Annotated in this window: 58 protein-coding genes (2 of these 58 only partly in view); 39 read left to right on the top strand and 19 right to left on the bottom strand. The window is 67.3% G+C overall.

What is annotated here, in order from left to right; genetic code table 11:
• The 4 genes from QNO03_RS04050 to rsmD form a co-directional block, all read left to right on the top strand.
• A protein-coding gene (locus QNO03_RS04050; protein WP_289602012.1) for an LCP family protein crosses the window boundary here: on the top strand, positions 1 to 348 show its final stretch. It extends 669 nt beyond the left edge of the window; only the last 348 of its 1,017 coding nucleotides appear in the window; its start codon lies beyond the left edge, outside the window; it ends in the stop codon at positions 346 to 348.
• 203 nt (positions 349 to 551) lie between these two features.
• Positions 552 to 1,511: a DAK2 domain-containing protein gene (locus QNO03_RS04045; protein ID WP_229949095.1), complete on the top strand. Its 960-nt coding sequence runs from the start codon at positions 552 to 554 to the stop codon at positions 1,509 to 1,511.
• A complete protein-coding gene (locus QNO03_RS04040; protein ID WP_289602011.1) occupies positions 1,501 to 3,726 on the top strand; it encodes an ATP-dependent DNA helicase RecG in 2,226 nt (741 codons plus the stop codon). The genes QNO03_RS04045 and QNO03_RS04040 overlap by 11 nt, the downstream gene beginning before the upstream one ends.
• A 56-nt stretch (positions 3,727 to 3,782) precedes the next feature.
• Positions 3,783 to 4,388 (top strand): 16S rRNA (guanine(966)-N(2))-methyltransferase RsmD, encoded by a 606-nt coding sequence (gene rsmD, locus QNO03_RS04035; protein WP_289602009.1) that lies wholly within the window; start codon positions 3,783 to 3,785, stop codon positions 4,386 to 4,388.
• Here rsmD and QNO03_RS04030 read toward each other — a convergent pair.
• Positions 4,385 to 5,161 carry a spermidine synthase gene (locus tag QNO03_RS04030; RefSeq protein ID WP_289602007.1) on the bottom strand — a complete coding sequence of 259 codons (777 nt, stop codon included), beginning with the start codon at positions 5,159 to 5,161 and terminating at the stop codon, positions 4,385 to 4,387. The genes rsmD and QNO03_RS04030 overlap by 4 nt on opposite strands.
• Complete coding sequence (locus QNO03_RS04025; RefSeq protein ID WP_289602005.1) at positions 5,158 to 6,423, bottom strand: aminotransferase class I/II-fold pyridoxal phosphate-dependent enzyme; 1,266 nt, start codon at positions 6,421 to 6,423, stop codon at positions 5,158 to 5,160. Before QNO03_RS04025 ends, QNO03_RS04030 begins: the two co-directional genes overlap by 4 nt.
• A 40-nt stretch (positions 6,424 to 6,463) precedes the next feature.
• On the opposite strand from QNO03_RS04025, the gene coaD reads away from it, so the two are divergent.
• The 5 genes from coaD to mutM all read left to right on the top strand — a co-directional run bounded on the left by coaD (position 6,464) and on the right by mutM (position 9,690).
• Positions 6,464 to 6,937, top strand: a complete 474-nt coding sequence (coaD, locus tag QNO03_RS04020; RefSeq protein ID WP_289602003.1) for a pantetheine-phosphate adenylyltransferase — start codon at positions 6,464 to 6,466, stop codon at positions 6,935 to 6,937.
• Positions 6,938 to 7,113: 176 nt separating this feature from the next.
• Complete coding sequence (locus QNO03_RS04015) at positions 7,114 to 7,680, top strand: YceD family protein (RefSeq protein ID WP_229949094.1); 567 nt, start codon at positions 7,114 to 7,116, stop codon at positions 7,678 to 7,680.
• 2 nt (positions 7,681 to 7,682) lie between these two features.
• The gene (gene rpmF / locus QNO03_RS04010) at positions 7,683 to 7,886 is read left to right on the top strand and encodes a 50S ribosomal protein L32 (RefSeq protein WP_146364453.1); all 204 of its coding nucleotides are present in this window, start codon (positions 7,683 to 7,685) and stop codon (positions 7,884 to 7,886) included.
• 88 nt (positions 7,887 to 7,974) lie between these two features.
• Positions 7,975 to 8,682, top strand: coding sequence for a ribonuclease III (rnc, locus tag QNO03_RS04005; RefSeq protein WP_229949028.1), 708 nt, complete (start codon positions 7,975 to 7,977; stop codon positions 8,680 to 8,682).
• 12 nt (positions 8,683 to 8,694) lie between these two features.
• Positions 8,695 to 9,690, top strand: a complete 996-nt coding sequence (gene mutM, locus QNO03_RS04000) for a bifunctional DNA-formamidopyrimidine glycosylase/DNA-(apurinic or apyrimidinic site) lyase (protein WP_289602002.1) — start codon at positions 8,695 to 8,697, stop codon at positions 9,688 to 9,690.
• 21 nt (positions 9,691 to 9,711) lie between these two features.
• Here the strand turns inward: mutM and QNO03_RS03995 are convergent, their stop codons facing one another.
• Positions 9,712 to 10,107: a VOC family protein gene (locus QNO03_RS03995; protein ID WP_289602000.1), complete on the bottom strand. Its 396-nt coding sequence runs from the start codon at positions 10,105 to 10,107 to the stop codon at positions 9,712 to 9,714.
• 269 nt (positions 10,108 to 10,376) lie between these two features.
• Here QNO03_RS03995 and QNO03_RS03990 point away from each other — a divergent pair, with 269 nt between their 5' ends.
• The 4 genes from QNO03_RS03990 (at position 10,377) to QNO03_RS03975 (ending at position 14,186) form a co-directional block, all read left to right on the top strand.
• On the top strand, positions 10,377 to 10,889 hold the full coding sequence (locus QNO03_RS03990; RefSeq protein ID WP_289601998.1) for a winged helix-turn-helix domain-containing protein: 513 nt from the start codon (positions 10,377 to 10,379) through the stop codon (positions 10,887 to 10,889).
• Position 10,890: 1 nt separating this feature from the next.
• Complete coding sequence (locus tag QNO03_RS03985) at positions 10,891 to 11,976, top strand: serine hydrolase domain-containing protein (protein ID WP_289601997.1); 1,086 nt, start codon at positions 10,891 to 10,893, stop codon at positions 11,974 to 11,976.
• Positions 11,976 to 12,581, top strand: a complete 606-nt coding sequence (locus QNO03_RS03980; RefSeq protein ID WP_289601996.1) for a hypothetical protein — start codon at positions 11,976 to 11,978, stop codon at positions 12,579 to 12,581. Before QNO03_RS03985 ends, QNO03_RS03980 begins: the two co-directional genes overlap by 1 nt.
• Before the next feature lie 120 nt (positions 12,582 to 12,701).
• Positions 12,702 to 14,186, top strand: coding sequence for an HNH endonuclease (locus QNO03_RS03975; protein ID WP_289601994.1), 1,485 nt, complete (start codon positions 12,702 to 12,704; stop codon positions 14,184 to 14,186).
• 15 nt (positions 14,187 to 14,201) lie between these two features.
• Here QNO03_RS03975 and QNO03_RS03970 read toward each other — a convergent pair whose 3' ends face one another.
• Genes QNO03_RS03970 through QNO03_RS03955 form a run of 4 tightly spaced genes read right to left on the bottom strand, consistent with a single transcriptional unit; the run spans position 14,202 to position 19,669 of the window.
• A complete protein-coding gene (locus QNO03_RS03970) occupies positions 14,202 to 15,020 on the bottom strand; it encodes a serine hydrolase domain-containing protein (RefSeq protein WP_354003877.1) in 819 nt (272 codons plus the stop codon).
• 10 nt (positions 15,021 to 15,030) lie between these two features.
• Positions 15,031 to 16,038 (bottom strand): NAD-dependent epimerase/dehydratase family protein, encoded by a 1,008-nt coding sequence (locus tag QNO03_RS03965; RefSeq protein WP_289601992.1) that lies wholly within the window; start codon positions 16,036 to 16,038, stop codon positions 15,031 to 15,033.
• The gene (locus tag QNO03_RS03960) at positions 16,035 to 18,650 is read right to left on the bottom strand and encodes an alpha/beta fold hydrolase (protein ID WP_289601991.1); all 2,616 of its coding nucleotides are present in this window, start codon (positions 18,648 to 18,650) and stop codon (positions 16,035 to 16,037) included. Before QNO03_RS03960 ends, QNO03_RS03965 begins: the two co-directional genes overlap by 4 nt.
• A complete protein-coding gene (locus tag QNO03_RS03955) occupies positions 18,644 to 19,669 on the bottom strand; it encodes a 3-oxoacyl-ACP synthase III (RefSeq protein ID WP_229949093.1) in 1,026 nt (341 codons plus the stop codon). Before QNO03_RS03955 ends, QNO03_RS03960 begins: the two co-directional genes overlap by 7 nt.
• 214 nt (positions 19,670 to 19,883) lie before the next feature.
• On the opposite strand from QNO03_RS03955, the gene smc reads away from it, so the two are divergent.
• Entirely contained in the window at positions 19,884 to 23,483 is a 3,600-nt protein-coding gene (gene smc / locus QNO03_RS03950; protein WP_289601989.1) for a chromosome segregation protein SMC, read from the top strand.
• Here smc and QNO03_RS03945 read toward each other — a convergent pair whose 3' ends face one another.
• Both QNO03_RS03945 and QNO03_RS03940 read right to left on the bottom strand, forming a co-directional pair.
• Complete coding sequence (locus tag QNO03_RS03945; RefSeq protein ID WP_229949010.1) at positions 23,484 to 24,215, bottom strand: glutamine amidotransferase; 732 nt, start codon at positions 24,213 to 24,215, stop codon at positions 23,484 to 23,486.
• Complete coding sequence (locus tag QNO03_RS03940) at positions 24,212 to 25,441, bottom strand: MFS transporter (RefSeq protein ID WP_289601987.1); 1,230 nt, start codon at positions 25,439 to 25,441, stop codon at positions 24,212 to 24,214. The genes QNO03_RS03945 and QNO03_RS03940 overlap by 4 nt, the downstream gene beginning before the upstream one ends.
• Before the next feature lie 62 nt (positions 25,442 to 25,503).
• Here QNO03_RS03940 and ftsY point away from each other — a divergent pair, with 62 nt between their 5' ends.
• The 16 genes from ftsY (at position 25,504) to QNO03_RS03860 (ending at position 37,897) form a co-directional block, all read left to right on the top strand.
• A complete protein-coding gene (ftsY, locus tag QNO03_RS03935) occupies positions 25,504 to 26,691 on the top strand; it encodes a signal recognition particle-docking protein FtsY (RefSeq protein ID WP_289601984.1) in 1,188 nt (395 codons plus the stop codon).
• A 212-nt stretch (positions 26,692 to 26,903) separates the two neighbouring features.
• On the top strand, positions 26,904 to 28,202 hold the full coding sequence (locus QNO03_RS03930; RefSeq protein ID WP_289601983.1) for an ammonium transporter: 1,299 nt from the start codon (positions 26,904 to 26,906) through the stop codon (positions 28,200 to 28,202).
• Complete coding sequence (locus tag QNO03_RS03925; RefSeq protein WP_146364419.1) at positions 28,199 to 28,537, top strand: P-II family nitrogen regulator; 339 nt, start codon at positions 28,199 to 28,201, stop codon at positions 28,535 to 28,537. Before QNO03_RS03930 ends, QNO03_RS03925 begins: the two co-directional genes overlap by 4 nt.
• Positions 28,538 to 28,698: 161 nt before the next feature.
• The gene (ffh, locus tag QNO03_RS03920) at positions 28,699 to 30,282 is read left to right on the top strand and encodes a signal recognition particle protein (RefSeq protein ID WP_289601981.1); all 1,584 of its coding nucleotides are present in this window, start codon (positions 28,699 to 28,701) and stop codon (positions 30,280 to 30,282) included.
• 85 nt (positions 30,283 to 30,367) lie between these two features.
• Complete coding sequence (locus QNO03_RS03915) at positions 30,368 to 30,970, top strand: alpha/beta fold hydrolase (RefSeq protein WP_289601979.1); 603 nt, start codon at positions 30,368 to 30,370, stop codon at positions 30,968 to 30,970.
• Positions 30,967 to 31,485: a GNAT family N-acetyltransferase gene (locus QNO03_RS03910; protein WP_289601978.1), complete on the top strand. Its 519-nt coding sequence runs from the start codon at positions 30,967 to 30,969 to the stop codon at positions 31,483 to 31,485. The genes QNO03_RS03915 and QNO03_RS03910 overlap by 4 nt, the downstream gene beginning before the upstream one ends.
• A 9-nt stretch (positions 31,486 to 31,494) precedes the next feature.
• Entirely contained in the window at positions 31,495 to 32,376 is an 882-nt protein-coding gene (locus QNO03_RS03905; RefSeq protein ID WP_289601976.1) for a VOC family protein, read from the top strand.
• A 194-nt stretch (positions 32,377 to 32,570) separates the two neighbouring features.
• Positions 32,571 to 32,978, top strand: coding sequence for a 30S ribosomal protein S16 (gene rpsP / locus QNO03_RS03900; RefSeq protein ID WP_229948989.1), 408 nt, complete (start codon positions 32,571 to 32,573; stop codon positions 32,976 to 32,978).
• Between the two features lies 1 nt (position 32,979).
• Complete coding sequence (locus QNO03_RS03895; protein ID WP_146364407.1) at positions 32,980 to 33,222, top strand: RNA-binding protein; 243 nt, start codon at positions 32,980 to 32,982, stop codon at positions 33,220 to 33,222.
• Between the two features lie 178 nt (positions 33,223 to 33,400).
• On the top strand, positions 33,401 to 33,961 hold the full coding sequence (gene rimM, locus QNO03_RS03890; RefSeq protein WP_289601974.1) for a ribosome maturation factor RimM: 561 nt from the start codon (positions 33,401 to 33,403) through the stop codon (positions 33,959 to 33,961).
• A complete protein-coding gene (trmD, locus tag QNO03_RS03885; protein WP_289601973.1) occupies positions 33,962 to 34,741 on the top strand; it encodes a tRNA (guanosine(37)-N1)-methyltransferase TrmD in 780 nt (259 codons plus the stop codon).
• A gap of 233 nt (positions 34,742 to 34,974) precedes the next feature.
• The gene (rplS, locus tag QNO03_RS03880) at positions 34,975 to 35,334 is read left to right on the top strand and encodes a 50S ribosomal protein L19 (RefSeq protein ID WP_146364401.1); all 360 of its coding nucleotides are present in this window, start codon (positions 34,975 to 34,977) and stop codon (positions 35,332 to 35,334) included.
• Between the two features lie 5 nt (positions 35,335 to 35,339).
• The gene (gene lepB, locus QNO03_RS03875; RefSeq protein ID WP_289601971.1) at positions 35,340 to 36,050 is read left to right on the top strand and encodes a signal peptidase I; all 711 of its coding nucleotides are present in this window, start codon (positions 35,340 to 35,342) and stop codon (positions 36,048 to 36,050) included.
• An 11-nt stretch (positions 36,051 to 36,061) separates the two neighbouring features.
• Entirely contained in the window at positions 36,062 to 36,826 is a 765-nt protein-coding gene (gene lepB, locus QNO03_RS03870) for a signal peptidase I (RefSeq protein WP_229948980.1), read from the top strand.
• Positions 36,823 to 37,569, top strand: coding sequence for a ribonuclease HII (gene rnhB / locus QNO03_RS03865; protein ID WP_289601968.1), 747 nt, complete (start codon positions 36,823 to 36,825; stop codon positions 37,567 to 37,569). Before lepB (QNO03_RS03870) ends, rnhB begins: the two co-directional genes overlap by 4 nt.
• Before the next feature lie 7 nt (positions 37,570 to 37,576).
• Positions 37,577 to 37,897 carry a DUF2469 domain-containing protein gene (locus tag QNO03_RS03860; protein ID WP_227901490.1) on the top strand — a complete coding sequence of 107 codons (321 nt, stop codon included), beginning with the start codon at positions 37,577 to 37,579 and terminating at the stop codon, positions 37,895 to 37,897.
• Here QNO03_RS03860 and QNO03_RS03855 read toward each other — a convergent pair.
• Positions 37,869 to 38,459 (bottom strand): GNAT family N-acetyltransferase, encoded by a 591-nt coding sequence (locus QNO03_RS03855; protein ID WP_229948976.1) that lies wholly within the window; start codon positions 38,457 to 38,459, stop codon positions 37,869 to 37,871. The genes QNO03_RS03860 and QNO03_RS03855 overlap by 29 nt on opposite strands.
• Before the next feature lie 42 nt (positions 38,460 to 38,501).
• Here QNO03_RS03855 and QNO03_RS03850 point away from each other — a divergent pair, with 42 nt between their 5' ends.
• The 4 genes from QNO03_RS03850 (at position 38,502) to QNO03_RS03835 (ending at position 41,382) form a co-directional block, all read left to right on the top strand.
• A complete protein-coding gene (locus QNO03_RS03850; protein ID WP_289601965.1) occupies positions 38,502 to 39,092 on the top strand; it encodes a 2'-5' RNA ligase family protein in 591 nt (196 codons plus the stop codon).
• Between the two features lie 43 nt (positions 39,093 to 39,135).
• Positions 39,136 to 39,876: an SDR family oxidoreductase gene (locus QNO03_RS03845; RefSeq protein ID WP_289601964.1), complete on the top strand. Its 741-nt coding sequence runs from the start codon at positions 39,136 to 39,138 to the stop codon at positions 39,874 to 39,876.
• A 24-nt stretch (positions 39,877 to 39,900) separates the two neighbouring features.
• Positions 39,901 to 40,929, top strand: a complete 1,029-nt coding sequence (locus QNO03_RS03840; protein ID WP_289601963.1) for a hypothetical protein — start codon at positions 39,901 to 39,903, stop codon at positions 40,927 to 40,929.
• A gap of 96 nt (positions 40,930 to 41,025) precedes the next feature.
• Positions 41,026 to 41,382, top strand: a complete 357-nt coding sequence (locus QNO03_RS03835) for a YraN family protein (protein WP_229948969.1) — start codon at positions 41,026 to 41,028, stop codon at positions 41,380 to 41,382.
• 76 nt (positions 41,383 to 41,458) lie between these two features.
• Here the strand turns inward: QNO03_RS03835 and QNO03_RS03830 are convergent, their stop codons facing one another.
• A complete protein-coding gene (locus QNO03_RS03830) occupies positions 41,459 to 42,304 on the bottom strand; it encodes a hypothetical protein (RefSeq protein ID WP_289601961.1) in 846 nt (281 codons plus the stop codon).
• A 323-nt stretch (positions 42,305 to 42,627) separates the two neighbouring features.
• On the opposite strand from QNO03_RS03830, the gene QNO03_RS03825 reads away from it, so the two are divergent.
• The 5 genes from QNO03_RS03825 to QNO03_RS03805 all read left to right on the top strand — a co-directional run bounded on the left by QNO03_RS03825 (position 42,628) and on the right by QNO03_RS03805 (position 47,707).
• Complete coding sequence (locus QNO03_RS03825; protein ID WP_289601960.1) at positions 42,628 to 44,175, top strand: YifB family Mg chelatase-like AAA ATPase; 1,548 nt, start codon at positions 42,628 to 42,630, stop codon at positions 44,173 to 44,175.
• Complete coding sequence (gene dprA / locus QNO03_RS03820; protein WP_289601958.1) at positions 44,172 to 45,413, top strand: DNA-processing protein DprA; 1,242 nt, start codon at positions 44,172 to 44,174, stop codon at positions 45,411 to 45,413. The genes QNO03_RS03825 and dprA overlap by 4 nt, the downstream gene beginning before the upstream one ends.
• 48 nt (positions 45,414 to 45,461) lie before the next feature.
• Complete coding sequence (locus QNO03_RS03815) at positions 45,462 to 46,007, top strand: methylated-DNA--[protein]-cysteine S-methyltransferase (protein ID WP_289601956.1); 546 nt, start codon at positions 45,462 to 45,464, stop codon at positions 46,005 to 46,007.
• An 80-nt stretch (positions 46,008 to 46,087) separates the two neighbouring features.
• A complete protein-coding gene (locus QNO03_RS03810) occupies positions 46,088 to 47,032 on the top strand; it encodes a tyrosine recombinase XerC (RefSeq protein WP_354003876.1) in 945 nt (314 codons plus the stop codon).
• 171 nt (positions 47,033 to 47,203) lie between these two features.
• Positions 47,204 to 47,707, top strand: coding sequence for a DUF3145 domain-containing protein (locus QNO03_RS03805; protein WP_229948957.1), 504 nt, complete (start codon positions 47,204 to 47,206; stop codon positions 47,705 to 47,707).
• A 91-nt stretch (positions 47,708 to 47,798) separates the two neighbouring features.
• Here the strand turns inward: QNO03_RS03805 and fabF are convergent, their stop codons facing one another.
• The 8 genes from fabF to QNO03_RS03765 form a co-directional block, all read right to left on the bottom strand.
• A complete protein-coding gene (gene fabF, locus QNO03_RS03800; RefSeq protein ID WP_229948885.1) occupies positions 47,799 to 49,037 on the bottom strand; it encodes a beta-ketoacyl-ACP synthase II in 1,239 nt (412 codons plus the stop codon).
• 79 nt (positions 49,038 to 49,116) lie between these two features.
• Positions 49,117 to 49,362, bottom strand: a complete 246-nt coding sequence (locus QNO03_RS03795) for an acyl carrier protein (protein WP_055240832.1) — start codon at positions 49,360 to 49,362, stop codon at positions 49,117 to 49,119.
• A 114-nt stretch (positions 49,363 to 49,476) separates the two neighbouring features.
• Complete coding sequence (locus tag QNO03_RS03790) at positions 49,477 to 50,538, bottom strand: beta-ketoacyl-ACP synthase III (RefSeq protein WP_289601953.1); 1,062 nt, start codon at positions 50,536 to 50,538, stop codon at positions 49,477 to 49,479.
• Complete coding sequence (locus QNO03_RS03785; RefSeq protein ID WP_289601952.1) at positions 50,535 to 51,488, bottom strand: ACP S-malonyltransferase; 954 nt, start codon at positions 51,486 to 51,488, stop codon at positions 50,535 to 50,537. Before QNO03_RS03785 ends, QNO03_RS03790 begins: the two co-directional genes overlap by 4 nt.
• A 109-nt stretch (positions 51,489 to 51,597) precedes the next feature.
• On the bottom strand, positions 51,598 to 52,821 hold the full coding sequence (locus QNO03_RS03780) for a PucR family transcriptional regulator (protein WP_229948877.1): 1,224 nt from the start codon (positions 52,819 to 52,821) through the stop codon (positions 51,598 to 51,600).
• 108 nt (positions 52,822 to 52,929) lie between these two features.
• Positions 52,930 to 54,441 carry a carboxyl transferase domain-containing protein gene (locus QNO03_RS03775; RefSeq protein ID WP_229948874.1) on the bottom strand — a complete coding sequence of 504 codons (1,512 nt, stop codon included), beginning with the start codon at positions 54,439 to 54,441 and terminating at the stop codon, positions 52,930 to 52,932.
• The gene (locus QNO03_RS03770; protein WP_289601949.1) at positions 54,438 to 55,658 is read right to left on the bottom strand and encodes a CaiB/BaiF CoA transferase family protein; all 1,221 of its coding nucleotides are present in this window, start codon (positions 55,656 to 55,658) and stop codon (positions 54,438 to 54,440) included. The genes QNO03_RS03775 and QNO03_RS03770 overlap by 4 nt, the downstream gene beginning before the upstream one ends.
• 57 nt (positions 55,659 to 55,715) lie before the next feature.
• A protein-coding gene (locus tag QNO03_RS03765; protein ID WP_229948867.1) for an SLC13 family permease crosses the window boundary here: on the bottom strand, positions 55,716 to 56,294 show its end. The gene runs 783 nt beyond the window's last position; 579 of the gene's 1,362 nt are visible here — the last part of the coding sequence; its start codon lies off the right edge, out of view; its stop codon occupies positions 55,716 to 55,718.

The following is a 56,294-nucleotide window of genomic DNA, read 5'->3' as shown; positions in this document are numbered from 1 at the left end:
CGCGTCCGGAACCAGCAGGCGTTCGTCCGGGGCGTGCTCGGCGGCGTTCTCAACGCGGGGACCCTGACAAACCCCGTAAAGATCAGTAACGTGGTCCGGGAAATTTCCCCGTACCTCAGCGTGGACGAAGGACTGGACGCAGCCGCCGTCGGGCGTCTGGGACTCAGCCTGCGCAGCGTGCGGGCAGCGGACGTCCACATGTTTACCCTGCCCAATGCGGGGGTGGGCACGTCCACGGATGGGCAGTCCATTGTGCTCCCGGACGATGAAGCGATCGCGGAAATCGGTGCCGCGATGGACGCCGACGACCTTGCCGGTTACCTCCGGTCGGCTGTTCCCCAGGACTGAACGGGGGCCGTCACCGGAAATCGTTATGGGTCACTGTCAGTGCCCTACGGTAGGCTTCCTAATGACATAGACGGTTGGCGGCAATGACGGCGAAGACCGGACGGGACGGACCCAGATGAGCGGGACCAGCAGGATCAAAGGCAGATACGCAGGCAGGAAACGGGATTACTTTGCAGACTAAAATCACCGCCAACGCGCAGGCGTTGAAGCGATGGTTGAGCAATGCAGAGGTCTCGCTTGGCAACCACAGTGACCGGCTCAATGCCATCAATATCTTTCCCGTCGCCGACGGCGACACCGGCACTAACCTCTACCTGACGCTGCGGGCCGCGTCCTCGGCTGCCGCAGCCGCAGACACCTCCGATATCGGTGAGCTGCTGGGCACGGCCGGCCGTGCCGCCATGGAGTCGGCGCGGGGCAACTCCGGAACCCTGTTTTCCGTTTTCCTTACGGCCATGGCCGAGCCCCTGGCCGGAGCCACCCGGCTCTCTGCACCGCTGCTCGCCTCCTCCATGCAGCGTGCACAGCTGCGTTCCTGGTCGGTGCTCAGCGACCCGGTGCCCGGCACCATGCTCTCTGTCCTTGAGGCGGCTGCCCATGCAGCCTCCGACAGTGAAGCAGCCGTCACCGGCGACGACAGCAACGTCGGACTGGCACTCACGCTGCGCGCGATGATGGACGCCGCCCTGGCCGCCGTCATCCACACCGAGAGCCAGTTGGATGCCCTCACCCGGGCCCGTGTGGTGGACGCCGGAGGCGTCGGCTTCCTGCTGGTGCTCGACGCGCTGCGTGCGGCTGCCCTAGGGGAGGAGCTGCAGGAGGAACTGTTGGACGGGCTGCACGGCTATGACGTACAGGATCCGCATATCCACGCGCACATGCCCCGCATGGAAGGCGTGGAAGTTATGTGCACCATCACCCTGAGCCCGCTTGATGCCGCTACCCTACGGCTCCAGCTGGACGAACTGGGGGACTCCGTCATCATGAGTGCCGTCAGCCCCGTCGGGGACGGCTACCGCTGGCGGATCCACGTCCACACACCGGATGCCGGCACCACCATCGATCTGCTGCGCAGCCTGGGTGAACCCCAGAACCTGACCATCACCGAGCTGTCCGCCGACGGCCACGAAACCAATGAAATCCCCGGGGCACATGGACTCTAGGCTCCCCGGAGAACTCGACTTTCCACTGGACCGACGGATCGGCAAAACCACGGCCAATGCCATGGAGAAACAGCTTGGCCTGAAGACCGTTGGCGATCTGCTCCACCATTTCCCGCGCCGGTACCTGGAGCGCGGCGAGCTCACGCCCATCGCCGACATACCGTTCGACGAAGACGTCACCCTGATTGCCCGCGTGCAGAGCAATAACCGCCGGCAGATGCGGGCCCGCAAGGGGACCATCGTCGAGGTGGTGGTTACCGATGACACCGACGGCAGCCTTGGGCAGCTTCACCTGACGTTTTTCAACGGATTCAATGCCTCCAAGGAACTCACTGTGGGCACCCGGGCCATGTTTTCCGGCAAGGTGGGCGCCTACAAGGGCCAGCTGCAGCTGACCAATCCCAGCTATGTGCTCCTGGACGAAGAAGCCGTGGATGAGGAGGAAGCCAAGCGCCCCATCCCCGTGTACCGCGCTTCGGCCCGGGTGGCCAGTCCGACCATCGCCAAGTCCGTGTCGATGCTGCTGGACACGATGGAAGGCGCCCGGCTGCGCGATCCGATCCCGACAGCGATCCGGCAGCGCGACCGCCTTCCGGACGTCGTGGAGGCCTATAACAAGATCCACCGCCCCGCCACCATGGAGGAGGCCTACGCCGCCAGGCACCGGTTCCGGTACCAGGAAGCCCTGGTCCTGCAGACCGCACTGGCCCGGCGTCGTGCCCTGACCGCCCAAGAGGAAGCCACCGCACGCCCGGCCGTGCCCGGCGGGCTGCTGGACCGCTTTGACGCGTCCCTTCCCTTTACCCTGACCAACGGCCAGGCCTCCATCGGCGCCGACCTATCGGCCGAGCTGGCCGGTGACCACCCCATGAACCGGCTCCTGCAGGGCGAGGTGGGTTCGGGCAAGACGCTGGTGGCACTGCGAGCCATGCTGCAGGTGATCGACGCCGGGGGACAAGCGGCCCTGCTGGCCCCCACGGAAGTCCTCGCGGCCCAGCACTACGAATCCATCAGCGCCATGCTCGGCCCGCTGGGACGCGGCGGGCAGCTGGACGGCGACCCGGACGGGACGCGGGTGGCACTGCTCACCGGTTCGATGAACACCGCCGGACGCAAGGCAGCCCTGCTGGACGCCGCCAGCGGCGCGGCCGGGATCATCATCGGCACGCATGCCCTGCTGTCCGAGCATGTGTCCTTCGCCGACCTCGGACTGGTGGTGGTGGATGAACAGCACCGGTTCGGCGTCGAACAGCGCGATGTGCTGCGCACCAAGGGCCACAGCACCCCGCACCTGCTGGTGATGACGGCCACGCCCATTCCGCGTACGGTCGCCATGACCGTCTTCGGGGACCTGGAGGTCTCCACCCTGACCGAGCTGCCGGCGGGACGTGCCCCCATTTCCACCTTCGTATCACCGCTGGCCGAGAACCCGCGGTGGGAACCGCGGATCTGGTCCCGTGCGCGGGAAGAGATCGACGCCGGCCGGCAGGTCTACGTGGTCTGCCCCAAAATCGGCGCCAAGGAAGACGAGCCGGGGACCGACCTGGCACTGTTCGATGCGAAGGAAGCAGCGGAGGGACGTGCGCGTGCCGAGCGGCAGGAGCTGACCTCCGTGACCGAGCTGTCCGAGTACCTGACCACGGTGCCCGCCCTTGCCGGCAAGAGCATTGCGCCGCTGCACGGCCGGCTGGACCCGGCCGACAAGCACGAGACCATGGCCTCCTTCAACCGCGGAGAAATCGATGTGCTGGTTTCCACCACCGTCATCGAGGTGGGTGTGGACGTGCCCAACGCCTCACTCATGGTGATTATGGACGCGGACCGCTTCGGTATCTCCCAGCTGCACCAGCTGCGTGGACGGGTGGGCCGCGGCGGGCTGCCCGGTACCTGCCTGCTGGTGACGCAGCTGGAACCGGGGCATCCGAGCCGTGAGCGGCTGGAGGCCGTGGCCGCCACCACCGACGGCTTTGAACTCTCCCGCAAGGACCTGGAACTGCGCCGCGAAGGCGACATCCTCGGCGCCAGCCAGTCCGGCGGCCGGTCCACCCTGAAGCTGCTGCGCGCGGTCCAGGACGAAAAGCTCATCGAAAAGGCCCGGGCGGACGCCGTCGCCCTGGTCGCCGAGGACCCGGACCTGCGGGAATACCCGGCCCTGGATGAAGCGATCGAGGCCTACCTGAATCCCGAGGCCGAAGCGTTCCTGGAACGCGGCTGACCGCCGGGGCAAGGCCCGGGTTCGGGCCGCCGGCAGGGGCCGGATAAAGTGAAGGCATGAGCCGCATTATTGCCGGGGCTGCCGGCGGAACCACCCTGTTCAGTGTTCCCGGAGACGGGACGCGTCCCACCACGGACCGCGTGAAGGAAGCACTTTTTTCCCGCCTGGAGTCCTACGGGGTCCTGCAGGACGCCAAGGTGGTGGACCTGTTCGCCGGCTCCGGGGCATTGGGTGTGGAGAGCGCCAGCCGCGGTGCCGCCGCCGTCGACCTGGTGGAACTAGCCGACAAGCCGGCAGCCACGTGCCGGGAGAATGCCGGGCTGGTCAACAAGATCCTGGGCCGGACCTGCGTGAACGTGCACCGGGCCAAGGTGGAAACCTTCCTGCTGCGTGTCCCTGCCGACGTGCTGTGGGACGTGGTCTTCATTGACCCGCCCTATGCCTTGACCGAACCGGAACTGGCCACGGTGCTCACCTCGCTGGCCGGGCACCTCGCGGACGGAGCCGTTGTAGTGCTGGAACGTTCCACGCGTTCGCCCGAACCCCTCTGGCCGGAGGGGATGGAGCGCTTCAGTGAACGGAAATACGGCGAGACCACCCTCTGGTTCGCGGAGCCTGCCGCTGAGGATGCCGGGTCCGCTGGAGATACAGCGCAGGCCTAGCCGGTAAACACGTCCAGGTCCTCGCCGGTCAGTACCGCCGCCGGGTGCGGTCCGGCGGCGAGGAGCTGCGGGGTCCACTCGCCGGGCCAGGGGAAGGGGGTCGCCGCAAGCACGATGTTCCCGGGATAGCGGCCGGTGAACATGTCCTGCTGGGCCAGCGCCGCCACTTCTCCGTCCGTCCCCACGGCGGACTGCAGCTCCCGCACCTGCCGGCGCGCGAAGGCCAGCGGTGGGTCGTCCCCGACGTTGACCAGCAGTACGCCGGCTGGGGAGAGCAGGGCAGCCAGTTCGGCGTAGAAGTCCGACGTCGCCAGATGGGCCGGGGCATCCGGGCCGGCGAAGATGTCCAGGACGATGGCGTCGAAGGTCTGCCCGGCAAAGCGGTCCAGTGACTCCCGGGCATCGCCGATCACGGTTTCCAGGACCGTGCCGTCCGGCAGCGGCAGATGCGCCAGCACGAAGTCCAGCAGCTCGCGTTCGAGTTCCACCGCCACCTGGTTGGATCCGGGTCGGGTGGCCTGGAGATAACGGGTGAGGGTCAGCGCCCCGGCGCCCAGGTGCAGGGCGCGCAGCGGCTGCCCGGCCGGTGCGGCCAGGTTCAGGACATTTCCCATCCGGCGCAGGTATTCGTAGGAGATCTTGTGCGGGCGGGCCAGATCCACGTGCGACTGTTCGGCCCCGCCGATGCTCAGTATGTAGGCGCCGGGCGTGAAGCCGTCTTCGGTGATGGTGGCGTGGGCGCCGATGCCGCGCAGCAGCCGGGACGCGTTCACAGCAGACCGCCCAGCCGGGCAAGGCGTTCGGAGGCGGAGTCCAGGACGTCGGTCTTCTTGCAGAACGCGAACCGGAGCAGCGACCGGGTGCGCTGCGCCCCGTCGGCGTGGCAGAACACGGCGACCGGAATGGCGGCGACGCCGATCAGTTCCGGGAGCCTGCGGGCCAGCTCCGTGGCGTCTGTAATGCCCAGGGCCGAGGTGTCGGCGGTGACGAAGTAGGTGCCGGACGAGGGCAGGACCTCCATCCCGGCGGCCCGGAGCCCCGAGCCCAGCAGGTCCCGTTTCGCCTGCAGGGCGGCGGCGGCGCCGGTGAAGTAGGAATCATCCAGTCCCAGGCCGACGGCGACCGCGGACTGGAAGGGTGTGCCGGAGGTGTAGCTCAGGAAGGTCTTGACGGTACGGACTGCGGCCACCAGTGGTGCCGGGCCGGTGAGCCAGCCGATCTTCCATCCGGTCACGGAGAAGGTCTTGCCGGCCGAGGAAATGGTCAGCGTCCGTTCGGCGGCACCCGGCAGCGTGGCCACGGGGATATGCACGGGTCCGAAGGTCAGGTGCTCGTAGACCTCGTCGGTGACGATGACGGCGTTGTGCTTGGCCGCAAGGTCCACGATCTCCTGCAGGACTTCCCGGGGCAGGACCGCGCCCGTGGGGTTGTGCGGATTATTGACCAGGACCACGCGGGTGCGGTCGGTGAACGCGGCGGCCAGGGCGCCGTCGGCCGGCAGGAAGCGCGGCGCCTCGAGGGCGACGGTGGTGTGCGTGGCACCGCTGAGTCCAATGACGGCGCCGTAGGAGTCGTAGAACGGTTCGAAGGTCAGCACTTCGTCGCCGGGACCCGTCAGGGCCAGCAGGGCCGAGGCGATGGCCTCCGTGGCACCGGTGCTGACAATGACCTCGCTGTCCGGGTCCACCTGCAGCCCGTAGAAGCGTTCCTGATGCGCGGCGACGGCGGCGCGCAGTACCGGCAGGCCCTGTCCCGGGGCATACTGGTTGGCCCCGGCGGAGATGGCGGCCCGGGCCGCTTCGAGTATTTCCGCCGGGCCGTCTTCGTCGGGAAAGCCCTGGCCCAGGTTGATGGCTCCGTGCCGTCCGGCCAGGGCGGTGATCTCCTCGAAAATGGTGACGCCGAGGTTGCCGTCCGGAGCCAGAAGGTTGGCGCCAGCGGCCGTCCGCTGCCAGGGCTGCGCTGGACCTGCTCCGGTACCTGGTCCGGCGCCGTGCTGTGCGCGGAGCAGGGACGCGGCTGTGGTTGCACTCATTCAACAAGTATTACCCGCCTGCACCCGGTAGATTCGATTCATGCAACGTGCTGTATGCCCAGGCTCCTTTGATCCCATCCACAACGGACACCTCGAGGTGATCGCCCGCGCGGCCAATCTCTTCGACGAAGTCATCGTGGCGGTATCGACCAACTATGCGAAAACGTACCGGTTCAGCTCCGCGGAACGCCTGTCCCTGGCAGCCGAAACCCTCGGATCGCTGCGCGGGGTGTCCGTGGTCCCCATGGGGGACGGGCTGCTGGCCGACTTCTGCCACGACCACGGTGCCTCTGCCATCGTGAAGGGACTGCGGTCCGTCCAGGATTACCAGTACGAACTGCCGATGGCCGTGATGAACCGGCAGCTCACCGGCGTCGAAACCGTGTTCCTGGCTGCGGAAAGCAGTTATGCCCATCTCTCCTCCTCCCTGATCAAGGAAGTGGCGGCTCTGGGCGGCGATGTCTCCGGTTATGTTCCGACGGCGGTGTTGAAGCGCCTCACGGACGCCGATTAGCCGGATCCGCGACGGCGGGTAAACTGGAGAGCGGAGCACGTGCCTGCACGGGTTCCCTGGCTGCGGTGCAGCTGCAGTTTGAGAGATTCCGGCAACTCAGGCTAAGATGATATGTCGGTCTATGTTCTACAGGAGTTCTCATTAGCGAATTTTCGCGGTCCAATCCGGAAACTCCCCTGGCGGTAAACGTCAGGGATCTCGGGCGCAGCCCGGGAACGATGCGGACTCTTCATGAACATGTTCCGGCACCGAAAGACTTCGGTGTTGCGCTTATCGGCGTTCCGGAAGGATCCAGCCTCGAGCTAGACCTGAGGTTGGAGGCCGTGCACGAAGGGATTTTGGTGTCCGGCATTGCAATCGCTCCCGTAAGGGGCGAATGCGGCCGCTGCCTGAAGCCACTCGCGTACGACCAAGAAGTCGATGTGCAGGAACTCTTCTACTACGAGGACGCCGAGTCCTTCGAAGAAGAAGATGAAGAAGAGCAACACCGGATCGAGCGAGATGTCATCGATCTTGAACCGGTATTGCGGGACGCAGTGGTTCTTACCATGCCGTTCCAGCCGGTGTGCCGGGAAGACTGCCCAGGCCTTTGCTCCGAATGCGGAGCGCGCCTAGAGGAGGATCCGGGTCACCACCATGAAGTTGTGGATCCTCGCTGGGCAGCCCTCGCCGGGCTGACCGGCACGGCCGCAGAAGATACTGCGGCACCAAGTACAGAGTCAGACGAGAGAGAAGAGAGTTAGCCGTGGCTGTTCCGAAGCGGAAAATGTCCCGCGCGAATACACGTGCACGCCGGTCCCAGTGGAAGGCGACCGCGCCCAACCTGGTGAAGACCGTGGAGAACGGCCGCGTCACCTATAGCCTGCCGCACCAGGCCAAGGTCGTAACCGACTCCGCCGGCACCGCGCTGTTCCTTGAATACAAGGGCCGCAAGGTAGCGGACGTCTAAGACCAGTGTTCGGCCCGGTTTTGCGCTTCCCTAAGGGAACTGTTGCAGACGGGCACATGAATACTGCTTTTCGGGTTGTATCCAAAAAGTGAAGAATACTGAAGAGCTTATGAAGCGTCTCGGTGTCGATATCGACGCCGGGACGCTTCGTCTTGCACTCACGCACCGTTCCTACGCTTACGAGCAGGGCGGCATCCCCACGAACGAGCGCCTGGAATTCCTTGGCGACTCCATCCTGGGGTTCTCGGTAACCGATGCGCTTTACCGGGATAATCCTGATCTTTCCGAGGGCGAGCTGGCCAAGCGCCGCTCCGCCGTCGTGAGTACCCGTGCCCTTGCCGGCATCGCCCGGAACCTGGGCCTCGGGGAGTACATCCTGCTGGGACAGGGCGAAAAGCTCACCAACGGGCGGGACAAATCCTCCATCCTTGCGGACACCACCGAGGCAATCATCGGTGCCGTGTACCTGGACCACGGGATCGAAACCGCCCGGCAAATGGTGATGCGTCTCGTGGGCCCGCTGCTGTCCAATGCCGAAGCCCTGGGCGCCGGTACGGACTGGAAGACGAGTATCCAGGAGATCGCTGCCGGCCGGAAAATGGGCGACATCGAATACCGGGTTTCCGGTTCCGGTCCCGACCATTCCCGCAGCTTCGTCGCCGTGCTCCACATCGGCGACAAGCCGTACGGCACCGGTACCGGCCATTCCAAGAAGGAAGCCGAGCAGGAAGCCGCCGCTGCCTCCTGGAAGATGATTAACGCTAAGGAAGCCGACTCCGCGGCTGCCGGCGCCTAGGGCTGCCCGGCGATGCCTGAGCTTCCCGAAGTCGAGGTGGTCCGCCGCGGACTGGCGTCATGGGTCCGCGGCCGCACCATCACCGGCGTCGAGGTCGTGGATCCACGTTCCGTGCGGCGTCACGCCGCCGGTCCCGAGGACCTCAAAGGCAACCTTGAAGGCGCGGTGGTGGCCGACGTCGTGCGCCGCGGCAAGTTCCTGTGGCTGCCGCTGCTCGAGTCTCGTTCTTCATCAACTGTTCCTTCGCCGGCTGGCGCGGCCGACGACGTCGTGCCCTCCTTCGCGCTGATGGCCCACCTCGGTATGAGCGGCCAGCTGCTGATGGAGGACTCGGCGCTTCCGGACGAAAAGCACCTGAAGGTCCGGTTCACCCTGAGCCCCGCCCTGGACGCTTCCGGTGCTGCGATGCCGGACGAGCTGCGTTTTGTGGACCAGCGGATTTTCGGCGGGGTGTTCCTCACCGATCTGGTTCCCACGCCCGATGGTGCTCCCGGCGGCCTGTCCGAAACCGCGCTGCCGCTGGTGGCGCAGGAAGCCGCGCACATTGCGCGTGACCCGCTGGATCCTGCGTTTTCCTTTGATGAGTTCTACCGCCGGCTGCGGGCCCGCCGTACCGGGATCAAGCGTGCCCTGCTGGACCAGGGGCTGATTTCAGGCGTCGGCAACATTTATGCCGATGAATCCCTGTGGGCTGCACGGATGCACTTTGCCCGCCCCACGGACACCATGCGCAGGGCCGATGCGCTGCGGCTGGTCGAGGCTGCCCGGGACGTGATGACGCGTGCCCTGGCTGCGGGCGGCACCAGCTTCGATTCGCTCTACGTCAATGTCAACGGCGCGTCAGGGTATTTCTCCCGGTCCCTTAACGCCTACGGCCGCGAAGGCCTGCCCTGTCCGCGGTGTGAAGAGCTGGGGCTGCATACCCTGATCCGGCGGGATTCGTTTATGAACCGGTCTTCGTATTCCTGCCCGGTCTGCCAGCCGCGGCCCCGGAACGGGCGCTGGTAGGTTTCACTTTCACTCCTTCCGTTAGGGTGCCAGCCGTTCCACGAACTGGACCGGATGCCCGTCGAAGTCCTCGACGAATGCAACGCTCAGTATTCCATCCAGGAACGGGTGCGGTCCTTGAAGGCCTCTTGCTCCGGCGTCGAGCGCAGCGGCGTAGGCGGCTGCGGTGTCATCCGTCCAGAGCGTGAGGCACGCGCGGTGTCCGGCCGTGACCGGGGTGAGCCCGTGGGCCTCGGCCGCCGGTCCGGGCAGTGCGAGCCCGAGGTTGAAGCCTCCCAATGACATTTCTATTTTGACGGGCGCTGTCCCTGCACCTGTTACGCGGGATTCTTCCACGAAGCCGAGGGACGCGTAGAAGCGTGCCGCCCGCGCGACGTCGGCGGCGAACAGGATGACCTGCGGATTGAAGATTTTCACGGCTGTCCTCGTTTCGGGTGCCGGTAGGTTCACCGGCCGTTTCAGCGCTACGGATTGAGCAGGGTCCCGGCGGCAGCCAGTTCACGGCACCTCTGCGTACGGTAACAAATCCGGGGCGGGCACCTGGATAACCTCAAGGAATCCTCGCCGATTAGCAGGCCTTACACCCGGACGTGCTCCAGACGGGCATCCATGGCCGGTCCCGCCACCAGCGTCAGAAAAATTACGAGACTCTTGTAATTGTTTCGGAATTACGTAATTCTCTATTCATGACCCCACGAGACGACGCCCGGCTGGAGGCGTTGGAAGCACGCGTGGCAGCCCTGGAGCAACGCGCGGAAGCCACGGAGCCGACGTCGGCCGCGGACGGGGCAGACGTGTTCTGGGCCCTCGAAGGGGTGCGGAAGCGCCATCCCGAGCCGGGAGCCGTGCTGTTCGCCGGCACCGCCACGACCGGCGCCGGTGCCCACTTCGAGTACCAGTACGGGTTGGAGACCGGACATCTGCTCGACGTCGACTGGACGCAGTTCGCCGACTCCCTTGCCTCCCTCGGCCATCCCGTCCGTCTGGCTGTGCTCCGCGCCGTTCTCGGCGGAACCGAGACCGTGGCAGAGCTGGTGGAGGAACTGGGTTCCGGAACCTCCGGACAGATTTACCACCACGTTCACCAGCTGTCCGCCTCGGGCTGGCTCGCACCGCACGCCCGGTCCCGCTACCAAATTCCGCCGGCCCGGGTCATCCCGCTGCTGGCGATTCTGACCGCTGCCTCCGGAGGTAACTGACATGTCCAGATACAGACGCAAGACCGTGGCCGTCCTTGCCGCTTCAGCTGTCCTGGCCTGCGGGCTCCTTGCTGCCCCGTGGACGCCGCGCCTGTCGACGCAGGTTTCGGGGGATGCAGCCCTCGCGGAGGCTGTCGGGCCCTTGCTGCAGACACCTGCCGATGCGGTCAGCGTGGCTTACCTGGAAGACGGCACTGTCCGGTTTGCCGGGTTCGGTGCAGACGAGCGGACCGAGTTCGAAATCGGTTCGGTGTCCAAGACGTTCACGGCAGCACTGCTGGCGGACGCCGTTGAGCGTGGTGAAGTGACCTTAGAGACCACTGTTGCCGAGATCCTGGGCCCTGAGCTGCGGGACCCGGAAGCCGAGGTCGGCACCGTCACCCTGGCCGAGCTGGCCAGCCACCGTTCGGGGCTTCCCCGGCTTGCCACCGACACGCGAGCGCTGGTCTCCCTGCTCGCCGGAACCATGCTCCACCGCGACCCCTACACAGCCTCACCTGCGGACGTGCTGGATCAGCCACAGTCTGCGTCCGTGGGAGGGAGGGGCACGGTGGAATACTCCAACCTCGGTTATGCCTTCCTCGGGCAATTGCTCGCCAAGGCAGCCGGGATGGAATACGCCGACCTGCTGCAGCAACGGATTCTCGGGCCACTGGGCATGAAGGACACGTACGTTCCGGTCACTCCTGAGAACCTGCGTTCCGGTGCTCCGACCGGGCGGGGGACAAGCGGACTGTCGCAGGCCGCCTGGACAGCCAACGGCACGGCACCGGCAGGTGGGATCCGCTCTACGGCAGCGGATATGTCGCTCTACCTCGAGGGGTTGCTGGCGGAGACGGCACCGGGTTCCGCCGCTCTGGACCCTCGTTGGGATACCGATGACGACGGCGAGCAGGTGGGCCTGGCATGGTTCACCTCCCTCTCCCCATCGAGCGGACAGGCAACGACGTGGCACAACGGTCAAACCGGAGGCTTTGCCGCTATGGCGGCGATGGACCGTGAGGCAGGCAGGGCCGTGCTGGTCCTCTCCAATGTGGCTGCCGGACAGGAAGAAGCTGCGTTGGCTTTGCTGAAGGAAGGTCTCTGATGACATTCACCCTGATGTCCTGGATCCTCGCCGCCTGGCTGGTCCTGACCTGTTTGTCCGTGGCGGTCCCCGTCTGGAAACGGGCGGGACAGCCGTCCGGTCCCAGCCGGAGGTCACTGCTGGCCGGTTTGATGGAAGCGGCTTCGCTCACGGGCCTTTTGCGGCTGGTGGTGCCGTGGAGTCCCGGATCGGTGGCCCTTTGGGTGGTGGCCATCGTTGTGTTGGCGTCGGCTGTTGCCGGAGCGGTTCTTCGCTGGCCGGAACTGCCGGGCCGGGGGTCTGAGTCTGTGGGCCCGGCGGGGGAGGCGGGCTCGGAGGCTTCGACGGGACCGGAGGATGCCGAGCAGGAGGCGTGGGATCACACCCGAAGGCCACAAGCCGCGGCCGCGAAGGCACTGCCGTCGGACCCGTCCCTGCAGCCGGGTCTCCCTGCGCGGGGAACCCCGCATAGGCTCGACGCCGATAAGCCCCGCGGGAAGGTGAAGGCCGGGAAGTCCGGCCGGAAGGCGGCGGGCGGGAAGAAGAAGGAGCCGGGAAATCTTGCGTTGACCGGGCATGTGGCCCTGCTGGTCGCCGTCATCGTCCTTTCTTTTCTAGTCGGTTAGGGAGGGTTTCGGCCGCGAGGGCATCGCCTGGAAGACCTGGAAAAAGACTCGATAAAACAGGTGGTGGAACAGGTATTTTTTCCCTAGAGCGTGTCTGGAATTCCCACTAGACTCGAACACATGTTCGAATCATTTCAGTCTCCAGCCTCTCCGCGGACCGGTGGAACCACTGCCGGGGCTGCGGTGGTGACTGCCTGGGTCGAGGTGCTGGGGGACCAGGCGGAAGGCCTGGCCGGCGGGGAGCCGGAGGACAGCGAACTCATCGACCGGATCAGGATCCTTGAGGAACTCAAAGCCGCAGCGTCGGCAGCTCAGGCCCGGGCTGCCGCCCAGTTCGATGCTTCGCAACGCCGGAAGCAGGCTAACGCCGGAGTACGGCGCGAGGAACTGGGCCGCGGCGTGGCGTCCCAGATTGCCCTGGCCCGGAGGGAGTCACCGCACCGCGGTGGACGGCTGCTGGGGTTCGCAAAGGTCCTGACCACCGAGATGCCGTGCACCTTCCACGCACTGGCCCAAGGAAAGATCAATGAATGGCGGGCAACGCTGCTGGTCCGCGAGACCGCCTGTTTGAGCGTTGAAGATCGTCGCCGCGTGGATCAAGAGGTCGCGGGTAATCCCGAGGTGCTCGAAACGCTGGGGGACCGGCAGATCATTTCCCGTGCCCGGAGTGCCTCCTACCGGCTGGACCCGCAGGCAGCCATCAAGCGTGCAGCCAAAGCCGAATCCGAACGTTTTGTCTCCTGCCGTCCCGCACCGGACACCATGACCTACCTGACGGGACTGCTGCCGGTAGCCCAGGGGGTAGGCGTTTATGCCGCGCTGTCCCGTGAAGCGGACCGGCTGCGTGCGTCCGGGGATTCCCGGGGGCGGGGCCAGATTATGGCGGACACCCTGGTGGAGCGCGTGACCGGGCAGGCCGAGGCAGGCCAGATGAGGGTGGAAGTGCAGTTGGTGATGTCGGACCGGACGCTTCTGGGTGGGGACTCAGAGCCGGCTGTGGTCCCCGGATACGGTCCCGTGCCGCCGCAGTGGGCGCGGGATCTGGTCCGTGGCAGGAGCGCCCGGGAGGAAGCCGAACCGACTCCCGACCGGACCCCAGGGGGGAAGACGAAGCGGGACAAGCAGGCAGAACGCTGGATCCGCCGGCTCTATGACGAACCGGTGACCGGTGAACTGACCGCAATGGATTCCCGGGCACGCTTGTTCCCTCGATCGCTGGCACGCTTTATCGCAACACGGGACCAGACCTGCCGAATGCCGTGGTGCGGAGCGCCTATCCGGCATGTGGATCATGTCCGTCCACATCGGGACGGCGGGGTCACTGGTACCGAGAACGGGCAGGGACTGTGTGAGGCGTGCAACCAGGCGAAGGAAGCACCGGACTGGCATGCCCGGAGGGTCGACCCGCTAGGTTCCGAAACACGGCACACGATCGAGACCACCACTCCGACCGGACATACCTATCGGTCAACGGCACCGCCGCTGCCTGGAGGCAAGGTCGAGGCCAGCAGAGGGAATCGGCTCGGAACCAATTCAAGGTCAGGCGCTCCTCCCGCCGAGGGCCTCCTGGAAGATTGCATAACCGACCTTATTTGGGCTGCCTAACCGTTCTGCCGAACCTTAGCGCCCGGAAAGCTCCGCAAGGATCCCGTCGGTAAAGGGAGGCCACACTTCCGCTGCCCAGGGACCGAAATCACAGTCCGTCAGGCACACGGCGGCAGCCTGAGCCTCCGGATCGACCCATAGGAAGGTGCCCGACTGGCCAAAGTGCCCGAAGGTGGCCGGCGAGCTGTTGGCACCGGTCCAGTGCGGAGACTTGTGGCCACGGATTTCGAAGCCGAGCCCCCAGTCATTCTCCTTCTGCCGGCCGAAACCGGGAAGCACCCCTGCCAGTCCGGGAAAGACCACCTGCGTGGCTTCGGTCAGCCGGCCCGGATCGGTGAGCGTGGGAGCCTGCAGCTCGGCAGCAAACCGGCTCAGGTCCGCAGCAGTGGACACGGCACCGGCAGCAGGGGAGCCCTCCAACGCGGTGGCGGACATACCCAGGGGAACGAGTACGCCTTCCTTCAAGTACTCGGCAAATGCCATGCCCGTGGCCTGTTCCAGTGTCTCGCCAAGCACCTCAAAGCCGGCGTTGGAATACAGGCGGCGGGTGCCGGGGGTGTAGCGGACCGTGCGCTCGCCGAAGTCGTAGCCGCCGGAATGGGCCAGCAGGTGCCGCACGGTGGAACCCTCAGGCCCCGCAGGCTGGTCCAGTTCCAAGGCTCCCTCGTCGAGGGACACGAGCACGGCGTAGGCGCTGAGCAGCTTGGTGACGGATGCCAGCGGAAAGCGGCAGTCCTGGTCGCCGGCAGTCCCGAGCACCTTGCCGTCGGCGGCGACGACGGCGGCAGCGGTATGCTCCACCCGCCAGGACTGGATCTTCTGCAGGCTCTTCACGGAAATCATCCTAAGACGTGGGGGAGTAGTGCCGGGCAAGCCGGACCAGACCGTCTTCGATCGAAACCTCGGGAACCCAGTTCAGGACTTCACGGGTTTCGCGCTGGTCGAACCAGTGCGACGTCGAAAGCTGCTCGGCCAGGAAGCGTGTCATGGGCGGTTCGTCGTGAACCAGACCCCGCTTGCCAGCCGCAAGCCACACCTTCTCGATCAGGCTTCCGGCACCGCGGGCCACCTTACCGGGCACGCTCCAAGCTGGAGCAGCTACTCCTGCGGCAGCACAAATACCGGCAATCAGTTCACCCACCGGCCGGGGCTGGCCGTTGGTGACCACGAGCGCACGGCCGGCCGCCGCATCCATCCGTTCCAGGCCGCGGACAATGGCAGCTGCCGCGTTATCGATGTACGTGGTGTCGATCAGGGCAGCCCCGGCGTCCAGCAGAGGGAGGCGGCCGGACCGCGCACGGTCGATCACGCGTTCCACCAGCTGCGTATCGCCCGGACCCCAGACAACGTGCGGCCGGATGGCAGTAACCCGGAAATCCGTCGAGTTCTGCCCCAGCGCAATCAGCTCAGCTTCGGCCTTGGACGCGGCGTAGAAACCGCGGGCACGGGCCGGATCCGCGGTGCCGGCACCGGCACCCGAAATCGGCTCGCCGAAGTGCGCTACGGACGGAGACGAGACAAATACGACGTCGCGTACCCCCGCCGATCGTGCGGCCTGAAGCAGGACCCGCGTACCGGTGATGTTGGTTTCCTCGAACTCATGCCACTCGCCGGTGAAGGAAACCTTCGCCGCGAGGTGGATGACGGCGTCCATGCCCTCCACCGCCCGGGCGGCGGCAGCGGCGTCGGAGACCGAACCGGCTACCGACTCCCGGCCCGGGACTCCCGGCCGGCGTTGGAAGGTGCGGACCTTGTGGCCCTTGGCTTCCAGCAGGTCGGCTACTGCACCGCCGAGCAGTCCGCTCGCACCGGTGACGAGGACCTCGCGGGGCGCTGCGTCAGCCCCGTTCACCGGCGGCCCTTCAGGCGCGGCACGGGACCGCCGGCCAGCAGCCGGGAGGCCCAGGCCGCCAGCGCCGTCCGGTCGATCTTGGAGTTGTGCCGGATGTCTGTGGGCATCTGCGGCAGCACCAGTACCGCCGCGAGATCAAGCCCGGTCAGCTCGTGCACCCGGGACCGTACGGCCGTGGCCAGTCCGGGCGCCGCGGTGCCGGCCCGGCGTGCGGGAGGAACGGTCTCCACCACGGCCACGGGAACCTGGGCACCGGCGGGCCCGACGCCGACCAGCGCCACCCTGCCCACGCCGTCGACCGTCTCGGCCGCCTGTTCGGCTGCAACCGGGGTCCGGACCCCGTCCGCGGTGGTGAGGATGTGTCCCAGGCGGCCCTCCACCCAGAGGCGGCCCTCGTCGTCGAAGTGGCCGACATCGCCGGTGCGGTGCCACCCGTCGATGGAGGAACTGTGGCTTTCGGTGATCCAGAGCCGGTCGTAGCGGTCCTTGACGTGCGGAGCACTGACCAGGATTTCGCCGGTGCGGTTCGCAACGGTCAGTGGTTTGCTGCCCACGGATCCGTCCGGGAAAACTTCGGCAATGGCCACCTCGGCCCCGGATACCGGCGTGCCCACGCAGACTCCGTTGCCGGAACCGGCGGCACGGATGCCCTCGAGGCTGATGTCGGTGACAGGCAGCGCCTCGGTCATCCCATACGGGGTGTGGAGGGACGCCTTCGGCACCAGGTCCTGCATCTGGGCGAGCAGCGGCTCGGCAATCGGAGCACCGGCGGAAAGCAGCAGCTCCACCTGTGCCAGCGCGGTCCGCTGCGGAGCGTCGAGTGCACCGGACGTGGCCAGCACGTTGGTCAGTGCCGCAGGAGACGCGAAGATCGTGGTGGCGTCCACGGCAACCGCCGCGTCGGCCAGTGCGGCAGCCGTCAGGGTGCGCGGGGACGTGACATCCATGTCCGGAGTCACCGACGTCGCCCCCAGCGCCGGACCCAGCAGGGCGAACGGCGCAAAGCCGGCCACCAGGGAGGTTCCGGCCCGCAGGTTGTAGGTGTCCTTGATCGCATCACGCATGGCCGCCAGCTGCCGGTGCGTGTACACCACGCCCTTGGCGGGACCGGTGGAACCGGAGGTGAAGAGGACGGCGGCGTCGGCGTCGGGATCCGTGGGGTGCCACGGCACCTCGGAGCCGGCGCCGTCGGCAATCAGACCCTCGACGGAATGCTGGACCCCCAGCAGCCGCTTGCGCGCCGGGGACAGCTCGGACACGCTGATCCGCGTCCCCGGCCAGCCCAGCGCCCGGGCACCGGTGAGGGCCCGGTCAATACCGATCAGGAAGGCAGGCCCGGCACCCTTGATGGCCCGGCCCAGTCCCTTGGTGCCCAGCCCGGCGTCGGCCACCACAATGACGGCGTTCAGGCGCAGGCAGGCGTAGATCAGCGAGGTCAGTTCAATGCCCGGCGGGACGAGCAGGTTCACCCGGGTTCCGGGACGCACGCCGGCGGCCGCGAGTCCCGCGGCCAGTGCGTTCACGCGTTCGGCGAGTCCCGCCCAGGACAGGGTGCGGGGTCCGGCGTCCCCGCCCAGGGGAGCCATGTCGACGACGGCGGCAGTGGTGTCGGCGGCGCGTTCGTCCAGCTCCGCCAGCATGGGCCGGAACGGGTCAGTGCGCCGGAGTGCGGAATCCGCGGGGGCTTCGACTGCGGTCCGCAGCCAGGAGAAGACCGGGGCGGCGATGTCGACGTCTTCGGGCAGCAGGTGCCCTGCCCCTTCGAACCGGTGCACGGAGGATGCCGGCATCCGGTCCAGCACATCGCGCAGGTAGCGGTCCGAGAAGACCGGGTCCCGAGGCCCCCAGAGCACCAGGGACGGAACATTGAGCCGCCGGATACCGTCCGCCACGGTATTGAGGGTGCGCCAGCTCGGATGGCTCTCGGCCGCGGGAATGTCGGCCACGAAGTTCGCCACGCCCTGCCGGCGGGCGGCACTCCGGTAGGGCAGCGCAAAGGCTTCCCGGACGGGAGCGGGCAGGGCGGGGGAGGCGAGGGAGTGTGTGATGCGGATGAAGGCATCGGTACTGCGCGTTCCCCAGGGATGGACAGCCGGGTGCAGGGCGAGCTTCAACGCCGGCGGCAGCGAATACCCCGCCGGATGCACAGCTGTGTTGGTCAGGACCACACCGGCCAGCTGGCGGCGGTGCCGCAGCGCCCAGCCCAGGGAAATGACGCCTCCCCAGTCGTGGCCGACCGTAACGACGGGACCGGTGATGTCCAGCGCGTCTGTCAGGTTCCCGAGGTCCGTGATCCGGTCCTCGAGCCGACGGAAGGCACCCGTGCGTTCGGAGAAGCCCATGTCCAGCTGGTCCACGGCGACCACGCGCCAGGGCTTGTCCGCGGAAGCACCGGCGGCCAGCAGGGTGCGCCAGAGGTAGGACCAGGTGGGATTGCCGTGCACGCACAGCAGGGTCCCGGCCGGTTCGACGCCGGCCGCGGCCAAGTCGCCTCCGTTGTCGAGGACGTGCCACTTGCGGACCGTACCGGGGACCTCGACGGCGGCGGTGGAGGGAACAGGGACAAACGAGGACCAGGAGTCAGGAACGCCGGGCCAAAGCTCCTCTACCACGCAATTTCCATCATGGTCGTGTTCAGTCCGGAGCCCACGCCCATGCACAGCACCCGATCGCCCGGGTTCAGGGAACGGGATTCCTGGGCGAGGGTCATCGGCAGCGACGCCGGGCCCACATTGCCCCAGTTCGGGAAGGTTATCGGCACGCGCTTCCGGTCCAGGTCCACGGCCTTGATGATGGCGTTGGTGTAGGAGTTGGAGACCTGGTGGGTGACGTAACGGTCCATGCCGGACCAGTCCCAGCCGTTGCCGTGCGCTTCATGCCAGGCATCAACCACGAGTTCGAGCCCGCCGTCCAGCAGGCCCTTGGTGTCGGTGTACATTCCGTCGATACCGCCCACGCACAGTTCGTGGTGCTGGGTGCCGGCACGCGACACGCCGCCCAGGATGCGGTGCGATCCGGGGTGCCGGTCGGCCCGGCCGATGACGGCCGCGGCGGCACCGGAGCCGAGGGTGAGGGTGGCGAATTCGCGCAGATAGTCGTCGCGGGTGGAATCCGGGCGGTTCAGGCGCTCAAAGGTGGCTTCCTGCACGCCCTGGGCATCTTCGCCCGCCACGATCAGGGCATAGTTGATCTGCCCGGAGTCGATCATGTTGGAGGCCAGGGTCATGCCGTTGACGAAGCCCAGGCACGCATTGGCCAGGTCGAAGTTCATGGCGGAGGACGGAAGTCCGAGGCCGTTGTGGATCTTGACGGCAACGGAAGGCTCAAGGTTGCGGCGCGTGACCGAGGTATTGATGAGCAGCCCGATTTCGGAGGCCTCCACACCTGCCTCGGCGAGGGCCTTGGCACCGGCCTCGGTGGCGCCGTCGTCGAACGCAGTGCCCGGGGCCCACCAGCGCCGCTCACTCACGCCGGCCACCCGCTCCAGCATGCGCTTGGAAAGCCGCAGCCGCTTGAGGGAAGGCTCAAGGCGTTCATCGAATTCACTGGAACTCATCACCACCGGAGCTTCAACGCTGTTAACGCTGAGGATGGCCGAGTTGGAGTGCTGGAAGTTGAAGTTCCCGGTCAAAATGCCTGCCTTGTCTGCTGCTGGACCTGTCGCGCTGGCGGCCGCCGTGAAGCCTGCATCCACGCCCTAAAATCATATGACTCATTTAGAAGCCTACTGACCGGGCCCGCGATTCAGCAGGGAAATGCCCGATTACGCTCTCCGAGTAGAGCGGAATTTCGACGCTAACCGCGTAGATTTAGGGAATCAACCCCGGCAGGAAAGATTAACCCCCGTGCATCTGAAGACCCTGACCATGCGAGGATTCAAGTCCTTCGCATCGGCCACCACCTTTGAGTTCGAACCCGGCGTCACCGCGGTTGTGGGTCCCAACGGGTCCGGCAAGTCCAATGTGGTGGACGCCCTGGCCTGGGTGATGGGCGAACAGGGTGCCAAAACCCTGCGCGGTGGAAAAATGGAGGACGTGATCTTCGCCGGCACCTCGGGTCGGTCACCCCTGGGCCGTGCCCAGGTCTCGCTGACCATCGACAACGCCGACGGCGCCCTGCCGATCGAGTACTCCGAGGTCACCATCTCGCGCACGCTCTTCCGCGCCGGCGGATCCGAGTACGCCATCAACGGCACCCCCTGCCGGCTCCTCGATATCCAGGAACTGCTCTCCGACTCCGGGCTGGGCCGGGAGATGCACGTCATCGTCGGCCAGGGGCAGCTGGACAAGGTGCTGCATGCCTCCGCGGAGGAGCGGCGCGGCTTTATCGAGGAAGCCGCAGGCATCCTCAAGCACCGGCGCCGCAAGGAAAAGACCCTGCGCAAGCTGGACGCCATGCAGGCGAACCTGGCCCGCGTCACCGACCTGACTGCCGAACTGCGCCGCCAGCTGGGACCGCTGGGCAAGCAGGCCGCCGTCGCCCGCCGGGCAAAGACCGTGCAGCAGGATGTGCGGGACGCCCGGTCGCGCCTGCTGGCCGATGACCTGGCCACCCTGACGGCGGCCTTTGAAAAGGAAGCCGCCGACGAATCCGCCCTGAAGGCACGCCGGCTGGAGGTTGAAGCCGCCGTGAACAGCGGCCGGCAGCGCCAGGCGGAACTGGAGGCACAAGCCGCCCAGGCGGCACCGCAGCTGAACGCGGCGCGGGACACCTGGTACGAACTGTCGTCCCTGCAGGAACGCTTCCGTTCCCTGTCCGCGCTCGCGGCCGAACGTGCCCGCCTGCTGGGGGCCGTGGAACCCGACGCCGGCAGCGGCCGTGATCCGGAGCAGCTGCAGGCCTCCGCGGACCGGGTGCGGGCCGAGGCTGCCGCACTCGAAACCGAAATTGAGGACCGGCGGGCACGGCTGGAGGATGCCGTGGAGATCCGCGAGGCGGCTGAAGAAGAAGCGGCAGACGAGGAAAAGCGGTATGCCGGCCTGCTCCGGGCCGCGGCGGACCGCCGGGAGGGCCTGGCCCGGCTGGCCGGCCAGATGGAGGCAGCCCGGTCACGGGTGGCCTCCGCGCAGTCCGAGCTGGGCAGGCTGCAGAAGTCCATCACGGCTGCGGAGGCACGCCGTGCCGGTGCGCAGGAAGAGTTTGGACAGCTGGAGGGATCGGCCGCCGGCGCCGAAGCCGGTGAAGCGGATCTGGACGCCGAGTACGAAGAAGCGCAGGCCGCGCTGGAGGAAGCCCGGGAGGCGCTGCAGCAGCTGCGGCTGACCGAGGGGGAGGCCGTCCGCGAAGCGGAGAACCTTGCGGCCCGCCGCGAGGCGCTCGCCGTCGGCCTGGACCGGAGGGATGGCAGCGCCGCCCTCAGCGCGGCCGGGTTGAGCGGGGTGCTGGAACCGCTCGCGGATTCGATCAGCGTGAAGCCGGGGTCCGAACGGACGGTGGCTGCGGCCCTCGGCACGGCTGCCGACGCCCTGGCCGCCGATGACATTGACGCCGCCGCGCGTGCCCTGCGCCATCTGAAGGACACCGGGGAGGGGCAGGCGGAACTGGTGGTGGGTGGAACTCCCGCCCCGGCCGTGGAACTGCCGGCGCACCTGCCGCCCGGCGCGGTGCCGGTGCTGTCGCTGATCAGCGCTGACGCCAAGGTCCAGGACGCGCTCAACGCGCTGCTGGGCAACGCCGTGGCCGTGCAGGACCTGGACGCGGCAGTCGGGCTGGTGTCCCTCCATCCCGGGGCCACCGCCGTCACCGCCGACGGTGATGTCCTCACGGCGTTCGGCGCCCGTGGGGGATCGGCCTCGGCTCCGGGCCTGCTGGAGATTTCCGCCGCAGTCGAAGAAACGGATGCCCGCCTGGCGGCTGCACGGACCCGGGCGGAGGAGGCCCGGGCCGGGATCGGGGCGGCAACAGCGCGGACGGATGCCTGCCGCGCCCGCACGGACGCCGCCCTGGCGGCCCTGCACGAATCCGATGCCCGGCTCGCCGCAGTTGCCGAACGGCTCGGCACCCTGGGTTCGGCACTGCGCGCCGCCTCGGGTGAAGCGGACCGGCTCGCCGCCCTGGTGGCCGTCGCCGAAGCGAACGTGGTGGACGAGGAAGCGAAACTGGCTGCGGTGTCCGAGCGCCTCGCCGCCGCCGGTGAGGAACCCCAATCCGAGGAGGAACCGTCAGCCGACCGGCGGGACGCCCTGGCCCTGGCAGCCGCCTCCGCCCGGCAGGCGGAAATGGATGCCCGGTTGGGCCTGCGGTCCACCGAAGAACAGCTCAAGGCCGTCTCCGGCCGCGCCGAATCCCTGGAACGTGCAGCCGCGGCCGAACGCCGGGCCCGGATTGCCGCCGCCGAGCGGGCACGTCTCCGGTCCCTGCAGCGTGCCCGGGCCGTTGCCGTCGGCGCGGCAGCGGATGCCGTTCTGGCCCACCTGCAGGTCTCCCTGGCGCTCGCGTCCGGAGAGAGGGACCGTGCCGAGGAAACCCGGACCGCCCGCGAGGCCGAGCTGGCCGCCGTCCGCAGCAGCAATAACGATGCCGCGGCGGAACTGGCCCGGCTCACGGACTCGGTCCACCGCGACGAACTGGCCCGGGCGCAGCAGCGCCTGCGCATCGAGGCCCTCGAAACCCGCGCCCTGGAAGAGCTGGGCATGACGGCGGAGCATCTGGTGGCCAACTTCGGGCCGGACCAGCCCGTGCCGGTGCCCGCCGAGCCGGATGCCGGTGACAAGTGGGCTGCCCTGCACGCACCGGTGGACGAGGACGGCAATCCGCTGCTGGACGGCATCCCGTACGTCCGGGCAGAGCAGGAAAAACGGTTGAAGCGCGCCGAACGCGATCTGGCGGCGCTGGGGAAGGTCAACCCCCTGGCACTGGAGGAATTCGCCGCGCTCGAGGAACGTCACCAGTTCCTGTCCACCCAGCTGGAGGACCTCAAGGCCACCCGCAAGGACCTGCTGGACATCATCGCCGACGTCGACCGCCGGGTCGAGGAGGTCTTCACCGCCGCCTACCGGGACACCGCCAAACAGTTCGAGCACGTATTCGGCCGGTTGTTCCCGGGCGGGGAGGGGCGCCTGATCCTGACCGACCCGGACAACATGCTCACTACCGGCATCGAGGTCCATGCCCGTCCCGCCGGCAAGAAGATCAAACGGTTGTCGCTGCTCTCCGGCGGGGAACGGTCACTGACGGCGGTGGCGCTGCTGGTGGCCATCTTCAAGGCCCGGCCTTCGCCGTTCTATGTCATGGATGAGGTGGAAGCAGCCCTGGATGACACGAACCTCGGCCGGCTGATCACCATTTTCGAAGAGCTGCGCGAGTCCAGCCAGCTGATCGTCATCACCCACCAGAAGCGCACCATGGAGGTGGCCGACGCGCTCTACGGCGTAACGATGCGGGGCGACGGCGTGTCCACCGTCATCAGCCAGCGGATCGACCGCACACCGGCGGAACAGGAGTAACTACGAGGCGTAGCGGCTAACGAAGTTCCGCAGCACCCGGGGCGGCACATGTACGGCCGTTCCCCGGGCCGCGTCCATCACCGTCTGAGCCTCTTCCGGCGGGAAATAGCCGGCGTTCCGGTACACGGAGATCCGCGTCAGCAGCCCGGCCACGTCCAGCTCCGGATGGAACTGGGTGGCGTACAGGTTGGACCCGACCCGGAACATCTGCACCGGGCAGGTGGCCGAACCGGCAAGGTTCACCGCATGCGGCGGAAGTTCGGCGACCGCCTCCTTGTGTCCCACATAGGCGGCAAAGCTGTCCGGGATCCCCTCCAGCAGCGGATCCCGGCGGCCTTCCGGGGTGAGGTGGACCTCCACCGGCCCCACGGGCTCGCCGTACCGGCGGTCCACGGTGGCCCCCTGGTGCCGGCCGAGGGTACCTACGCCGTAGCAGGCACCGAAGAACGGGAAGTCGCGGGCAACGACGTCGTCAAGCAGCTTGGCCATCTCCGACTCCACGCGCAGCTGGACGGGGGACTTGGATTCCTCCGGATCGCTGGAGTTGAACGGCCCGCCGCCCACAATCACCCCGCTGTAGTCCTCCAGGTCCACCGGCGGCAGCGGCCCGGCTTCGAGGCGGACCCGGTGCAGCTGCTCCTCCTCGAGGCCGCCGAAGCGCAGGAAGGAGGCATATTCCTCGTCGGCGGCGTCATCTTCGGCGCGTGTGGCCAGGAGCAGGAAAGGCTTCATTCCTCGATGGTAGTGGGGGCCGGAGCCGGTTTCCGTGCAGGCAGGGTCTCCCGTGCGGTCAGCCAGGCGATGAAGCCCAGGGCGACGATGGCGCCGGTGACGCCGAAGGCCCAGGAGTAGCCCAGCGAGTCGGCGAGCATGCCCGCAAGGATCGGCCCGGCAATCGCGCCGCTGTCGCTGGCCATCTGGAAGGTAGCCAGGACCTTGCCGCCGCTGCGGCCGTTGCCGATGATGTCACCCACCGCCGCCTGCTGGGCGGGGTTGAGCAGGCCGGTTCCCATACCGGCAATGACGGAGATGATCAGGAACTCGGGCACGCTGGAGCTGAAGCCCATCAGCGCGGTGGCTGCAGCGTTCACGGCCAGTCCGATGAGGAGCAGAGGTTTGCGGCCCCAGCTGTCGGCCAGCCGGCCCGAGAAGGTCAGGACGACGGCGGTGCCGGCGGCGAACGCGGTCAGGGAAATGCCCGCCACCTCCGGGCCGGCGGACAGTGCAGCGGCGGCGAACAGCGGCACCAGGGCATTACGCACACCGAAGGAGGACCACCCGTTGGCGAAGGAGGAGACCAGCGCCGCACGGTAGGACGAATCGCGCAGGGCCTCCGTCACGGTGAGCACGGGCAGCGCTGCCGGCTTGGCATCGTCGGGTCCGGCCGCGGGACGGGCATCCTTCAGCCGGAGGAAGACGACGCCGGCGGCGAGGACCAGTGCGGCGGCGTAGACGAGGAAGGGAACCCGCAGTCCGAGCCCGGCCAGGAGGCCGCCGAGCAGCGGACCGCCGATGTTGCCCAGCAGGAAAGAGGACGCATAGGCGCTGGAGACCCGGCCGCGGACCTCCGGGGGAGCGAGGCGGATGATCAGGGCCATGGCCGAGATGGTGAACATGGTGGAGCCGATGCCGCCCAGGCCGCGGAAGACCAGCAGTTGCCAGTAGCTCTGGGCAAAGGCGCAGGCAGCGGTGGACAGGGCGACGATCAGCAGGCCGGCAATGTAGACCGGGCGCTCGCCGAGCTTTTCCAGCAGCATTCCGCCGGCGGGGGCGAAGATCAGGCGGGTGAATGCGAAGGCGCTGACGATGACGGAGGACGCCGTGACGCCGACGTCGAAACTCTGCGCAAACTGCGGCAGCACGGGGGCGACCAGGCCAAAGCCGAGGGCGATGACGAAGGCGGCCGCGATGAGGACCTGGATTTCCTGCGGGATTCGGATTCGGGGAGAGCGCACCATGATAAGGCGATTCTCTCAGATCCCCGGAGATGGGATGAACGGTATGTGAGAAGCTTGGGAGCGTGAATGAGACCCTTTCGATAGTGATTTATGTCCTTGTTGCCATCGCCGTGGTCGGCTTCTCCGCGGCACTGCTGGTACGGACCCGGCGCACGCCCAAGAGCATGTACCCCACCCGCCGGGACGCCAATGATCCGGTCACCGGAGGCGGCGCCGGCACCGACACCCTCGAGGCACCGCCCGAAGACGGCACCGTCGTTGTTCCGGATGACCTACGCGGCCTGGAGGAAGCCCCCGCCGAAGAGGCGCCCGCCCTCGAGCGGCCTGAACCGGTCCAGGGCCGCCTGGCCCGCCTGCGCGCCCGGTTGGCGAAATCCAACAACGCCATGGGTAAGGCGCTGCTGGCGCTGCTTTCCCGCGACACGATCGACGAGGATGTCTGGGACGAGATCGAGGAGACCCTCCTCCTGGCGGACCTGGGCACCGAGCCCACTATGGAACTGGTGGATGCGCTGCGCCAGCGGGTCCGGATCTCCGGCAGCCAGGACCCGCATGAGGTCCACGCCATGCTGCGCGAGGAACTGATCAAGCTGGTGGATCCCACCATGGACCGGTCCCTCGCCGTCCAGCGCCATGCAACGGCCCCCGCCGTCGTGATGGTGGTGGGCGTCAACGGCGTCGGCAAGACCACCACGGTGGGCAAGCTCGCCCGCGTCCTCGTGGCCGAAGACAAGGACGTTCTGCTGGGTGCCGCGGATACCTTCCGTGCCGCGGCCGCCGAGCAGCTGGCAACCTGGGGCCAGCGGGTGGGTGTCCCCACCGTACGGTCCGAGATAGACGGTGCCGACCCCGCCTCCGTCGCCTTCGAAGCCGTCAAGGCAGGCATCGACGGCGAAGTCGACGTGGTCCTCATCGATACTGCAGGACGCCTGCAGAACAAGGTGGGCCTCATGGACGAGCTCGGCAAGGTCAAGCGCGTCATTGAAAAGCAGGCCGCCGTGGACGAGGTGCTGCTGGTGCTGGACGCCACCACCGGCCAGAACGGTCTGACCCAGGCCAAGGTCTTCGCCGAGGTCGTCAACATCACCGGCATTGTCCTCACCAAGCTCGACGGCACCGCCAAGGGCGGCATCGTCGTCGCCATCCAGCGGACCCTGGGTGTGCCCGTGAAACTCATTGGACTCGGCGAGGGCGCGGATGACCTCGCCCCCTTCGAAGCCGAGGGCTTCGTGGACGCCCTGCTCGGCTAGGACGTTTCCAGCTGAACCAAAGCCCCGTTTCCCGCAAGGGAAGCGGGGCTTTTGCGTGCCAGGAAACGCAGTGGAAACCCGGCCGTCACGAGCCTTTTACCGGAGCAGCCGGTTTGTAACCTGCCGGCAACACCTTCGGGGCGGGACGGAAATCTGGCCCCGGCAGAGTTCCTTGTGCGGGAGATGCCCGCCATACGTGAAGGGACGTGAAGATGGATCTGTCAGCAGGTCACGTCTGGGTAATGATTTCGGCGGCACTGGTGCTGCTCATGACACCGGGGGTGGCATTCTTTTACGGCGGTATGACCCGCGCCAAGGCAGCACTGAACATGATGATGATGAGCTTTGTCTCGATCGGACTCGTCGGTGTGATCTGGGTGCTCTGGGGCTTCTCCATGACCGGTGGGGACGGCATCGCCGGACTGTTCGGCAACCCCTTCACATCCTTCGGGCTGGAAGACATCCTCGGCACCGAAGACCTCATCACCGCCGGGTACGGGGCAACGTTCGCCATCATCACCGTGGCCCTGATCAGCGGCGCGGTGGCCGACCGGACCAAGTTCGGCGCCTGGGCGGTCTTCGTGCCGGTCTGGGTGACACTGGTGTACTGCCCGCTGGCCTTTATGGTCTGGGGCGGCGGCCTCCTCGGGGCCGAGGGCGCCATTGGCTCGGTGGTCGGTGAAGCCATCGACTTCGCCGGCGGCACAGTAGTCCACATCAACGCAGGCGTGGCGGGTCTGGTCCTGGCCCTGATCCTGGGTAAGCGGATGGGCTTCGGCAAGGACCCCAACCAGCGTCCGCACAACATTCCCTTCGTGATGCTCGGCGCCACGCTGCTCTGGTTCGGCTGGTTCGGTTTCAACGGCGGCGCAGCGGGCACTGCGGAAGAAGCGGGCCTGATCTGGATCAACACCCTGGCCGCCCCCGCCGCCGCGATGCTGGGCTGGCTGCTGACCGAACGCCTGCGCGACGGCCGGGCCACTTCGCTCGGAGCCGCATCCGGCGTCGTCGCGGGGCTGGTTGCCATCACCCCGGCCTGTGCCAACGTCAGCCCGCTGGCCGCAGTGGGACTCGGACTGGTTGCAGGTGTCCTTTCCGCGCTGGCGGTGGGACTGAAATACCGGTTCGGCTATGACGACTCGCTCGACGTCGTCGGTGTGCACCTCGTGGCCGGCCTCGTCGGCACGCTCGCCCTGGGCTTCATCGCCCTGCCGGCCGACGGCGTGGGCGGCGGCCTGTTCTACGGCGGCGGACTCGGCCAGCTCGGCGCCCAGGCTGCAGCAGCCGCTGTAGCAATCGTCTTCTCCGGCGTCCTGACCCTGCTGATCGGGCTCGCCATCCACAAAACGATGGGCTTCCGGATCTCCGAGGAGGACGAAGTCAACGGCGTGGACCTGAGCGAACACGCGGAGACTGCCTACGAGTTCGGCGGCCTCGGGACCGGCGGCTCCTTCAGCCCCTTCCCGGATTCGGCACGCACCACCACCACCAAGGAGACGGTCAACTCATGAAACTCGTAACCGCTATTGTCCGGCCGGAGAAGCTTGACGCGGTCCGGGGCAGCCTGGAGAGCTACGGGGTCCAGGGCCTGACGGTCAGCTCCGCCAACGGATACGGCCGCCAGCGCGGGCACACCGAGGTTTACCGCGGCGCCGAATACACCGTGGACCTGCTGCCCAAGGTCCGGGTGGAGATCCTCGTGGCCAACGACTGGGTCAACGACATCGTGGATGTGCTGGTCTCCACGGCAAACACCGGCCGCGCCGGTGACGGCAAGGTCTGGGTCGTGAACGTGGAGGAAGCCCTCCGGGTCCGGACAGGGGAGCGCGGGGACTCCGCCCTCTAGCCCGGTAAAACGCAACTGACCGACCGCCCGGCTGGGACTCCAGCCGGGCGGCCGTGCGTTCCGGTACGGTCCATGCCTGAATTACCCAACCCGGCTTGGTACCCTTAACAGCTGGGCCTGGCAAACAAGGCAACGAACCTGACGAAAGAAGTGCGCGGCACGTGTTCAATTCACTGTCTGACCGGTTGACTTCAACCTTCAAGAACCTGCGCGGCAAGGGCCGGCTCACCGAGGCCGACGTCGATGCCACGGTACGCGAAATCCGCCGCGCCCTTTTGGACGCCGATGTCGCCGTACCCGTGGTCCGTGCGTTCACTGCCTCCGTCAAGGAGCGCGCCCTCGGCCTCGAGGTTTCCCAGGCGCTGAACCCGGGCCAGCAGGTCGTCAAGATTGTCAACGAGGAGCTCAAGGCCATCCTCGGCGGCGAAACCCGGCGGCTGCGCCTGGCGAAGAACCCGCCCACGGTCATCATGCTCGCGGGCCTGCAGGGTGCCGGTAAGACCACCCTCGCCGGCAAGCTTTCCAAGCACCTCAAGTCCCAGGGCCACAGCCCGCTGCTGGTTGCAGCGGACCTGCAGCGCCCCAACGCCGTCCGCCAGCTGCAGGTCAACGGCGAACGCGCAGGCGTTCCCGTTTATGCTCCGCACCCGGGTGTCTCCTCCGAGTTCGAGGCAGCCACCGGCGACCCGGTCGCCGTCGCGCGCCAGGGCGTCGAGGAAGCACGCACCAAGCTGCACGACGTCGTTATTGTCGACACCGCCGGCCGCCTGGGCGTTGACGCCGAACTGATGCAGCAGGCCGCGGACATCCGCGCCGCCATCAACCCGGACGAAGTCCTGTTCGTGATTGACGCCATGATCGGCCAGGACGCCGTCAACACGGCACAGGCCTTCAACGAGGGTGTGAACTTCACCGGCGTCGTCCTCACCAAGCTCGACGGCGACGCGCGCGGCGGTGCCGCACTGTCCGTAGCCTCGGTGACCGGCAAGCCGATCATGTTCGCCTCCACCGGCGAAGGCCTCACGGATTTCGAGGTCTTCCACCCGGACCGCATGGCCAGCCGCATCCTGGACCTCGGTGACGTCCTCACGCTCATCGAGCAGGCCGAGCAGAGCTGGGACAAGGACGAAGCCGACCGGATGGCGAAGAAGTTCGTCGATCAGGAAGACTTCACCCTCGACGACTTCCTGGCCCAGATGCAGCAGATCCGCAAGATGGGCTCCATGAAGAAGATGCTCATGATGATGCCCGGCGCCGCCGGTATGCGTGAGCAGCTGGAGAATTTCGACGAACGCGAAATCGACCGGGTTGAAGCGATCGTCCGCTCCATGACCCCGCACGAGCGGGTCGCCCCCAAGATCATCAACGGCTCCCGCCGCGCCCGCATTGCCCGCGGTTCCGGCGTGCACGTGTCCGAGGTCAACGGCCTCCTGGAACGCTTTGTGCAGGCCCAGAAGATGATGAAGAAGATGGCTGCCGGCGGCGGCATTCCGGGTATGCCCGGCATGGCCGGTCCCGGCGGCTTCACCGGTGCCCGCAAGAAGCAGCAGGCAGCCAAGGGCAAGAAGAAGGCCAAGTCCGGCAACCCGGCCAAGGCTGCCCAGGAGCGGGCCGAAGCGGAAGCCCGGCGTGCCGGTGCCCGTACGGCACTGCCCACCGGCAGCGCATTCGGCGGCCAGGACACTGACTTCGACCCCGCGTCGCTGAACCTGCCCAAGGGCTTCGATAAGTTCCTCGGCAAGTAGGCAGGAAACAAGCACGCACCGCCGGACCAGCGTCCGGCGGTGCATGCGTTAACGGCCGGTTACACCCCTGCGGGAAAGGAGTCCAATGCTTCGGCAACGAGTGGTTTTTGTGCACGGCGCCGGCAGTTCCGGCGCAGCCGCGTGGCCCCGGCAGCACGGGCTTGCCCTGGACTATGACTGCCTGTTCCTCCGGCGTCACGGTTATGACGCCGGTGCGGAACCGTCCCCGCCGGATCTCGAGGCGGACATCGCCCTGATCCGGGCGGAGCTGGCCGACGGCGGGCACCTGGTGGCGCACTCCGCCGGTGCGGTACCCGCCATGCTGGCGGCACTGCGCGATCCCGGCAAAGTGTCTTCCCTGGTGCTGTGCGAGCCGGCGGTCTTCTCTCTGACCCGTGGCCTGCCTGCCGCCACGGCCCACCGCGACCTGCTCCGGCCCGTCTCCGATCCCCGGCCGCCGGAAGGGCCCGCCTGGGATGCGCCGCTCGACATTGTTCCGGGCCTTCCCACGCTCGTCCTCACCGGCGGATGGGAGCCGCTGTACGAAGAGGTCGCTGAATTCCTCGTCTCCACCGGAGCCGAGCACCGGCAGGTCGGCGGGAACCACCGCCCGCAGGATACGGACGTCGGGCGGCTGGCGATACGCGACTTCCTCTCCCGCCGGCGCCGGACGGCCGCGGGCAAATGAGCCCCTCCATCCGGGACGCGGTCCCCGCCGACCTGCCCTTCCTGCCTCCAGTCGAGGAGGCGTCCGACACCCTGCTGGAGGGGATGACGGGCGTCGCGGGACTGCCCGTGCTGCCGCCGGTGTCCACCGAGCGGGAGCTCGCGGCTTCCCTCCACCTCCTGGTTGCAGGAAAGCCGCCCGTTGGATTTGCCCGCCTGGAGGAAGTCGACGGCCAGGCCCACCTGGAGCAGCTTTCCGTCCACCCTGATGCTGCTGGCGCCGGGCTGGGTAGGGCATTGGTGACGGCGGCACTCGACTGGGCCCGGGAGCAGGGCTATGCGTCCATGACCCTGTGCACCTTCGCGGACGTGCCGTTCAATGGCCCGTTCTACGCCACCTGCGGTTTCGAAACTGTCGAGGACCCGGACGGCGAACTGGCGGCGCTGCGGCGGCACGAAGTCAGCCTCGGCCTGGATTCCCTGGGCGAACGCGTGGCCATGCGCGCGCAGCTGGTGAATAGGCAAAGCTCCACGTAAGCTCATTACATGAACCTTCAAGTAAACGACCTGTTGCCGGATGCACTCTCGATGGGCACGGTGATGCTGAAGGTGGGCGACCTGGGGAAAGTCTCCGCGTACTACCGCGGAGCCCTCGGGCTGGAGGTGCTTGCCGAGGCCGACGGCGGAATGTATTTGGGCCGCGGCACCGTCCCGGTGGTCCATCTGGAGCCGGCGCCGGGCCTGCAGGTGGCCTCCCGCGGCGAGGCGGGCCTGTTCCACACCGCCATCCTCTTTGACACCCAGGCGGACCTGGCCGCCACTGTTGCAGCAGCGGCGGAGTATGACGCCTCCGCCTTCGCCGGCTCCGCGGACCACCTCGTCAGCGAGGCGTTCTACTTCACGGATCCCGAAGGCAACGGCATCGAGCTCTACTTCGACAAGCCGCGCGAAAGCTGGGACTGGGACCGGACAGAAACCGGCCGGGAGGTGCGGATGGCGTCGCTGCCGTTGTCTCCGCAGGCCTATTTCCGCGACCACCTCACCGAAGCGGCACTGGACGGACTGCGGGATGCCGACGCCGCCGTCGGACACGTTCACCTCCAGGTAGGCGATACCGCAACCGCCGAGGCGTTCTACGTTGGCATCCTGGGCTTCGAACGGACGGCCGGCTTCCACGGGCAGGCGCTGTTCGTCTCCGCCGGCGGCTACCACCACCACATGGCGATGAATGTGTGGAACAGCCGCGGCGCCGGACCGCGCCGCGACACGTTGGGACTGGGGGAGGTGCTGATCAGCGTTCCGTCCGCCGACGACGTCGCGGGGCTGGCGGACCGCCTCCGGGTCGCCGGTATTGCCAGCCATTCGACCGGTGCGGAACTGCATTTCGAGGACCCGTGGCGCAACCGGCTGCGCGTTGCCGCCGGCTGAAATTACGCGGATACCGGCCGCGGCCGCGTGAGTCGCAAAAGATGAAGTCATCTGGCACAATGGTCAGGTACTCGATCTGCGCGGGCCCTCTCTCCGTGCATGCATCTTGTCCTTTTGAACCCCAACGTTATGGCCCGCCCCACGGGAGCAGAAGTACGGGTTCGCCCCATTTCAGATCAGGAGTGACCACAAAAGTGGCCGTAAAGATTCGCCTTAAGCGCCTTGGCAAGAAGTTCTCAGCACACTACCGCGTTGTTGTCATGGATTCCCGTGCCAAGCGCGATGGCCGTGCCATCGAAGAAATCGGACTGTACCGTCCGACCGAAGAGCCGTCGTACATCGACATCAAGTCGGACCGTGCGCAGTACTGGCTCGGCGTCGGCGCCCAGCCCACCGAGCAGGTCGCAGCACTGCTGAAGATCACCGGTGACTGGCAGAAGTTCAAGAACATCGAGGGCCAGGAAGGTACCCTGCGTACCAAGGCCCCGAAGGAGCCCTTCGTGGTTCCCGAAAAGAAGTCCGTGATTGTCCCCGAGGCCATCACCCCCAAGGCCAAGAAGGAAGAGGCCCCCGAGGCCTCCACCGAGGCTGAGGCAGAGTAACTTGCTCGCTGAAGCGCTGGAGCACCTCGTGCGCGGAATCGTTGACAGTCCTGAGGACGTCAAGGTTTCCGCCAAGAGCAACCGCCGAGGGGAAACCCTCGAGGTTCGGGTTCACCAGGACGACCTCGGCCGGGTCATCGGCCGGCAGGGACGGACCGCACGCGCACTGCGCACGGTCATCGCCGCCCTTGCCAACGGTGAACAGGTCCGGGTGGACGTTGTGGACACGGACCGCCGCCGCTGATCTGAAAATGATCACAGACGGCGGAGCGGAAGCGAACAGCTCTTCACTGCAGTACCGGAAGTAGAGAAGTAACAGCAGTACACAGGATCCGGCCCCGACACCAGATAATGGTGAAGGGGCCGGATTTTTTTCCGGCGCCGGCAAACCCGGGCGACGAAACCCCCATAGAGGAGATCCCATGCAGTTACAGGTGGCACGCATCGGCAAGCCGCACGGCATCCGCGGCGAAGTGACCGTCCAGGTGCTGACCGACGCACCCGAGGACCGCTTTGTTCCCGGCACCGAACTCACCGTTGAGCCGGCCGCCAAGGGCCCGCTGACCGTGATCAGCGCGCGCTGGAACAAGGACATCCTGCTGCTGGGCTTCGACGAAATCACCGACCGTAACGGCGCCGAGGAACTGCGCGGCGTGAAGCTGTTCATCGACACCGAAGCGGTGGAGGAGGACGACGACGACGAGGGCTGGTACGAGCACGAGCTGGTGGGCCTGAAGGCACGGGTGGGGAACGACGTCGTCGGCACCGTCAGCGGCCTGCGTACCCTCACCGTCCAGGACCTGCTGGTGGTCGAAGACGTCCGCGGCGAGGAAATCCTCGTACCGTTCGTCGAGGCGATCGTCCCGGAAGTGAATGTCGAGGACGGCTACGTCCTGCTCACGCCGCCGGAGGGGCTCTTCGAGCTGAATAAGCCCGAGGATAAGAAGTCCGCCCCGGCCGACACGAAGGAAGCCGGACAGTAAGTGCGTATCGACGTCGTCAGCATTTTCCCGGAGTACCTGGCGGCCCTTGAGCTGTCCCTGATCGGCAAGGCCCGGCAGGACGGACTGCTCGAGCTGGCCGTGCATGACCTGCGGGACTTCACCACGGACCGGCACCGTACCGTGGATGACACCCCGTACGGCGGGGGAGCAGGCATGGTGATGAAGCCCGAGCCGTGGGCCGCCGCCCTGGATGCGGTTGCCGGCGACGGCGGAGAGCGGCCGGTCCTGATTGTCCCCTCACCGGCGGGCGCGGTCTTTACCCAGGCCATGGCCTACGAACTGGCCGAGGAGAAACACCTGGTCTTCGCCTGCGGACGCTACGAGGGGATCGACGAACGGGTCCTGGAATGGGCCGGGGAACGCTTTGACGTCCGGCCGGTCAGCCTCGGCGACTACGTGCTGAACGGCGGCGAAGTGGCGGTACTGGCCATGGTGGAGGCCGTGGGCAGGCTGGTGCCCGGCGTGGTTGGCAATCCCGCGTCACTGGTGGAGGAGTCGCACTCGGACGGCCTGCTGGAATACCCGGTCTACACGAAGCCCTCGGACTGGCGTGACCGCCCCGTTCCGGAGGTCCTGCTCAGCGGCAACCACGGGAAGATCGCCCGGTTCCGGCGGGACGAGCAGCTGCGCCGCACGGCCGACCGGCGTCCGGACCTGATCGAAAAGCTCGACGCCGCGACGCTGGACAAGGCCGACCGGGCCACCCTGGCGGCGCTGGGCTATGAAATCCGCGGCGGACAGGTCATTCGGCCTGCCTGACCCCGGATTGGTGCGCTTCGTGCCGGTGTGGCAAAATAGGGAGTTGTGTCATCTGGGTCCGTACCTGCCACAGGGGGAACGCGGCCAACAGATCTGTACACACCGGTAGACCAACCTAGGTCCTGCCGGTCTTTCTAGCTTCGACAGCATCCGTGCAGCCCGTAGTTACGGACGCATTCTTGCTGTCGTTACCAAAGTGGATGACCTGTGGCGTTCACCAGGAGTGATACAAAATGCACATCCTAGATTCTGTTGACGCAGCTTCACTGCGTACGGACATCCCCGAGTTCCGCGCCGGTGACACCGTCAAGGTTCACGTAAACATCATCGAAGGCAAGAACACCCGTGTTCAGGTCTTCCAGGGCTTCGTGCTCAAGCGCCAGGGCGATGGCCTCCGTGCGACCTTCACGGTCCGCAAGGTCAGCTTCGGCGTCGGTGTTGAGCGTACCTTCCCGGTACACTCCCCGGTCATCGACAAGCTCGAGGTCGTCTCCAAGGGTGACGTCCGCCGCGCAAAGCTGTACTACATGCGCGACCTGCGCGGCAAGGCAGCCAAGATCAAGGAAAAGCGCGACTTCCGTCCCGCCAAGTAATTTACTTGACTGCAGCATCCGCCTCCGGGGATCCCTCCGCGAAGCACACGAAACGCCGGCCCCGGTTTGTGGGCTGGCGTTTTGTGCTATGTGCTCTCGCTGCCGCCGTGATCCTGGCCGCACTTGTCCGGGCGTTCCTGTTTGACGTTTTCTACATTCCGTCCGACTCGATGCAGCCGCTGCTCGAGCCCGGCGACCGGATCCTCGTCTCCCGCACCGCTTACTCCTCCGCGGAGATCGAGCGCGGGGACGTAGTGGTGTTTGACGGCAGGGGTTCGCTGGCCCCGCTGCACAGTGGACGCCCCGCACTGGCCGACGCCGCCGCGACCGTAGGCCGCTGGCTGGGTCTGGCCGGGAGCGACACCGTGTACGTGAAGCGGGTTATCGGCGTGCCGGGGGATCATGTCAGCTGCTGTGAGGACGGGGATCCCCGGATCACGGTTAATGGAACCCCGGTGGAGGAGCCGTACGTTTACCCTGGAGACGCTCCCAGCGACTCCAGGTTCGACGTCGTCGTCCCGGAAGGCCGGCTGTGGCTGATGGGGGACCACCGGTCCGAGTCGGCGGACTCCCGCTCGCTGCTGGGAGCTCCCGGCGGCGGCCTGATCTCCACGGAACGGGTCATCGGACAGGCCCAGCGGATTCTTTGGCCGCTCGAACGCGGTACCAATATTGACCGGCTATCCTTAGGAGCCGAGTGGAACACGGAGAAATAAGAGGAAAAGCAATGTCGCAGCAACCGGACCAGTCCCCTGAGGGGACGCCCGGCTCCGGGGAACAGCGGGACTCCGCAGCACACGCAGCGGAACCGAAGGAAAAGAAGCGCGGCTTCGGTGCCTGGCTGCGGGAAGTCCTCACGATCGTGGTGGTCGCCCTGGTGCTGTCCTTCCTGATCAAGACCTTCCTCTTCCGGGCGTTTTACATCCCCTCGGGGTCCATGGAAGAGACGCTGGAAATCAACGACCGCATTTTCGTCAACCTCCTGGTCCCCGAACCGATGGACCTGAACCGCGGCGACGTCGTGGTCTTCAAGGACACCAAGGGCTGGCTGCCCCAGGCCGCGGAGAAGGCAGCGAATCCGATCCGTGAGGGCCTGACCTTCGTGGGACTGCTCCCGGACGAATCCCAGCAGCACCTGGTCAAGCGCGTCATTGGCACCGAAGGCGACCACGTGGTCTGCTGCGACTCCGAGGGCAGGATCACGGTCAACGGCGAGCCCCTGGACGAGCCTTACCTGTACCCCGGTGCCGCCCCCTCCGACATCCCGTTCGACGTGGTTGTCCCCGAAGGCAAGGTCTGGGTGATGGGCGACCACCGCAACGCCTCCGCAGACTCCCGCGAACACCAGTACGGTGAGGGCGGCGGCTTCGTCGATGTGGACGACATCGAGGGCAAGGCCGTTGTCACTGCCTGGCCGCTGAACCGCGTGGGTGGGGTCAGCAGCTACTCCGAGGTCTTCGAAGACGTGCCCGAACCGAGCGGCAGCAAGTGACTTCCACCGCCAAGGCCCCCACGCTCCGGCTTGAGCGTACGTTTGCCGCCTCCGGCCACCGGATCCTGGCCGGCTGCGACGAGGTGGGCCGGGGCGCCCTGGCGGGACCGGTATCCGTGGGAATGGTCGCCGTCGACCTGGCCACGGTGCGTTCGCTCAAGGGTGTGCGGGACAGCAAGCTGCTGACCGTCACAGACCGGAATGCGCTGGTGCCGCAGATTAAGAAATGGTCCCTCGCCTGGGGAGTGGGCCATGCAAGCGCCGCAGAGATCGACCTGCACGGCTTGACGGCCGCCCTCCGGATCGCGGGAACGCGCGCCTGGGACCAGGTGTGCCAGACGCTGCGCCCCGACGTCGTCCTCCTGGACGGCAACTACAACTGGCTCTCACCCGAACGGCAGGGCAGCCTCTTTGACGTGGATGAGCCGGCCGGCGGGGAGGAACCCGGCTGTACCGCACCGGTGCACACCCGGATCAAGGCCGATATGCAGTGCCTGAGCGTGGCCGCTGCCAGCGTCCTGGCGAAGGTGGAACGCGACGCCATGATGGTAGAGTTTGCCGCTTCGAACCCGCACTATTCGTGGGAGATCAACAAGGGTTACGCCACCGGCTCACACCGGGCGGCCATCGACGTCCACGGTCCCACACCGCTTCACCGGATGTCCTGGCGGCTGGGCTCCAAGCCCCGCCCGGGCGAGCCGGTGCTGGAACCTGAGGACGAGCTAAGCATAGTTGGGGGATGATGGGAACATGAGCGCCGAAGACCTTGAGAACTATGAAACGGACATGGAGCTCCAGCTGTACCGGGAGTACCGCGACGTCGTAGGCCTCTTCAGCTACGTCGTGGAAACCGAGCGGCGTTTTTACCTGGCCAACCACGTGGACCTGCAGGCACGCTCCGCCGACGGCGAGATCTACTTTGACCTCACTCTGCAGGACGCCTGGGTCTGGGACGTCTACCGGTCGGCGCGGTTCGTTAAGAGCGTCCGCGTCATCACGTTCAAGGACGTCAACGTGGAGGAACTGACCCGCAACGACGACCTCACGCTGCCGAAGGCGGACGAGCTGTAAGCACCGCCGCGGCTTCCTCCCAGCTGCCCGCCGGTTCCCGGGGATCATCCCGGCCAAGGCTGGAAATCCAGCCTTCAACCATCTTTCCCCGGTGGTTCAGCAAATACGGCACGGTGATCGGCTGCGGGAAACCGCAGCGCCAGACCGTCTTGTAGCTGCCGGTGTTTCCGGTATTCGCCGACCAGGTCACTACGTCCCAGTCCAGGTCCTCAAAGGCATGGCCCACCACAAGCCGGACCGCGCGTGACATGAGGCCGCGTCCCCGGTATTCCGGCGACGTGACGAACCCCAGCGAACCGGAGGCGGCGCCCTGGAAGCGCAGGTCAATGGTCCCGGCATAGCTGCCGGCGACATCGATAGCCCACGACACCGCGTTTTCCTGCGGAACCGAGATGGTTTCCAGATACTCCTGCGCCATCGGCCGCGTGTAGTCCAGCGGGACGGTGGTCCACTTCACAGTCAAGGGGTCGACGCACCGCGCGTGGACGGCGTCGAGGTCGGCAAGGGTGTGCGGGCGCAGCTGGAGCACGTCATCGGTGAGCAGCGGAATGTCGAAAGCCATGCCCCACAGCCTAGCCGGGGGAGCCCCGCCTAGACTTTTCCCATGCCCGAACGCCGTTCATCCGGTTTCGATTCCAATCTCCGCCTGTATGCGCAGATGCAGCCCGACGCCGCCTCGCTGGCCCACCTGCTGTCCCTGCGCCAGTCGGTGCAGGCCCCTGCGCGGCCGGTGCCGCGGCACCAGCTGCACCTGACTCTGATCCATTTCGGCAAGGTGCTGGACGTGTACCGGATCATCAGTGCGCAGACGGGAATTGAGCTGCCCGCCTACAAGCAGCTGCTCACCGGGTACATCGCCCGGACCGAGAAGCTGCTGCCCGCGGATTCCTTCCGGCTGGAGCCGGCAGGATTTGCCGGCTTCGGGGCCCGGGGGACGACGCTGGTGGTGGAGTATCTGCCGTCACCGGAAATAACCGCGCTGCACCGGGAGCTTTATGCGGTCCTGGCCGGTTTCCTGGCCGACTGCGGGGTCGAGGACACCGCCAGCTTTATGGCTTCGGACCCGAACTTCATGTTCGCCTCACAGCTGCGGCCGCATATCACCCTGGCACGAGGGTATTCAGGTGCCCTGCCTGCAGTGCCGCTGGAATCCGTGACCCTGAAACCGATGCCGGTGGTGTACCCGGTGCATTGAAAACGCTAGGGTCCTGCCAACGGATCTACTGAGGGAGCCTCCCATGAGCACAGAAACCGCCGGACGCGTTGCCCTGGTCACCGGAGGATCCGGCGGGATCGGCGCGGCGGTGGTCCGCCGGCTGGCTGCGGACGGTTATTCGGTGGGGGTGCATTATGCCCGCAACAGCGCCAAAGCTCAGTCCATCGTGGCGGACGTGGCGGCGGCGGGCGGGCAGGGCCTCGCCGTCGGCGGGGATGTAGGAAATGAAGCGGATATGGCCGCCGCGTTCGAGGCCGTCGAGGCAGCGTTCGGGGGGATCGACGTCGTCGTTAATACTGCCGGGATCATGATCATTGCGCCCATTGCCGAGTTGAACCTCGCGGACCTGGACCGGATGCACCATACGAATATCCGGGGCACGTTCGTGGTGTCGCAGCAGGCGGCGCGCCGGGTGCGTCCGGGCGGAGCCGTCATCAATTTTTCCACCACGGTACGGCGCACCCAGTACCCCGGCTACGGCGCCTACGTGGCCAGTAAGGCGGCTGTGGAGGGGATGACGCTGATCCTGGCGCGCGAACTGCGCGGCCGCGACGTCACGGTCAATGCGGTCGCACCCGGGCCGACGGCGACTGCACTGTTCCTGGATGGCAAGGACGAGGACACCGTCCGCCGGCTGGCCGAGGCGCCGCCGCTACAACGGCTGGGCCAGCCCGGGGACATCGCCGAGACAGTTGCCTTCCTTGCCGGTCCGGGCCGCTGGGTCAACGGCCAGGTGCTCTATGCGAATGGGGGACTGGCGTAAATCGGCCTGTGCGAGGATGGGCCGGTGAACGCACTTCTCGCCGGTCCGCGCGGCCGCCGCCTGTGCCTGGAACTCGCGGCCGAACTTGATCCGCAGGTCAGCTCGGCGGTGTTCGAGCTGGGGTACGACCTCGACCCCGGAAAAGGAACGTCCGTGGTCCTGTTTGGGCCGGGTGCCGGGGCTTCCCGGGTCATTCCTTCGCCGCAGGAGCTGGCTGCGCTCCTCGTATCCGTTGACCTGAGCCGGGTGGATGCCGAACTGGTCTTCGCAGCCCTCGAAAGCACTGTGCTCACCGCTATGTACTGGCAGCCGCCGGACGGAGTCGACGTGCTCGCGGCACTTCCGGCTATTCAGGAGGCCCTCGGTCCTGTGGCCGCGCGGGTCGCGGACGCTGCGCCGCACCTGGGTCGGCCCGCCCGGACAGAACAGTGGGCCATCGACTGGCGGGAGCCGGACGACCCGGCGCCGCTGGGGATGGACCCGCGGCAGAAGTTGGAGCGGTGGGGCCGGAACATACGGATGGACGAGGCCCGGGCTCTGGAGGCAGCCCGCGACGTGCGCTCAAACTGGTCCGGCCCCTGGTGGTCGATTCCGTCCGGACTTCTCGGCACCGTGGGATGCATACCAGCGGGGCTGAGCCTCGTGGAGGATGCCCCGGGGTGGATCGGTGCTGTCACCATCCCGGTCCGTGGAACCGGCCGGACCTTCGAGATCCACACTGCGGAGGACTGGGTCCACTTGTGCAGGAGGCACCCCCTTGAGGTGACCGCTTCGCGCCGGCAAGCCTGGTTCCGCGTGACCGGCCGGGACGGCCGCTGGGTGATCCCCGACTGGGAGCGCGTTGCGGACGAGTGGGACGCCGTTCATCTGACGGTCGAGGGCTACCTCAGCGGCGCGGGGCGGACGGTGGAGGTGGACGCCGAGCAGGCGTCGGTGATTGCCGGGTGGGATCCGGACCGGACCATCTGGCTGTCAGATGTGGTCCGTGAGACGGGACCGCGGCAGTTCTGGCACCGCGCCCAGCAGGGCGACCTCTGGAGGCAGTCCACCTAAGCGGCTGTTCCTCCACTGCTGCACCGCGAAGGGAGCTTCTCCACATGCCGGGTGTCCGGGGGTGGGACCTTGTTGGACGGGGCCATTGTTGTGCGCATGAGAGCCAAAGACATCCTGGGCAACCGCGGCGAAGAGCTCGCGGCGCAGTATCTAACCGAGGCCGGGTTGAGCATCATTGACCGCAACTGGCGGTGCCCGGAGGGGGAGATCGATCTGGTGGCGGTGGACGGTGCCACCCTGGTGGTGGTCGAAGTGAAAACGCGTTCCTCTGTGAATTTCGGACACCCGTTTGAAGCCATTGGCGAGGATAAGCTGGCCCGCCTGTATTTGCTGGCCGGCGCCTGGGCGCGGGCACACAGCCGCTATTTCACCCACCGCCGGGTGGACGCCGTGGCGGTGCTCGACGACGGCACGAATCCGCCGGTCGTGGAGCATCTGCGGGGGATTTCCTAGGCGGAAGCCAAAGAATCCCGGCATCTCGGGCTGTTAGGCCGGGACGCCGGGGTTCCTATAGGGATGCGCAGGCTGATTAGCGACCACTGCACATGACATGGTCCGCAATTTGGGTGCAACCACCACCCCCGCCGCTACCAGCGGGTGGGGGAGTCCATCCGCCTGTGCCGCTGGCTCCGCTGGCTCCGCTGACCGGTGCGGGAGCTGGGGCAGGAGCCGGTACATAAGGAGCCGGTGCGACAGGTGCAGGAGCGTAGTTGCTGGGAGCCTGTGGAGCCGGAGCATAGACAGTGCCGCTACCGGCGTATTGGGGCTGTGCCGCCGGTGCCGGGACTTGCCCTGCACCAGCCTGCGCTGCCGCTGGCTGTTCAGCTGTCGCAGTTAAGCCGGCCATGGCGTTCCCGGCCTCCTCGGCACTCTTGGCCGCAGCGGCATCTGCTGCTGCCTTGTCCTCGGCTGCACGCTTCGCCTCCGCCTGGAAAGCGCTGACGTCCGCAGTCAGCTTCTTCGCCGCGTCATCGAGCTTGCCCGCCTGTGCGTTGGCCGTCTTACTGCTGTCCCGGAGTGCCTTGGCCTCTTCGCGGCTGTCGCAGTCGCCCGCAGGATCGCTCTCGGTGAGGCCGGCCGTGGCGTTGTCCATGGTCTTCAGCAGGGCCGCTGCGCCGTCGTGTTTGTCGTAGCCTTCAGCGCCGTTTGCCAGTTCACGGGCCTTATCCGCCGTCTCGACGGAGGCCTTGACGGTTTCGGCGGTTTTCTCCGCGGACGTGGTTGCGTCGGTGCAGAGCCGGTTGGTCTGGCCGTTGCTGATGTTCGCACCGACGAAGGTGCCGGCGGTCAGGACGCATACGGCCGCTGCGCCGAGGGCAGCGATGACCAGTGTCTTCCTGCCGCGGCTCGGAGGGGTCTGCGGGCTTTCGGTCATGATGGATTTCCTTGTTCAGGTGCCCGCAGTGCTTGAAAAACCATGGGCTGATGTTTGATTTCCTGCTGATCTCTATCGGCGGGGATCGGCGGGTCGAAAGTAAGGGCCCTTTGGGAGCGTCCGTTTCCACCGCCACTCGTCCTTTCCTCCCCAGCCGGCAACGAGGTCCCGGAGCCCGGGGAGTTGTCGACATCCGCCGACCATGACGCCACGCGTCCGGTGAGGGCCGGACATGCTCGGGCCATGAACACCCAAGACACACGCTGCAGCGCCGTTCCTCGCCGCGAAGATACCTCCGGCGACACCGCCGCCGAGGCAGCTCAGTGACACTCGGACGCACCTACGGCGTAGGACTCGTAGGCCTGCAGGGCAGGATCGTCGAGGTTGAAGCGGATATCGGGCAATCCCTGCCCTCCTTTATCCTGCTGGGGCTGCCCGATGCCTCCCTCAACGAAGCACGGGACCGGGTGAAGTCCGCGGCAAAGAACGCCGGGCTGCCGCTGAGCCGGCGCCGGATCACGGTCAATCTGATGCCGGCGGACGTACCGAAGCATGGCTCCGGGTTTGATCTGGCCATTGCGGTCGCCGCCCTCTGCGCCGGCGGGGTATTGCGGAGCCCCGGCCGGTGCATCTTTCTGGCGGAACTCGGACTGGACAGCAGGCTCCGCCCGATCCGCGGCATCCTGCCGGCGGTCATGGCGGCGGTCTCTGCCGGACACACGGACTTTGCCGTTGCGGCGCAGAACGCAGAGGAAGCAGCGCTGGTTCCCGGTGCACGGGTACGCGGCTATTCCTGTCTAGCAGAGGTAGCAGCGGATTTTGGTGCCGATCCCGAACAGTTGAACTTTCCGGCACCAGTCGCCAGGACGGAGGAGGGAACGGATGAGAATGAAGACGAGTCCGACATCAGGATTCCTGACCTCTCCGACGTCGCCGGGCAGCCCGAGGCCCGGTTTGCCGTGGAGGTGGCTGCGGCCGGGGCGCACCACCTCCTGATGACCGGGCCGCCTGGGGCGGGAAAGACCATGCTGGCGGAACGGCTGCCCGGCATCCTTCCGGACCTTCCGGACGACCAGGCCATGGAGGTCACCGCCATCCATTCGCTGGCCTGGCAGGGACGACCATGCCGTCAGCTGCTCCGCAGGCCGCCGTTCGAAAGCCCGCACCACACTGCCTCCACCGCGGCGGTGATCGGCGGCGGCGCGGGCATACCCCGTCCCGGCGCCGCTTCCCGCGCACACCGTGGTGTGCTCTTCCTCGACGAAGCACCCGAGTACGAGCGGCGGGTCCTGGACGGGCTGCGCCAGCCCCTGGAAAGCGGAAGGCTGGTGCTGCACCGGGCGGCGGGAACAGCCGTGTACCCGGCGCGCTTCCAGCTGGTCCTGGCGGCGAACCCGTGCCCCTGCGGCCTGGCGACAGGGAAGGGGATTGAGTGCACCTGCACCGCCACCCAGCGGCGCAGGTATTTCAGCCGACTCTCCGGCCCGCTGCTGGACCGCGTCGATCTGCAGCTCTCGGTCCAGCGGGTTTCACTGGGCGATTATTTTGCCCAAGAGTCCGCAGAGGCGAGTTCCGCGGTGGCAGCGCGGGTGCGGGAGGCGCGGAAGCTGCAGCGGGACCGGCTCCGGCCGCTGGGCGCGGAAACAAATGCCGAAGTCCCCGGCACCCTGCTGCGGGACACCCTGCGTCCCCCGGCCGTCGCGACCGCGGCACTGGACCGGGCGATGGAACGCCAACTGCTGACCGCACGCGGCTATGACCGGGTATTGCGTGTGGCCTGGACCATCGCGGATCTGGTCGGGCACGGGACGCCGGATGCCGACGACGTCGGCCAGGCCCTCGCGTTCCGGCGGCAGGACGCGGCGGCATGAGTATCGAAGAGGTGCTGACCGCGCGGGCGGCTCTGTCGAGACTGTTCGAACCCTCGGACACGGCAGGCCTCGCCCTGGTGGCCGCCACCGGTCCAGTCCATGCCCTGCAGATCGCCACCGGCAGGTCGACGGCACCTGCTGGAGTGCGGGCCGAAATTGCCGCGCACGTGTCCTCGGGCGGCAGCGGGCAAGGTGACGCGCTGGCAGAGGGGCTCCAACGGTGGAAGCCGCGGGTCGCGGATCTCGCGCCGGACCGGGACCTGGAGACGATCCGCCGGCTGGGCGGGGAACTTCTCGTGCCGGAGGATCCCCGGTGGCCGGAGTCCCTGCTGCATTTGGAGCTGGGGATGCCGCTCTGCCTATGGGTCCGGGGGCACCTTGGCGGGGGACTGCCGGCGCTCGGCCGCACCGTCGCGGTGGTCGGATCCCGGGATGCCACCGGATACGGACTGTCCATAGCCGGAGACATTTCCGCCGGGCTTGCCAACCGCGGATACACCGTCGTCTCCGGAGGTGCTTACGGAATCGACGCGCAGGCGCACCGTTCGGCCCTGGCCTCCGCTCCCGCCGGTACTGCTGCAACCATCGCCGTGATGGCCGGCGGAGCGGACCGGTTCTACCCGGCCGGCAACGAAGACCTGTTGCGTGCAGTGGCATCCCGAGGGTTGTTGCTGTCCGAGGTACCGCCCGGATCGGCACCCACCAGGTGGCGGTTTCTCCAACGGAACCGGATCATCGCCGCACTGAGCGCTGTCACCGTGGTGGTGGAGGCGCGCTGGCGCTCCGGAGCGCTGAACACCGCGCACCATGCCGCCGGCCTGGGCCGCGAGGTAGGTGCCGTGCCCGGGTCCGTCTATTCGGCCAACTCCGCCGGCTGCCACCGGCTGCTCCGGGATGGCAGTGCCGTCTGTGTGACCGATGCCGGGGAAGTTGCCGAACTGGCCGGGCCGCTCGGCTCGGGTGCAGCTGCGGGGGATGCGCCGGGGGACTCCGGCGGACGTGAAGGCGGCGGACGCGGGGGCGCGACCGGGGAGAAGCGGTCCGACCATGACGGGCTGGCCGTGCAGGACCTGCTCCTGCTGGATGCGCTCCCGGTGCGGAACGGAACGACCGTGGACAAACTCGCGTCCGTCGCGGGACTGTCTCCGCCGGGAGTGCGTGCGGGGCTCGCCCGGCTGGAGCTGGAAGGACTCGCCGTGCGTGCCGAAGCGGATCTCTGGCGCCGGTCCCGGCGCTAGAAGCAACACCATCGCTCCACCCCACCATCACCCAGGAAGGGAAACACCATGATCATGCACAAGATTGTCACCTCACCCCTCGGCGTGCTCACCCTAGTCAGCTCGGAGGGCGCCCTGAGCGCAGTCCGGCTGGGACCGCCGCAGGCACCCGCAGGTGCAGGCACGACGTACGGCATCGCAGTGGAGGACGGATTCGAGGACGTTGAACGTCAGTTGAGTGAGTACTTCGAGGGCCGGCGGTGCTGCTTCACCGTGGCAACCAGTCCCGAGGGCACGGAGTTCCAACAAAAGGTATGGGAGCAGGTTGCGGGCATCGGGTACGGCCGGACGGCCAGCTACAAGCAGCTGGCGGTGCTTCTGGGCGACGCAGCCAAGGCCCGCAGCGTCGGTGCGGCCCTGGCCCGCAACCCGCTGAACCTGGTGGTCCCCACGCACCGCGTCGTGGGCTCCCGCGGAGCACTGACGGGTTACTCCGGCGGTGTGGACGCCAAGCGGTACCTGCTGGAACTGGAAAAGGCACCACAGACCGAGCACCTGCGCCGCAGCTGTGGGCAGGCGGTTACCGCCTCGGCGGAAACCTCCAGGTCCGCTTGAACCGCAGCGACGGGCCGAGTGTCCGGCCCTCCACCGCGTGCCTGCTTGAACGGCAGGGGTAAAGAGAGAACAGTAAGGAGGTGACGTCAAAAGGAACAGCAGGGAGCACGGCATGGCCGGCGGAGTTCCATGCCGCGCTGGAAGGCTTTTGCCGCTACCTCACGGCGGAGCGCGGGAGATCCGAACATACCGTCCGCGCCTACGAGTCGGACGTGGCAAAACTGCTCGATTACGCGCTCGGCACGGGAGCGGAATCGCTGAAGGAACTGGACCTGGGCGTCCTGCGCGGCTGGCTGGGGGAGCTCAGCGCCGCCGGACAGGCGCGCTCCACCCTGGCCCGCCGTGCCGCCACCGCCCGCAGCTTCGCCAACTGGGCGCTGCGCGAGGAGCTGATTCATGAGAATCCGGCCCTGCGGCTCAGGGCACCCAAGAAGGAAAAAACCCTGCCCGGTGTGCTGCGCAGCAGCCAGCTGGACGACCTCTTCGAAACTCTGAAGGCGGCCGCTGCCGAAGGTGATCCGCTGGCCCTGCGGGACCGTGCCATGGTGGAACTGCTGTACGCCACCGGCACCCGGGTGGGGGAACTGGCCGGCCTGGATGTGGATGACCTCGATCCGGACCGCAGGACCCTCACGGTGCTGGGCAAGGGCAACAAGGAGCGCACCGTCCCCTACGGCCTGCCGGCAGCGCTTGCGGTGGACGATTGGCTGCGCCGGGGCCGGCCCGCTCTGTCCACGGGAGAAAGCGGTCCGGCACTTTTCCTGGGCAAGCGCGGCGGACGCGTCGACCAGCGCCAGGTCCGCAGCGTCGTTGCCGGTCTCCTGGCGGACATGCCGGACACCTCCGCGTCCGGGCCGCATGCGCTGCGCCACTCGGCGGCAACCCACCTGCTGGACGGCGGGGCGGACCTTCGCGCGGTGCAGGAAATCCTGGGCCACTCGTCCCTGGCCACCACCCAGCTGTACACCCACGTCTCCGTGGACCGGCTCCGGCAGAGCTACAGCCAGGCCCATCCGCGGGCCTGAGCGTGCGGTCGACACGCGCACTCTGCTCACCTTGCGCGGGGGCACCAAACGATACATTGGCACATAGACGTAACTTACGGCACAATGATGGACAGCGGACACCTGGCACTATATCCGTCCATACAGCAGCAGGTCGTTGGGGAAGACGTACCTACAGCTATGGAGGATGGAATGTCTGTTGTGATGGCGCGCGGCGTACTGTTTGTGCACTCAGCCCCTTCCGCGTTGTGCCCTCATATTGAGTGGGCCATCGGATCCGTCGTGGAAAAGCGAACGGATCTTCAGTGGACCCCTCAGCCGGCGGCGCCCGGAATGGTCCGGGCCGAGATCGCCTGGACCGGGCCGCAGGGCACCGGTTCCCTGCTCGCGTCCGCCCTGCGCGGCTGGGCGCACCTCCGCTACGAGGTAACGGAGGAACAGAGCGCCGGCGCCGACGGCAGCCGCTGGGCACACACCCCCGAGCTGGGCATCTTCCACGCCGCCACCGATGTTCACGGCAACATCATGATCTCCGAGGACCGTATCCGATACGCCTACGAGAGCGGTGCCGGGGATCCTTCCGCCGTCTACCATGAGCTGTCCCTGGCCCTGGGCGAGGCCTGGGACGAGGAACTCGAGCCGTTCCGCCACGCCGCCGACGGCGCGCCGGTGCGCTGGCTGCATCAGGTCGGCTAGCTGCTTTAGACCGAGTTCCCAGAACCCATAGCAAAAACAAACAGGCGTCCGGTCCCCCCGGGGACCGGACGCCTGCTTCGTACTGAAACGGTCAGTGGCTGCGCAGCACGGCCACGGCGTTGTGCCCGCCGAAGCCGAAGGAGTTGCTCAGTGCGACAATGTCGCCGCCCCGCAGCTGGCGGCTGGAGGTCACCACATCGAGCGGGATCTCCGGATCCTGGTTCTCCAGGTTGATGGTCGCCGGAGCCTGGCGTTCGTAAACCGCCAAAGCCGTGAGCACGGCCTCGACTGCACCCGAGGCACCCAGGAGGTGACCCATCTGCGACTTCGTCGCGGACACGGCCACGCCGTCGAGCGCGCTGCCAAGGGCCGCCTTCAACGCCGTGTATTCCGGCTTATCGCCCACGGGAGTGGAAGTGGCGTGCGCATTGACATGCACAACGTCCTCGGCCTGGGCACGCGCATCATAGAGAGCGGACTTCAGGGCCCGGGTGGCGCCAAGGCCTTCGGGGTCCGGTGCGGTGATGTGGTAGGCGTCGGCGGTGACTGCGGTGCCGGCGAGTTCAGCGTAGATCCGGGCGCCCCGGGCCAGGGCGTGCTCTTCGCTTTCGAGGACCAGAGCACCGGCACCTTCGCCCATAACGAACCCGTCGCGGTCGCGGTCGTACGGCCGGGAGGCACGGGCGGGATCGTCGTTGCGCTTGGACAGTGCCTGCATGGAAGCAAAGGAGGCCAGGGGCATCGGATGGATGCAGGCTTCCGCGCCGCCGGCGACGACGATGTCAGCCTTGCCGGAGCGGATCATGTCCAGGCCCTGGTGCAGTGCTTCGGTACCGGACGCGCAGGCGGAAACCGGGGTGTGGGCGCCGGCGCGGGCACCCAGGTCGAGGCTGACGGCAGCCGACGGGCCGTTGGGCATCAGCATCGGTACGGTCATGGGCAGGACACGCCGCGGACCCTTCTCGCGCAGGGTGTCCCACGCGTCGAGCAGGGTCCAGATGCCGCCAATGCCGGTGGCGAAGGACACGGCAAGCCGGTCGTGGTCAATATCCTCCGTCAGGCCGGAATCGGCCCATGCCTCGCGGGCTGCGACGACGGCGAACTGGGTGGAGGGGTCCATCCGCTTGGCTTCGACGCGGGCAAGGACCTCCGAGGCGGGCGTGGAGGCCCGTGCGGCGAAGGTGACGGGCAGGGAGTACTTCTCCACCCATTCATCTTCCAGTGTGCGGGCACCGGAGACACCCTGCAGTGCGTTCTTCCACATGGTGGGAACGTCCCCGCCGATGGGCGTGGTCGCGCCAAGGCCTGTGATGACTACTTTGCGGGCCATGATTCACTCTCTTGAAGCAGTTGCTGGTGCTGGTGCCGGCGGCGCCGGGCGGCCGCCGCGGGCGGCGGCCGCCATGGGGTTAAGCCTGGGCGTTGGAGATGAAGTCGACGGCGTCGCCGACGGTCTTCAGGTTCTTGACCTCTTCGTCCGGGATGCGCACGCCGAACTTCTCTTCGGCGTTGACGACGATGGTCATCATGGAGATGGAGTCGATGTCCAGGTCATCGGTGAAGGACTTGTCCAGCTCAACGGCCTCGGGGGCCAGACCGGTCTCTTCATTGACGATCTCGGCGAGGCCGGCCAGGATTTCTTCGTTGCTAGCCATGGTGGCTCCTTCTTCTCGTAGTGCCGGTACGGGACCGGTTCGGTGTTCCAACCGCCGAAGCGGTGTGGTTTGTGGGGCTGAACCGGTCCGGGACCGGTTCAGCGGGTGGTACGGCTAGGGGAGGACTACTACCTGAGCGCCGAAGACAAGCCCGGCGCCGAAGCCGATCTGCAGCGACAGCTTGCCGCTCAGCTCGGGGTTCTCCTTCAGCAGGCGGTAGGTGGCCAGCGGAATGGAAGCCGCCGACGTGTTTCCGGCATCGGCGATGTCACGGGCAATAACCACCGATTCGGGCAGCTTCAACTGCTTGGCCATCTCGTCGATGATGCGCATGTTCGCCTGGTGCGGCACAAAGGCGGAAAGATCCTCCGCGGTGATCCCGGCGGCGTCGAGTGCCTGCTGGGCGGCCTTGGCCATTTCCCAGACGGCCCAGCGGAAGACGGTCTGGCCGTCCTGGCGCAGGGTGGGCCAGAGCTTGGTCTCCCGGGTGGCGAGGTCTGCGGGGGTCATGCCGCCATCGGCCTCCGCCGCGAGGGAAAGCTCGCGGACATCCAGCATCGAGTGGGTCATGCCGATCGCGCCGGACTTGCTGCCGTCCGAGCCCCAGACCGACGGTGCGATGCCCGGGGTGTCGGAGGGGCCGACGACGACGGCGCCGGCACCGTCGCCGAGCAGGAAGGAAATGGTGCGCTCGGTGTTGTCGATGAAATCGGAAAGCTTCTCCACACCGATGACCAGCACATAGGTGGCGGCGCCGGAGCGGACCAGCGCGTCGGCCTGGGCAACGCCGTAGCAGTACCCGGCGCAGGCGGCCGACACATCGTAGGCCGGTGCCGGGGTGGCGCCGAGGCGCTCGGTGATCTGGGTGGCGGCGGACGGGGTCGCGTAGGGGTGGGTCACTGTGGAGACAATGACGGCGCCCAGCTGCGAACCCTCAATGCCGGCGTTGTTCAGTGCCTCGCGGCCGGCGGCCTCGGCCATGTCCACCACGGACGTGCCCTTGTCCGCACGGTGGCGGGTCACGATGCCGGTGCGCTGGCGGATCCACTCATCGGAGGAATCGATCCACTGGCAGACGTCGTCGTTGCTGACAATGACATCGGGACGGAACGCGCCGATGCCGAGAATCCGGCTGAATTCGTTGACGGGTGACTGCTTCAGGGTGGGCGTGCTCACGCGTTACCTTCTCCGTTAGTTGCTGCCGTTCCGGAATGCTCACGGATGAACTCCCGGGCAGCGGTTAGATCTTCTGGGGATTTCAGGGCCAGGGTTGGAACGCCCTTCATGCCGCGGCGGGCGAGGCCGGTGAGGGTTCCGGCGGGCGGCAGTTCCAGCAGTCCGGTCACGCCCATGGCCAGCATGTTTTCCATGCACAGGTCCCACCGTACCGGCCGGGACACCTGGGCGATGAGGCTGTCCAGATTTGCGTCCCCGGACACTACGGCCGCTCCGTCGCGGTTGGACAGGAGGGTGGCGAGGGGTGCCTGCGGTGAGAGGGAGGGACGCAGGTTTTCCAGGACCGTCACGGCCGGCGCCATGTGGACGGTGTGGAAGGCACCGGCGACCTTCAGCGGAATCACCCGCGCCTTGGCGGGCGGGGCGGCGGTGAGGACTTCGAGCTGGTTGTGCGTTCCGGCGGCCACGGTCTGTCCGCCGCCGTTGGCGTTGGCTGCGGTGAGTCCTGCGGCTTCCAGGACGGCGGCGACGTCGTCGGGGTCCCCGCCGAGGATGGCGCTCATGCCAGTGGGCTCGACAGCCGCGGCCCGGGCCATGGCGTTGGCGCGTTCACGCACGAAGACCAGGGCGTCCTTTTCCGGCAGCGCACCGGCAATGGCCGACGCCGTGATCTCACCGACGGAGTGGCCGGCCAGGACCGTTGAGGCAGTCAGCGCCGCGGGATCCAGCAGCAGCCGTGCGGCCATCAGGCCGGCGGCAACGATCAGGGGCTGGGCGACGGCGGTGTCTTTGATGGTTTCTTCGTCGGATACCGTTCCGTGCGCGATCAGGTCAAGACCGGCGACGTCGCTGAGCGCGGAGAGGTGATCCCGCACGCCGGGCAGTTCCAGCCACGGCGCAAGGAATCCTGGCGTTTGGGACCCCTGGCCGGGGCAGACAATTGCAAGCACGTATACAGCTTTCCAAACATAGGGAGCGGGACCGGGTGTTTGCGTAGACCAAGCTCCCCGGACGCCTTTGTAGGAAGTCTACAAGCCGGGGGAGGTGCTTGGGCAGGGTTCAGAGGCGGGTGGCGGGCTTCTCCGGGGCTGCCTTTCCCGCGGGGGCGAGGCGTCCAACCACCAGTGCGGTCTGCAGGACGAAGGCTTCCCGCGGCAGCATGGGGTCCCAGCCGGTCACGTCGCAGACGCGGCGCAGCCGGTACCGGACGGTGTTGGCGTGCACAAAGAGTTCGCGTGCCGTGGCTTCCAGCGAGTGTCCCAGGGAAAGGTACGCGCTGAGGGTTTCGGCCAGGCCGTTCGAGGCACCCAGCAGGGGGGTGTAGATGCTCTGTACCAGGGCGCGGCGTGCAGTGTCGTCGCCGGACATCACGCGTTCGGGCCAGAGGTCATCCGCGGCCACCGGGCGGGGAGCGGCAGGCCAGGCGCGGGCCGCGGTAAGTCCGGCGAATGCTGCCTGAGCCGCCGGGCCGGCTTCGACGAGGGACGGTGCGGGCGGGCCGTAGACCACCGGGCCGGGGCCGAAGAGTTCGGACAGGCGGGTGTAGGAGAAGGCCTTGTCCTCCAGCCCGCCAAGGACCAGGATCAGTCGTTCGCCCTGGATGCCCACGAGGGTGTCTTCTGCCAGCCGGCCGGTGGCGCGGCGCAGTTCATTGACGAAGGTTGCATTGGCCTCGGCGGGGGAGCCGCCCACCATGACGGTGACCGGCGCCGCGGAGGTCCAGCCGACGGCGGCGATCCGGGAGCGCAGCGCATCCGAGCTTTCGCCGCGCAGGATGGCATCCACGACGAGGGCTTCGAGCCGGGTGTCCCAGGCGCCGCGGGTTTCGGCAGCGCGGGCGTACACGTCGGCAGCGGCGAAGGCCACCTCCCGCGAGTACCGCAGCACCGCTTCACGCAGCTTCGACTGGACCTCGTTTCCGGCCAGTTCCGGTACCCGGTCCTCCACCACCTGGACCACGACACGGATCAGCTGCAGTGCTTTCTGCAGGCTGATCGAGCGGGTGAGCTCGGTCGGGGCGGTGCCGAAAACGTCGCTGAGGACCCAGGCCGGCGAGGCAGGACGCTGGTACCAGTTCACGAAGGACGCGATGCCCTTCTGCGCGACCATTCCCAGCGCGGAGCGTTCGTCCGGGCGCAGCCCCCGGTACCAGGGCAGGGAAATGTCAAGCTGCTGCAGGGTGGCGGTGGAAAGCTTGCCGATATTCGCCTTCAGGCGCTCGACCGTAGGTTGGTCTGCTTCCGGCGGGGCCGAGGCAGCGGACGTAGTGGGACGCACTGGCATACAGGCGAGCTTACGGCCTGCACCGGTGAACCGCCATTTTGTGTGAAGGCTACAAGTTGGCTAGGCGTCCAGCTTCGGCCGCCGACATCCGCCGCCGTGCCGTTTCCACTACAGCGCAGACCCCAGCCGGCGGAACCTCGCCGTCCGCCGCTCCAGCCGTTCCGACGCAGGGACGGTCCGCAGTGACGCCAGTTCGTATTCCACGGCCAGGGCCAGGCGCCGGCAGAAGGCGGGTGCCTCGGCGGCGGCGTCGGGCAGTTCGGCAACGGTATGGTCAACAATCCCGTGCTCGGCCAGCGCGGAAACCGTCACGCCCTGGGCCTCGGCCATCTCCGCGCCGTGCAGTGTGTCCCGGTGGACAATGGCGCTGGCCCCCTCGGGAGGCAGTGAGGAGAGCCAGGCATGCTGGGCCGCAACGGTGCGGTCTGCGGGCAGCAGGGCCAGCGCCCCGCCGCCGGCCCCCTGACCCAGCAGCACGGAGACCGTGGGGCAGTCCAGGCCGACGAGGTCGTTGAGGCACCGGGCGATTTCTCCGGCCAGACCGCCCTCTTCAGCTTCCTTCGACAGGGCAGCGCCGGCGGTGTCGATGACGGTCAGCAGCGGAAGATTCAGCTCTTCGGCGAGCCGCATGCCGCGGCGCGCCTCCCGCAGGGAAGCCGGTCCCAGTGCCGGCTGCTGTGTTCCGCGCTGCCGGTCGTGGCCCAGCACAACGCAGGATGTCCCGCCGAAGCGGGCCAGGGCCAGCAGCAGGCCAGGGTCTTTTTCGCCCTGCCCGGTGCCGTTCAGCGGCAGGACGTCGCCGGCGCCGAAATGCAGCAGCTGGCGGACCCCGGGACGGTGCCGGTTGCGCGAAATGCTGATGGACTCCCAGGCCGGGACGCGCTGTGGACTGCTCTCCAGCGACGCGGGAGCGGGGACGGGGGCTGCCGGGCCAGGCAGCAGCATGGCCAGGGCGCGGTGCACGGTGCCGGCGAGTTCCTCCGGGGGCAGCACCGCATCCACCAGTCCGCGGGCCTGCAGGTTTTCGGCGGTCTGCACGCCTTCGGGGAACGGCTCGCCATAGAGGGCCTGGTAGACCCGCGGGCCCAGGAAGCCGAGCAGCGCCCCGGGTTCGGCCACGGTGATATGTCCCAGCGATCCCCAGGACGCCATCACGCCGCCGGTGGTGGGATGGCGCAGATAGACCAGGTAGGGCAGGCCCGCTTCCTTGTGCCGGCGCACGGCGGCGGTGATCTTGACCATCGACAGGAACGCCAGGGTGCCTTCCTGCATCCGGGTGCCGCCGGAAGCGGGTCCGGCGAGGAGGGGCAGTCCTTCACGGGTGGCGCGCTCGACGGCGGCCGTCAGGCGGTCCGCGGCGGCAACGCCGATGGAGCCGCCCAGGAATCCGAACTCGCAGACAACCAGGGCAACGCGACGCCCCTGCACTAGGCCTTCACCGGTGAGCACCGATTCGTCTTCGCCGGTTTTCTGCCGCGCCGCCACGAGGTCCCGTTCATAGGCCGCGTTGTGCTCGGTGTAAACCACCGGGGTATCCCAGGAGCGGAAGGAACCAGGGTCCACCACCAGGTCCAGCAGTCCCCGGGCATCCAACCGCCGGCGCGGCGCCTGCACGCTCACGCTTCGGTTCCTGCTGGGGCTGCGGATCCGCTGTCGGAGAGCCAGCTGCGGATCCCGCTGCCGTGCTGGTCGAGCAGCGGCGGGGCGGTGTGGACACGATGGGTGGTTTCAGTGCCCTCGGCGGCATCGAAAAAGCGCAGCGGCGGCCCCGGCAGGGAGACCTTGCCGAGGACGGGGTGGTCGACGTCGACCACCAGTCCCTGTGAGTGGACCTGTTCCCAGTCGTACACTTCGTCCAGGGTGCGTACCTTGCCGGCGGGAATGCCGGCGGCTCGCAGCTTTTCCAGCAGCGGTTCGGCCTCGATGTCCGCGAACGCCTGCTCGACGGCGCCGATCACGGCCTGCCGGTTGCGCACCCGCTGCGCGTTGCCGGCGAACTCGGGGCGGGAGGTGTCAATGCCGAACGTCGCGGCGAAGGTCTCCCACAGCTTCTCGCTGCCGACACTGATCTGGACCTTGCCGCCCCGGCAGGAGAAGAGCCCGTAGGGGGCAATGGACGGATGGTGGTTGCCCTGCGCCGCGGGAACTTCGCCCGCTACCGTGTGGCGGGTGCCCTGGAAGGCGTGGACGCCGACGACGGCGGCCAGCAGCGAGGTCCGCACGACCTGCCCCTTTCCGGTGCGCTCGCGTTCGAGCAGGGCCGCCAGCAACCCGAACGCACCGTACATGCCCGAGAGCAGGTCGGCGATGGGCACGCCAACGCGCTGCGGGTCCTCCGGACCTGAGCCGGTCAGGGACATCAGTCCTGCCTCGCCCTGGACGATCTGGTCGTAGCCGCTGCGGGTGGCCTCGGGTCCGTCGTGGCCGAAGCCGCTGATGGAGAGGATGACGAGCCGGGGATTGAGCTCGTGCATCCGGGCGGGGGAGAAGCCCAGCCGGTCAAGCACCCCGGGCCGGAAGTTTTCCACCAGCACATCAGCCCGCCGGATCAGGTCCTGAAGGACCTCCACGCCGTCACCGGACTTCAGGTCCAGGGCGATGGATTCCTTGTTCCGGTTGCAGGAGAGGAAATAGGTCGCCTGCTGGTCGTCTTCCGGGCCGACGAAGGGTGGACCCCAGCTGCGGGTGTCGTCGCCGGTGCCGGGGGTTTCGACCTTGATGACGCGTGCCCCGAGGTCGGCGAGCATCATGCCGGCGTGCGGGCCCGCCAGGGCTCGGCTGAGGTCGACGACGAGGTAGCCGTCCAGCGGGCCGCGGGAGGTGGAATCGGTGCTCATGGGTAACTCTTTTCCTGAAGTCTTGCGGGCGGAACGTGGTGCGGGAAACGGGTGGGGCTAGAGCCAGCCGGGAACCACCATGATCAGCCAGGCCACGAGCGGCCCGGCTACAACGACGATGCCGCTGTAGGCGAGGATGTGCTTGTAGAAGCGGTCCTTGTCCAGGCCTTCGGGTGCGTTGGCCAGCACCAGGGCGCCATTGGTGGAGAACGGGGAAACATCCACGATGGTCGAGGAGACGGCCAGGGCGCAGATGAGCCCCACCGCGCCGATCTCGCCGGACGCGAGGAACGGAACGGCCAGCGGGATCAGTGCGGCGAGGATGGCGGTGGAGGACGCGAAGGCGGACACGACGGCACCGATATAGCAGATGAGCAGGGCGGCCAGCAGCGGCATCCCGAGGCTGACCACGCCGTCGGACACGTATTCCACCGTTCCTGCTTCCTGCAGGACCCCCACGAAGGTGAGCATGCCGCAGATGAGCAGGACGGTGGTCCAGCTGATCTTGTTGATCGCTCCCTTCTGCGCCTGAGGCGACACCAGGGCAAGGATCGTGGCGATGGTGATGGAAACGAAGCCGACGTCGATCTTGAATCCAAGGGCGACCACGGCCAGGGTGACCAGGCCGGCGATGGT

Source organism: Arthrobacter sp. zg-Y877 (assembly GCF_030373105.1).
Lineage (GTDB): Bacteria > Actinomycetota > Actinomycetes > Actinomycetales > Micrococcaceae > Arthrobacter_B.
The sequence above is the reverse complement of the archived record's forward strand: the minus strand, read 5'-3'. Positions and strand labels throughout refer to the sequence as shown.

Excerpts from the sequence above, each read along its gene's own strand:
- QNO03_RS03930 (WP_289601983.1), top strand. The coding sequence starts at position 26,904 with ATGGATCTGTCAGCAGGTCACGTCTGGGTAATGATTTCGGCGGCACTG.
- QNO03_RS03990 (WP_289601998.1), top strand. The coding sequence starts at position 10,377 with ATGACCCCACGAGACGACGCCCGGCTGGAGGCGTTGGAAGCACGCGTG.
- QNO03_RS03905 (WP_289601976.1), top strand. The coding sequence starts at position 31,495 with ATGAACCTTCAAGTAAACGACCTGTTGCCGGATGCACTCTCGATGGGC.
- QNO03_RS03780 (WP_229948877.1), bottom strand. The coding sequence starts at position 52,821 with ATGCCAGTGCGTCCCACTACGTCCGCTGCCTCGGCCCCGCCGGAAGCA.
- QNO03_RS03795 (WP_055240832.1), bottom strand. The coding sequence starts at position 49,362 with ATGGCTAGCAACGAAGAAATCCTGGCCGGCCTCGCCGAGATCGTCAAT.
- QNO03_RS03910 (WP_289601978.1), top strand. The coding sequence starts at position 30,967 with ATGAGCCCCTCCATCCGGGACGCGGTCCCCGCCGACCTGCCCTTCCTG.
- lepB (WP_229948980.1), top strand. The coding sequence starts at position 36,062 with ATGTCGCAGCAACCGGACCAGTCCCCTGAGGGGACGCCCGGCTCCGGG.
- QNO03_RS03860 (WP_227901490.1), top strand. The coding sequence starts at position 37,577 with ATGAGCGCCGAAGACCTTGAGAACTATGAAACGGACATGGAGCTCCAG.
- fabF (WP_229948885.1), bottom strand. The coding sequence starts at position 49,037 with ATGGCCCGCAAAGTAGTCATCACAGGCCTTGGCGCGACCACGCCCATC.
- dprA (WP_289601958.1), top strand. The coding sequence starts at position 44,172 with ATGAGTATCGAAGAGGTGCTGACCGCGCGGGCGGCTCTGTCGAGACTG.
- QNO03_RS03985 (WP_289601997.1), top strand. The coding sequence starts at position 10,891 with ATGTCCAGATACAGACGCAAGACCGTGGCCGTCCTTGCCGCTTCAGCT.
- QNO03_RS03850 (WP_289601965.1), top strand. The coding sequence starts at position 38,502 with ATGCCCGAACGCCGTTCATCCGGTTTCGATTCCAATCTCCGCCTGTAT.
- QNO03_RS03940 (WP_289601987.1), bottom strand. The coding sequence starts at position 25,441 with ATGGTGCGCTCTCCCCGAATCCGAATCCCGCAGGAAATCCAGGTCCTC.
- QNO03_RS03945 (WP_229949010.1), bottom strand. The coding sequence starts at position 24,215 with ATGAAGCCTTTCCTGCTCCTGGCCACACGCGCCGAAGATGACGCCGCC.
- QNO03_RS03845 (WP_289601964.1), top strand. The coding sequence starts at position 39,136 with ATGAGCACAGAAACCGCCGGACGCGTTGCCCTGGTCACCGGAGGATCC.
- QNO03_RS04025 (WP_289602005.1), bottom strand. The coding sequence starts at position 6,423 with ATGAGTGCAACCACAGCCGCGTCCCTGCTCCGCGCACAGCACGGCGCC.
- QNO03_RS03805 (WP_229948957.1), top strand. The coding sequence starts at position 47,204 with ATGTCTGTTGTGATGGCGCGCGGCGTACTGTTTGTGCACTCAGCCCCT.
- rimM (WP_289601974.1), top strand. The coding sequence starts at position 33,401 with ATGCAGTTACAGGTGGCACGCATCGGCAAGCCGCACGGCATCCGCGGC.
- QNO03_RS03770 (WP_289601949.1), bottom strand. The coding sequence starts at position 55,658 with ATGAGCACCGATTCCACCTCCCGCGGCCCGCTGGACGGCTACCTCGTC.
- QNO03_RS03830 (WP_289601961.1), bottom strand. The coding sequence starts at position 42,304 with ATGACCGAAAGCCCGCAGACCCCTCCGAGCCGCGGCAGGAAGACACTG.
- rplS (WP_146364401.1), top strand. The coding sequence starts at position 34,975 with ATGCACATCCTAGATTCTGTTGACGCAGCTTCACTGCGTACGGACATC.
- coaD (WP_289602003.1), top strand. The coding sequence starts at position 6,464 with ATGCAACGTGCTGTATGCCCAGGCTCCTTTGATCCCATCCACAACGGA.
- rsmD (WP_289602009.1), top strand. The coding sequence starts at position 3,783 with ATGAGCCGCATTATTGCCGGGGCTGCCGGCGGAACCACCCTGTTCAGT.
- QNO03_RS04040 (WP_289602011.1), top strand. The coding sequence starts at position 1,501 with ATGGACTCTAGGCTCCCCGGAGAACTCGACTTTCCACTGGACCGACGG.
- QNO03_RS03915 (WP_289601979.1), top strand. The coding sequence starts at position 30,368 with ATGCTTCGGCAACGAGTGGTTTTTGTGCACGGCGCCGGCAGTTCCGGC.
- mutM (WP_289602002.1), top strand. The coding sequence starts at position 8,695 with ATGCCTGAGCTTCCCGAAGTCGAGGTGGTCCGCCGCGGACTGGCGTCA.
- QNO03_RS03980 (WP_289601996.1), top strand. The coding sequence starts at position 11,976 with ATGACATTCACCCTGATGTCCTGGATCCTCGCCGCCTGGCTGGTCCTG.
- QNO03_RS03835 (WP_229948969.1), top strand. The coding sequence starts at position 41,026 with ATGAGAGCCAAAGACATCCTGGGCAACCGCGGCGAAGAGCTCGCGGCG.
- QNO03_RS03815 (WP_289601956.1), top strand. The coding sequence starts at position 45,462 with ATGATCATGCACAAGATTGTCACCTCACCCCTCGGCGTGCTCACCCTA.
- QNO03_RS03855 (WP_229948976.1), bottom strand. The coding sequence starts at position 38,459 with ATGGCTTTCGACATTCCGCTGCTCACCGATGACGTGCTCCAGCTGCGC.
- QNO03_RS03975 (WP_289601994.1), top strand. The coding sequence starts at position 12,702 with ATGTTCGAATCATTTCAGTCTCCAGCCTCTCCGCGGACCGGTGGAACC.
- QNO03_RS03925 (WP_146364419.1), top strand. The coding sequence starts at position 28,199 with ATGAAACTCGTAACCGCTATTGTCCGGCCGGAGAAGCTTGACGCGGTC.